This window comes from Cellulophaga baltica 18, from assembly GCF_000468615.2.
GTDB lineage: Bacteria > Bacteroidota > Bacteroidia > Flavobacteriales > Flavobacteriaceae > Cellulophaga > Cellulophaga baltica.
The window spans coordinates 2018502-2076172 of record NZ_CP009976.1 but is presented as its reverse complement, the minus strand read 5'-3'; the positions used below and the strand labels follow the sequence as shown (position 1 = coordinate 2076172).

The window sequence follows — 57671 nt, the reverse complement described above, 5'->3', positions numbered from 1 at the left end:
TTTGCAACCCCAATAACCCTACGGGATACTTATATAGTGAAGAGGAAATAAAACAATTAGCGCATCTTGTAAAAAAGCATGATCTATTTTTTATTGTAGATGAAGTGTATCGTGAATTTGTGTATGATGGAAAGGAGCATTATTCTGCGTTGAAAGAGAAAAATATTGATGACCATTGTATTGTAATAGATTCTGTATCTAAAAGATACAGCATGTGCGGAGCCCGTATAGGTTGTGTTATTACAAAAAATAAAACTTTAAAAAATACCATACTAAAGTTCATGCAAGCCAGACTCTCACCGCCTTCTTATGCACAAATTGCGAGTGAAGCGGCTTTGGATACTCCTCAAGAATATTTTGATGAAGTAATCGCCGAATATGTTTTACGTAGAGACACCCTTATACAAGGGCTAAATAAAATTTCAGGAGTTAAAGTCATTTCTCCTCAAGGAGCTTTTTATTGCATTGTTGAGCTTCCTATTAAAGATTCTGATACTTTTGCACAGTGGATGTTGGAACATTTTAATATCGCTAACGAAACAGTAATGGTTGCCCCTGCCGCGGGCTTTTATGCCACAGAAGGTTTAGGAAAAAACCAAATTAGAATTGCATACGTTCTAGACAAAGAAACGCTGAAAAGGGCCATTTGTATTTTAGAACAAGCATTAAAAGAATATCGTCTAAATGAAGATTAAAAACAATGTATCGCTAAAACCTTATAACACGTTTGGCATTGACGCTAAGGCTCGTTTTTTTTATGAAATTACGACTCTAACAGCATTAGAATCTGTACTAAAATTAGAAGAATACCCTAATAAATTTGTAATTAGCGGAGGTAGCAATATGCTATTAACCAAAGATATAGATGCTTTAGTACTACATTTAAATCTCAAGGGAATTAAAATAGTTTCAGAAACAGATCATGATGTCATAATCAATGTGATGGCTGGAGAAAATTGGCATGAGTTAGTATTGTGGACTTTAGACCAAAATTATGGTGGTTTAGAAAACATGTCTCTTATTCCCGGAAACACAGGGACCTCTCCGATTCAAAATATTGGAGCCTATGGTGTTGAATTAAAAGACACGTTTGAATCTTGTGAAGCGATGGAAATAGCTACTCAGAAACTTAAAATCTTTAATAAAGAAACCTGTAATTTTGGATATCGAGAATCTTTTTTCAAGAATGAAGGAAAAGGAAAATACATTATAACATCGGTAAATTTAAAATTATCCAAGAAAGATCATGTTCTAAACACATCTTATGGATCTATCGATCAAGAGTTACAACATATGGGTATTACAACACCCACCATTAAAGATATTTCTAATGCCGTAATTGCAATTAGAAAAAGTAAACTACCTGACCCTGCTGAATTAGGAAATAGCGGAAGTTTTTTCAAAAATCCAATTATAAATAAAATTGATTTTCTTCACTTTATTGAGAAGCACCCAGAAGCCCCATTCTACAAGCTGTCAGAAGAAAACTACAAAATACCCGCAGGTTGGCTTATAGAGCAAAGTGGATTTAAAGGAAAAAGGTACGGTGATGCTGGTGTTCACAAGAATCAAGCATTAGTTTTAGTAAATTACGGTACAGCAACTGGAAAAGAAATAGTAGATTTAGCCCACAAAATTATAGATACTGTTTATGCAAAATTCAATATTCGTATCTTGCCAGAAGTTAATATCGTTTAAAAAAAATAACCCTGATAATAAATATCAGGGTTATACCAAACCAAACTAACCAAAAATTAAGCTTACGATAACCAGTCGTAAACTTATTCTATTATTCAAAATTTATTGTGTAACAATCAATTGTAAAATTTTTCGTTACATATTAATTACGTAGTAAAACTGGATTTAGATTTTTTGAAACTATATTTTTTTTAACCTTAACTTTTTCATGAGCGCACTACTCGAAAACCATATTGTTGAATTATTGCATGAACGCAATGAAAAAGCTATTTCTCTTCTCTATGAGAATTATAGTGACACCCTATATGGTGTAGCCTATAAAGTTGTAAAAGATGAAATGCTTGCGCAAGATGTTTTACAAGAAAGTTTTGTAAAAATCTGGAAAAAGGCAGATAGCTATGATCCTTCTAAGGCAAAACTATTTACTTGGTTATTTAGGATCACGAGAAATACAGCCATAGATAAATTAAGAAGTTCTAAAACTAAAACCGACAAAGAAATCCAATTAGATGTTTCTGACGTATATAAGGTAGGTATTGAAGGTTTAAATCCTGATTTCATAGACATGCGCGAGAATCTTTTAAAAATAGATTCGAAATATAAAATTGTTCTTGAAGCTTTATTTTTTGACGGAATGACGCAACAAGAAGCCAGTGAGGAATTAGACATTCCGCTAGGAACAATTAAATCTCGATTAAAGATTGGGCTACGTGAATTACGAAAGATCTATATTGAGCCTGTAGTACTGCTATTTTTATTAACCTTAATAGCATAAGATTATGAAAGAAAAAATTAAATTATTTTTAGATACAGATCTTCTTGAAAAGTATTTATTAGGAGCTACAACAGATTTAGAAACGCTGCAAGTAGAGCGCTATATTGCCATGTACCCAGAGGTTAGAAAAACATACAACGAGCTGCAAGAAAATTTAGAAGAATTTGCTAAATCGTATGCCGTAAAAGCTCCTGAAGGCTTAAAAGAACAAATATTAAGTAGAGTTAAAGCTCAAAACTCTACGAGAAGAAAGTTCATGAGTTATGCAGTTGCCGCAAGTGTTGTTGCGCTATTATTTGCATCCGCATCTTATTTCTTCTACAATCAGAATTTAAACTTACAGGAAGAAAATTCAATGGTTACCAATCAAATTAAGCTTTTAGAAGCTGATATGAAGGAACGTTTAGAAGATGTAAGAAATCAATTTATTGTATTAAATAACCCGGATACAAAACAATACAAACTTAAAGGGAACAAAAAAGCAAAAGATTTAAAGGCTGTTGCTTATGTAAACCCTGTAAAAAAATTATCATACATTAATGTACAAAACTTGCCTCATCTAGAGGAAGGCCAGTACTTACAAATGTGGGCAGAGGTTAATGGAAAGATGTTAAACTTAGGCATTCTTAAAGATGCAGGTTCTAAAGATAACTTATTAGCTATTCCATATTCTGAAGACGCGGTAGGATACATTACTATAGAAAACGAAGGTAGCAACGAAACGCCTACTGTTGAAAATATAGTAGCTAATATCACCTTTTAACAACTCTTGATTTTTTTGCATTAAAACATTCAAAAGATAAAATATTTGTACCTTTGTACAAATATTTTATCATGAAGTTAGTTTTATTAACCATAGGATTATTAGCGCTTGCTTTTGCAGGGATTGCTATTAAAATATGGTCAAAAAAAGATGGAGAATTTGCCGGAACTTGCGCTAGTCAAAGTCCGTTTTTAAACAAAGAAGGAGAAGCATGTGGTTTCTGTGGCAAGCTGCCAAGTGAACAAGATTGCAAAAAAGATACTTCTCCAGAACTTCAGTAAAAACTCACTGATGTTCCTTAATAAGCCAATTTGGACAAAACCAAGGACACCTTACAAGAATCCATAGCAAAAGCTAAAGCAGGAAATCAGATTGCTTTTAGTTTATTGTTAGATTCTTTCTGGAATGATGTCTATAGTTTTCAATTGCAACGTACCAAAAATGAAAATGATGCGGAAGATATTACCATTCAAACATTTTCCAAAGCCTTTGACAAGATAAATACCTACGATGAAAGCTATCAGTTTAAAACTTGGCTAATTACTATTTCTAAAAATATACACGTAGATCTTATTCGAAAAAGCAAACGTAATATTCTAGAAAAAACAGACAGTAGCGCTGATGCCATAAAGAAAGTATTAGACGATAGTCCTTCCGCTGAAGACCAACTTATAAATCAGCAAAATCTAGCCACGCTTCTAGAACATATTAAAAGCTTAAAACCACATTATCAAAAAGTAATCAATCTTAGATACTTCAATGAGTTAAGTTATGCTGATATTGCAGTACTACTCAACGAGCCAATTAACAATGTAAAAGTCAAACTTTTAAGAGCTAAAAAACTATTAGCCTCTGCCATAAAAGGAGCAAAATCTTAACTGATCAGCATTTAGATACATTCAAAATAAGCGATACAACCTCCCTTTCAAAAAACAATAGAACCTAAAATTCTTTGTATATTTGCATAAAAATTGACGATGAGCGATAGCGCAGTAAAAAGTGTTTTACCACCACAAGGAAAACCGAAATGGTTACGCGTAAAACTTCCTACAGGAAAAAAATATACACAGCTTCGAGGTTTAGTAGATAAATACAATCTACACACCATTTGTACTTCTGGTAGTTGCCCTAATATGGGTGAATGCTGGGGAGAAGGAACTGCTACTTTCATGATTTTAGGAAATGTTTGTACTCGCTCATGTGGTTTCTGCGGTGTTAAAACTGGTAGACCAGAAGATGTAGATTGGGAAGAGCCAGAAAAAGTGGCACGTTCTATTAAAATAATGAGCATTAAGCATGCGGTGATTACTTCTGTAGATAGGGACGATATTAAAGATATGGGATCTATTATTTGGGCAGAAACTGTCAAAGCTATTCGCAGAATGAATCCAGAAACAACCCTTGAAACGTTGATTCCTGATTTCCAAGGCATTGAAACACACCTAGATCGTATCATAGCTGTTAATCCTGAAGTGGTTTCCCATAATATGGAAACGGTTAAAAGATTAACCAGAGAAGTAAGAATACAAGCTAAATACGAACGTAGTTTAGAGGTGCTCCGCTATTTACGCGCAAACGGCATTAACAGAACAAAATCTGGAATTATGCTAGGTCTTGGAGAACTTGAAGAAGAAGTTATTCAAACCATGCGAGATTTAAGAGATGTAAATGTAGACGTCATTACTATTGGTCAATATTTGCAGCCGAGTAAAAAACATCTTCCAGTAAAAGAGTTTATCACTCCGGAGCAATTTAAAAAATATGAAGAAATAGGATTAGAAATGGGCTTTAGACACGTAGAAAGTGGCGCCCTTGTCAGGTCTTCGTACAAAGCACATAAACACATCCACTAAATTTAGATCCAAATCTAGCCTCATTTTAGGTTCTTTTATATACTACAAAATGAACTAGATTGCGTATTGTAGTTATGAAACAAATTAATATAGGAATTAATGGTTTTGGAAGAATTGGCCGCACATTTTTTAGACTGCTTCAAGCACATCCTAATTTAAATGTTGTTGCTATTAATGATTTGGCAAATACAGAAACCTTAGCGCACTTACTAAAATACGATAGTATACATGGGGTATTTCCTTATTCTGTAACCCATACAGCAAATACGATTACTGTTGACCACAACAAGAAGGTTCACATTTCAAATCAGCCTTTGCCAGAAAACATAAACTGGGAAAAACACCAGGTAGATATTGTTATTGAAGCTACAGGAAAGTTTAAAACCAAAGAGCATTTAAATGCTCATTTGAATAATGGTGCTAAAAAAGTTATTTTATCAGTACCGCCAGAAGATGAAAATATTAAAATGATTGTCTTGGGGGTAAACGAACATTTACTTACCGCTGAGGACCAAATTATTTCCAATGCATCGTGTACGACAAATAATGCCGCGCCGATGATAAAAATAATTAATGATTTGTGTGGGGTAGAACAGGCTTATATTACTACCATACATTCTTATACGACTGATCAAAGTTTACATGATCAACCGCATAGAGATTTAAGAAGAGCCCGAGCAGCAGGACAATCTATTGTACCTACCACCACAGGAGCAGCAAAGGCCCTTACTAAAATATTCCCTGAATTAGATGGCCTTATTGGCGGTTGTGGAATACGTGTACCTGTGGCTAATGGATCATTAACAGACATTACCTTTAATGTAAAAAAGGAAACGAGCATCGAAGAAATAAATAAGGCTTTTAAAGAGGTTTCTGAAAATTCTTTAAAAAATATTCTTTATTATACAGAAGACCCTATAGTTTCTATCGATGTTAACAATAGTTGTTACTCTTGTACGTTTGATTCATTGATGACTTCTGTTCTTGGTAAGATGGTAAAAATTATCGGTTGGTATGATAATGAAACAGGATACAGTAGTAGATTAATAGATTTAATTAGATTGATGCAAGATAAATCGTACATTTGAAAATAAAAGACCTACATATCAACTTCAATTTTAAAATGCTATTTGTGTTTGCCATGCTTTTTTGGCAAGCCACATATTCCCAAGATTCTATCGCCACATACCAAGAAGTGGAGGATTACTTTGCATTGGCAAGAACGTATAAAAACCAAGATAAATTAGATCTCTCTTTAGAGTCTGTTTACAAAGCCTTGAAAAAGGCCGAAAAATTAGAGGACTTAAAAACAATTATCGACTGCTATCATGAGTTGTCTCTACTCTATTTAAAACTTAATAAAATAGATCAATCCATACAGCTTTGGCAAAGAGCAGATGTATTGTTGAAAGACTCTGAATACCCTTACGGAAGTGCCACGCATAGGTATATTGATGCTTTACATTTAATGAAAGAGCAAAAATATTATCTAGCAAATCATGAGTTAGATAAGGCCGATAAAATGACTAACGTTAGAAACCTAACATTACACATTTTGTTAGCCAAAGGATTTATATATTTAGAACTCCCCAAGTATACGGAAGCCGAGAAAAATTTTAACTCGCTCATTGTCAATAATGATACCAACGAGAAAGATTATATTGCTTCAAGGGCGTTTCTAGGATTAGCTTTATTAAAATCTAAAACCAATGAACTCGAAAAAGGTATTGAATATGCACTTCAAGGGTTAGACATCGCTAAGAAAAATAACTTTTTCAATGAAATTTTAGAACTTAATAGTTACTTAGCTGCTACAAATGAACAACTATTTAAATTTGAACAAGCCTTGGCGTTCAATAAAAATCTTGTTCAGATTAAAGATTCTATATACAACGAAACCAAAGTAAAGACAGAAGCTAAGAAAGCAGATAATATTTATTTTGAAACTCAAAAGAATACCATTACCAACCTTACCAAAGAAAATGAACAATTAAAAGCCTCCAGTAGTAGAACTGAAATAACAGCGATACTAACCTCGGCCTTTTTAACCATCATTTCTTTATTAGCCGTATCCTTATACCGCAACAATCAAATTAAAGTAAAAACAAACGATCTATTACAGACAAAAAATAACGAATTAGAAGCCTCACGTGATGCCGCTGTAAAAGCCATGGAAGCTAAAACTAATTTCTTATCTACAGTAAGTCACGAACTTAGAACACCTCTATACGCTGTTACAGGGCTCACTCACCTCTTACTAGAGGAAAATCCTAGCGAAAGCCAGCAGGAGCATTTAAAAGCGCTTAAATTTTCTGGAGATTACTTACTGAGCTTTATCAATGACATCTTACAATTAAATAAGATTGACGCTGATAAATTAGAACCTGTCAATACAGAATTTAGTCTTAAGAAAGTGCTTTCAGAAGTCATCAGCTCCTTACAACAAAGCGCAAAAGAAAACGAAACCAAAATTTCGCTTGATTACGACGAAAATATTCCAAAAAGTTTATTGAGTGATTCTATGAAAATTTCTCAAATTCTAATAAACCTAGTAGGAAATGGATTAAAATTCACCAAAAAAGGAGACGTTACTGTTATTACCCGATTGCTTAGAAAGAGTGATGACGATGTCACCATATACTTTGAAGTAAGAGATACTGGAATAGGTATTTCTGATGATCAAATCACCAATATTTTTGAGAGCTTTGAACAAGGTTCTATTCAAATAAATAGAGAATATGGTGGCACAGGTCTTGGCCTAACTATTGTAAAAAGTCTGTTAGGGTTATTTAATAGTAAAATTGATTTAAAGAGTGAATTAGGAAAAGGGAGTTCTTTTTTCTTTGAGTTGGATATGAAAAGTAAGAGTTACACTACTGAGGAAGAAGCCACAGCGGTAATAGCTCCCCAAGATTTTGACTTTAAAGGTTTGCACATACTTATTGTAGAAGACAATAAAATTAATCAAGTCATCACGAAGAAAATGCTGATCAAGAAAGAAATGACTTGTGAAATTGCTAGTAACGGTACTGATGCCGTAGAAATGGTTTCTCAGACTAAGTATGATGCCATATTAATGGATATTCATATGCCTGGAATTAGCGGAGAAGAAGCTACCATACTCATTCGAAAATTTAATAAGCATACGCCAATAATTGCATTAACCGCAATTTCTTTAGATGACAGTTTAGAAAGCTTTTATGCCGCAGGCTGTAATGATGTTGTTACAAAACCTTTTAAGCCAGAAGTGTTTTATCAGAAAATTGGAGAACATGTTTTTAATCCAAAACCACTTAGTTAAGTAGCGCACTAATTGTTTCTTTAATGCGCAAAGCTCCATCATTCAAAAATTGATGCTCAATACCAATATAGTGTAAGTTGGAAACTTTTCCCTTTAGCCTTACATAATCTTTTTCCGTTGTTAGAATAAATTCTTTCGAATTGAAGTTTTCAATCTCAGACTCAGAGAAAAAGTGATGGTCTCTAAAATTTAAATGTTCTACAACAATTCCTTTAGATTCTAAAAAAGACAACAATGGTTGCGGATTTGCAATACCTGTAACAAGCGTCACTTTTTTATCTATTAAATCTGTTACCACTATATTCTCGCTGCCGCCCTTTAGCTCATTTTTATAATGCAAGAAACTAAAGAAGACTTTTTGCCCTGTCTCAGGCCCTATTTCTGCAACTATATTTTCCTGTGTGGCTTTTGACAGATCCTTGGGACATTTAGTAACAACTATTAAATTAGCCCTCTTGGCTTCTTTTTTACTATCACGGAGACTTCCTGTGGGCAGATACCAATCTTTCTGGTACCTATTGTCATAAGCCGTAAGCAACATAGAAAACGAAGGTGTTACTTTTCTGTGCTGAAAAGCATCATCTAACAAAATTACATCTGGTGCAATGCTCCTTTCAAGTTCTACTATTCCATGTTGACGATCTGCATCTACAACCACTGGCACTTCTGGAAATTTCTGTGCAATTTGATAGGGTTCATCTCCTAAAATCTCTACCGTAGCCATTTCAGTAGAAACTTGATACCCTTTAGATTTTCGACCATATCCCCTACTTAAAACAGCCACTTTATGTTCCGTTTTTAAAGTTGACAAAAGAAACTCTATCATAGGTGTTTTCCCAGTTCCGCCAACACTTAAGTTCCCCACACAAATAGTTGGGGTCTTATACTTCTTAGATTTAAAAAAATCAATATCAAATAAGAAGTTGCGAACATATACCACTACAGCATAGATCAGTGAAATTGGAAAAGCTAATATTCTTAAGACGCGCATCAAGAACGAAAATATAATATTTTATCTTTGAAAAATAGATAAACTTAGAAAATGATTGTAAAAGAAGTAATTGGAATTTTAGAAGAATTAGCGCCATTAGCTTATGCCGAAGATTTTGATAATGTGGGTCTTTTAGTTGGAGACCAACAAAATGAAGTTTCTGGTATATTGGTTACTTTAGACACCTTAGAGAATGTGGTAGATGAAGCCATAGCGACTAACTGCAATTTAATTGTAAGCTTTCATCCTATAATTTTTGGCGGACTCAAGAAAATTACGGGTGCAAATTATGTGCAACGTATTGTCATTAAAGCCATTCAGCACAATATTTCTATTTACAGCATGCATACTGCATTGGATAATTCTAATCAAGGAGTTAATGCAAAAATATGTGAAGTTTTAGGCTTAGCAAATACCAAAATACTAATTCCACAGAAAGGGACTATAAAAAAACTGAGTACGTATGTTCCTAAAAACGATGCCAACCAACTAAAATCGCATTTATATGAAGCTGGCGCTGGCAATATTGGCAATTACAGCAATTGCAGTTTCACGGTAGAAGGTACTGGAAGTTATAAAGCCAATGAAAAAGCAAATCCCGTAAAAGGAGAAATTGGCACCACACATTTTGAAGAAGAAACTAAAATTTCAATCACATTTGAGAAAGCGGCAGAAAAAAATGTTATCAAAGCTTTATTAGAAAATCATCCATATGAGGAAGTGGCTTATGAAGTAATCACTTTGGAGAATACAAATCAAAATATAGGCATGGGAATGTACGGAATTTTAGCAAATCCGATGACTGAGCATGAATTTATGGAGTTCTTAAAAGAAAAAATGGATGTAAAATGCGTCAGACATTCTAATTTATTAGGAAAACCTATAAAAACAGTTGCTGTTCTTGGAGGTAGCGGCTCATTTGCAATAGGTGCCGCAAAGGCTGTAAACGCTGATGTTTTCATCACGGCCGACTTAAAATATCATCAATTTTATGAAGCAGAAGGCAAAATACTCTTGACGGATATCGGACACTATGAAACTGAGCAGTTTACAAAAAATTTATTAGTTGACTATCTTACGAAAAAAATTCCTAATTTTGCAGTCCGTTTATCGGAAAGCAAAACAAATCCCATCAAGTATTTTTAAAATATGGCAACAAAAACAGAAACAACAGTAGAGCAAAAATTAAGAGCGTTATATGATTTGCAATTAATTGATTCTAGAGTTGACGAAATACGCAATGTAAGAGGTGAATTACCTTTAGAAGTTGAAGATTTAGAAGATGAAGTATTAGGTCTTAAAACTAGAATGGAAAAGCTTAAGACTGATGTTGAGACTATCAATTATGAGATCACTGCAAAGAAGAACTTAATTGATGATGCTAAAACATTGATGAAAAAATATACTGAGCAACAAAAGAATGTTCGTAACAGTAGAGAGTTTAACTCTATTTCTAAAGAGATTGAATTTCAAGAATTAGAAATTCAATTGGCAGAGAAAAACATCAAAGAATTTAAAGCTCAAATAGATCAAAAGAAAACCGTTGTTTCTTCTACGAAAGAGCGTTACTCTGAAAGAGAATCTCACTTAAAGCATAAAAAAGGTGAGTTGAATGCTATTTTAGCGGAAACTGAAAAAGAAGAAAAAGCACTTTTAGCAAAATCTGAAGATTATCAAAATGATATTGAAGAGCGTTTAGTTATTGCTTACAAGCGTATCCGTGCTAATGTAAAAAATGGTTTAGCAGTTGTGCCAATCGAAAGAGGTGCTTCAGGAGGATCTTTCTTTACTATTCCACCACAGGTACAAGTAGAAATTGCTTCTCGTAAAAAAATTATTACAGATGAACACAGTGGTCGTATTTTAGTAGATCCTGTTTTAGCTGAAGAAGAGCAAGAAAAAATGCAAGCACTTTTTGCTAAGTTATAAGCTTAGAAAAATAAAGTCATAAAAAAACCATCTGCTTTGCAGATGGTTTTTGTGTTTTATAGTATCTCATTAAATAAATTCGTAATTTAAAGCACAAAACAATGAAGTATATAACTACATATGTACTGATTCTTGGCTGCTTTATCTTTTACTCACCAATTGCAATGGCTCAAGATATATCAGATTTTAAATGGAAAAATAGGGTTTTACTGCTCATAGACACAGCATCAAATAGCAAAAACATCAAGCAACAAATTCAAGCCTTTGAAGGGCAGCATACAGCTTTTCAAGAAAGAGACATCATCTATTTCATTAGTACTCCAAAAGGCAGCTACGGTAGCGATAAACAGCTACTAAATCTTAGTGGACTTGAAAAATATCGAAAAAAAGATTTTAGCGGATTGATTTTACTAGGCAAAGATGGTGGTATTAAATTAAAAGAAGCCTTTATTGTTCCCGCAAAGACTATCATCTCATTAATAGATACAATGCCTATGCGGCAAAGTGAAAAAAATTCGCCTCAATAAAAAAAATTACAACAGGCTAAGTATTAAATTTTCTACTTCCGCACTATTCCATTTTTCTTCAATATTTGGCAAGCTCATCACCTCTTTCATAATAGCCTCTTGAGCATCTCCCTCTGCTAATGCTTCTGCATACGGCCTGTCTGAAAAAGTAACCCTTGAATATACTGGAATCCATTTATCAGGATGTTGTGAAGCAAAATACTTCTCGATTTTCTTTTGTAGTAAAAACTTAGGATCTGCCGTTTTACTACTCATTTCTACAAAATTACGGTAGCTTAATTCTGCTATAGCATCCGCATTAGGCTTACGTACTTTTTCATAGGCTTCAAAAATAGTATGCCAATCGTCTTGGTGCTCCTTAATTAAAGCATCTAACACAAAGATGTCTTCAAAGCCAGCATTCATCCCTTGGCCATAGAAAGGCACTATAGCATGCGCAGAATCACCCACAAGTGCTACTTTATCCCAATAGGTCCATGGAAAACATTTCATCGTTACCATAGCGCTAGTTGGGTTTTTAAAGAAGTCTAACAAGAGGTTATCCAAATCCTGCATCACATTAGGAAAATACGTTTTAAAGAAGTCCTTAGCGTCGTCATTAGTTTTAATGTTCTCAAAAGAAACTTCGCCTTCAAAAGGCATAAACAAGGTACAAGTAAAACTACCATCAAGGTTTGGCATAGCAATAAGCATAAACTTACCTCTTGGCCAAATATGAAATGAATGTCTATCTAACTTGTGCGTACCATCTTCATTTGCCGCAATAGTTAACTCTTTGTATCCTACATCAATAAAATCTTGAGAATAATCAAACCTACTGCGTCTTTGCATTTTATGGCGTACTCGTGAAAAAGCACCGTCACAACCAAAAATTAAATCATATTGGTATTCTTGCCATGCTCCTTTTTCGGTCTCTCCTGTAAATAACTTTCCTTCCGGAAGGTCTACATCCCAAACTTTTTCTTCAAATTTAAAAACCACCCCCGCTTCTTCAGCAAGATCAATCATTTTACGGTTTAGGACACCACGTGAAATAGACCAAATAGCTTCTCCTTCTTTACCATATTTTTGATAATATTCTGGTTGGCCCACAACGTGCATGGCACGTTTATCTAATGGGATTGCAATTTTTTTAATCTCCTCTTCAATACCCACTTCATGAAGTGCATTCCACCCTCTATTACTCATAGCTAGGTTTATTGATCTCCCTGAAAATTCTACATTGCGAATATCTGGTCTACGATCAAATACAGTAATATCATGTCCATATTTTTTTAAATATATGGCTAATAAAGAACCAACTAAACCTGAGCCAATAATGGCTACTTTTTTTTGAGTTTGTATCATGTATTCCTAATTCTGGAAAAGTGTCTGCACACTAAGGTAACATTAACCAAAAAATCCTCCACTTTTACTCGCGAAGGATTTTTAGTTTTTATAGGTGTAAAAATATTATTTATTCTAAAATACCATCAACTATTCCGTAAGCAATAGACTCTTCTGCTCCCATCCAATAGTCACGATCAAAATCTTTCATCACTCGGTCATAATCTTGGCCACAATTGTCTGCCAAAATACGTGCACTAAGTTCTTTTGTTTTGATTATTTCTTTAGCTTGAATTTCAATATTAGAAGCCTGACCTCTTGCACCACCACTAGGCTGATGAATCATTACCTGAGCATGTGGCTGAATAAAACGCCTTCCTTTTTTACCAACAGATAATAAAATAGATCCCATAGATGCTGCCAACCCAGTACAAATAGTTGAAACTGGACTTTTTAGCGATTTTATAGTATCATACATTGCGAAACCAGAAGTTACATACCCTCCTGGACTGTTGATGTATAATTGAATTTCTTTATCGTTTTGCATATCGAGATACAATAAACGATCAATTACATGCTTTGCAGAATCGTCATCGACCATTCCCCAAAGGAAGACTTTACGCTCTTCTAACATTTTCTCGTCTATAGCCTCTTGTATTTTTCCTTTTTTTGAACTCATTTTTTTATTTCTTATTGAATATCAAAATTAATCAAAATATCGCTAATTGTTACACTCAAAAACCTAAGGATTTAATTTAAGTAGCTGCAAAAGCCATTATCTTTGTTAAAAAAATGAAAAAATGAAAAAAACAATAGGTTTTACTGCCATACTACTCCTTCTTTTAGCAAGTTGCAAAACAGATAAAAAAGAAACAAAAACATCTATCACCACTCCTGAACTTACTATTCTTGAACAAGTGGCACAGGCCAATGGGTATGAAAATTGGAAAAACGTTAATGAATTAAAATTTACGTTTAATGTAGATCGCGATACGACACATTTTGAACGCTCTTGGGTTTGGAAACCCAAAACAAATGAGGTATCTAGTATTACAAAAGAAGACACCATCACCTATCTTAGAAAAAACAGAGACAGCACGGTAACAAAAACGGATGCTAGCTTTATCAATGATAAGTACTGGCTTCTAGCTCCTTTTCAATTAGTTTGGGATGCCAAGAGTTTTGAGTTTACGCATACCGCAGAAAGCGAAGCACCTATCAGCAAAAAACCAATGCAAAAATTAAGCATCGTTTACGATAATGAAGGTGGTTACACTCCTGGTGATGCTTATGATTTTTATTTTGGGGAAGACTACGTCATTCAAGAATGGGTATTTAGAAAGGAAAACCAAGAAGAACCTTCTATGATAACTACTTGGGAAGACTACACCACGATTAATGGCATAAAAATTGCAAAATCTCATAAAATGGACGGTCAAAAATTTGATCTAAATTTTACGGAGATACACATCAATTAAACATCGTTTCAATGAGGCTTGTATATCTAGTGATATATAAAAAAGAACCTGATGATTTAAATTACGACCTAAGTAATAGTATTAGAATACAAAAAACCGCTCTTTCGAGCGGTTTCTTTTTATCTATTTAAAACACAGATGTGTTCCAAAAAACTTTAACCCCGTTTTAAATTAGTTACAGGTTTTAATAAAGATCCATCTGGTAAAATCTCTTTCATATAAACCTCCAGCATACGTCACACGGTCTCCAACAGCGTAACGCTTAGAACTAGACCAAGCCGAAACACCATCGCAAGAATCTAATGCAGGCACATCAGTACCGCCACCATCAACAGCTGGGTAAATAGAATTGGTTCCAGAAATATCAAGGTCAGAAACTTTTGCTTGACGTTGAGGCAATACATTACCGCTAAGATCTGTAATTGTAGGCTGTCCATTTTTAGAAAAAGTATAGCTACCATACATCATAGTAGAGTTAATATCAAACTGACTTGTAACTAAAGTTGCAGAATTACTTTTGTAAAATTGATCAATAGCATCGTTCTGGATATTTTCCTCGTTAATAATGATATAATTATCTCTGTCACTTCTATTCTGCTCGTGAATATACCCTAGTGTATGACCAATCTCATGGATAATCACTACAGCAGTAGCACGTGTTCCTAAACGAATAAATCCATTAGAACCATTCATTCCTAATGTTGCTACACCAGAGTTACTATTAGATCCCGAAGAAGAAATAGTCACATAATTAGATTCATTGGTACGTTCTTTAAAACGAATATTTGTTTTACTCGTCCATTCATCAAAAGATTTCTGTAATTCAGATTGTACTGATGCACTCAATCCTTGGATAGTATATACAATGGTACTATTCGTCCATTTTCTAACACCACCACCTAAACCTAAACGAGTAAGGCCTTCTTCTGGGTTTGGATTTTCATTAAAATCATCAGCACTATCTGTTAGCTGATCTTCGAACAAGCGAACATCACTCCCTGCTAAGCTATACGTACCATCATCTTCTAATCGTACTTTTACTTCAGTACCTAAAAAATACTTGGTTGTAAAATCTGCATCCTGAGTGATTACTGCTTCTTGATCTTCTCCTGTCGTTTCTGTTTCTTTTTGACAAGAAGTCAAGCATAATGCAAATACCAAACTTGCCATAGCAGCTTGGTACATTCTTTTTGTTTGTTTCATTTTTTCACTTTTAGTTTTCATGTTCATAATAAGTTTTGGGGCTAAAACTCTAGACTATGTACGAACAGAACTAGAAAAATGACGACGAACAGCTTATATTTTCGATGAACTACATGATTTAAAAAATAATAGCAAGACTAAAAATCACTCGAATAAAGCTAAAACGCTTTGTAAATAATTGATAATAGGAACATTACAAATTCTTATACAACGATTATTATAGACTATTTACAATTAGATAATTTTCACAAAAATTAAATCTATAGAGGAAGTTTTCTTCTGAATTTTGAAATTACGGATGCCTTACAGAAAAAAATAGTAGTATTCGTTTCTTATACGCCTCTTTTCCTTTTTAAGATAAAAGATGCTGCTAAAACAATTACAGAACAGACCAGCAAGAGCATGAAGCTTATCCGCAAGGAAAAAGACTCTGCCAAAAAACCCAACACCACAGGACCTAGTAAGAACCCTGATACACCTGTTCCTGCAATAAATGCAATTCCTTGAGAAGACGCTACACCTTCTACCTTACCTCCTATCCTAAAGAGTTCTGGTATTATAGCCGAGAAACCTAGGCCTATTAAAGCAAAACCAAGAATGGTTACCCATAGAATTCCTGAAAGCACTAAAAAATACCCACCTATAGCTAGAAGCGTACCTAAAATTATAATCTTAACAGGGCCAATTTTTGCACTAATACCATCTGCCAGAAACCTACCTAAGGTCATCATGATAGAAAAAGCTAAAAACCCTAATCCGATAAATTTTTCTGGCGCTAAATTAATTTCTTGTAAATAAATTCCACTCCAATCAATTATAGCTCCTTCGCTTCCCATAATTACAAAAGAAATAATCCCCAAGAGAAACAGCGGTTTAAAATTCTTTATCTTAAAAGCTTCTTTTTCTATGGGCGGCGATATGATATGCATATAATTTTTTCGTAAGAGCGCACTTGCAATTAACAATAGTGCTACAGTACCACATATATGAAGTACCCTGTTATCTAGAAGTACTATTAAAAAACTACCAATCCCAGCAATAACGCCCCCTAAACTAAAAAAACCATGGGCGGCAGACATAAAGTTTTGACGGTCTTCTTTTTCAATTTCAGTCACCAAAGTATTCATAGAAATATCTAAAAAACCATTGGCAGCACCATAACAATAAAGCGCCGCAATTAAAGTAAAATAATTAACGGCAATAAATGGCAAAACGGAAGACAGACAAATTAAAATTAGCCCATACCATACAGATTTGCCTACTCCTATCTTATTAATTAATCTTGACGCTACCGGAAAAATTGTAAAATTACCTAAGGACAGAAAAAAAATCGCAAAACCTAAGCTAGCTTTATCCAAACCAATATCTTCTTTGATCAACGGAATATAGGTTGCCCAGGTTCCAAACAAAATATTTAACGTAGCAAAAGACCAAGCCGGTGCAAAGTATCGCGGATTAGATAGAATAAGTTGCAGTGACTTCATTTGGTTATTGCCCTAGCCTTAATGCTAAGAATTTTCTTTTTCTAAAGCTAAGATTCCTTTTTTAAGTAATTGCCCAAATCTATACATGTCTTCATAAGAACAGTAAAAAGGTGCTGGTGCTAAACGGATTACATTAGGCTCTCTCCAATCTGTGATCACTCCATTTTTCATCAAATAATCAAACAAAGATTTACCTTGCCCATGTAAGAAAACAGATAATTGACAACCGCGGTCTTCGGGTGTAATTATTTCAAAACTACTAGAAACCTCAGCATCTATTTCCTGAAGTATGTACTCAAGATAAGCAACAATAGTATCTCTCTTTTTAATTAATGCCGGCATCCCTACTTCTTCAAACATTGTTAGGGAAGCTAAGTACGGGGCTACAGATAATATTGGAGCATTACTTAATTGCCATGCGTCTGCATTTTCCATAGGCTCGAACTCCGGCTTCATTAAAAAGCGTGTTTCTTTTTTGGTTCCCCACCACCCTTCAAATCTTGGAATATCTGGATTATTTAAGTGCTTTTCATTAATATATACTCCGGAGGCATTCCCTGGACCGCTATTCATATATTTATAGCTACACCATGCGGCAAAATCGGCATTCCACTCGTTAAGCTTTAGTTCAATATTACCAGCGCCATGGGCCAGATCCCAACCTACAAAAGCACCAACGGCCTGGCCTGCTTTTATAATTGTTCCCATATCAAAAACTTGTCCGTTATAATAGTTAACGCCGCCTATAAGCACTAAGGCTAACTCATCTCCTACTTCGTTAATCTTGGCGACAACATCCTCTGTACGCCAATGGTGTTCTCCGTCTCTTTTCTTTACCTCGACAATAGCATCTTTAGGATCAAATCCATGAAATTTCACCTGACTAGTAAGCATATATTGATCTGAAGGAAAAGCCTTCTCTTCACAAATAATTTTAAAACGTTTTGGCGTAGGCCTATAGAAAGATACCATTAGCAAATGCAAGTTTACCGTAAGGGTGTTCATCACGGAAACTTCCGCCGTCTTTGCACCAACAACTTTTGCCAAAGGGGCTGCTAAGCGCTCATGGTAATCCCACCAAGGCTTTTCCGCATAAAAATGCCCTTCTACCGCTAACTTTGCCCAATCTGTCATTACTTCGGCTACTATAGCTTCTGTTCTCTTTGGCTGTAAGCCTAAAGAATTTCCTGTAAAGTAGATCACGGGCTTTCCATTAACTTCTGGAAAATGAAATTCTTCTCTATAGTTTCTTAAAGGATCTTGTTGGTCTAATTGTTGCGCGTAGGCTAGCGAATTTTCAAATGGCATAAAAAGCTTTTTTTTTATAAAATTACGATTTACAATTGTATTTAGTACGCACAATAAAGATTGACTTCCCTAAGGCAATCGCATTTCTATAATGTGCTTGGTAAAACCGACTTTTTCATAGGCTTTAATTGCGGGTATATTATCTTGATAAACCGTAAGCCTCACCTCTGATAATCCGTTTTCATTTGCCCAAGTTTTTAAAGCTGCTATTATTTTAGCATTGATACCCTTGCCTCTATACTCTGGTTCCGTATACAAAAAACGAATAATTGCATATTGTTGATGTTTTAAGTAAGGTCTTGCCTGCGCCGTTAGCACCATGCCACAAGCAACGACGCTCGCATCATACTCTGCAACTAATACCTGCGCTGTAGTATCTTTTAAAAGTCCCTCCAAATCATAATAGTGCACAGGATTATCTTTTATGGTTTCATCACACGGGCGTTCTGCTTCAATAAGGCCTTGCTCAAATAATCGTAATGTGGGGATATCTGTAACAAGAGCTTCCCGAAGTCTAATTGTATTCATCTTTAAAAAGTTTACTTGAAGATACTATTAATATCTATTTTTGTAAAAATTTTTTTACATGCATTTCTTATCTCCATTACTTGAAAATTACATTACAGACCATTCTCAGTCTGAACCTAAAGTGCTACAAGAGCTTACAAAAGAGACGCATTTAAAAGTAATACAGCCTAGAATGATTACGGGTCATTTTCAAGGAAGAGCTCTAAGTTTATTATCTAAAATCATCAACCCTAAAACCATTTTAGAAATTGGCACCTATACTGGGTACTCCGCTATTTGTTTGGCCGAAGGTTTACAGAAGAACGGAACTTTACATACGATTGATGTTAATGAGGAACTGGTAGAAATGCAGCGTACGTATTTTGATAAAAGCGGATTTGGCTCTCAAATCATCCAGCATACTGGTGACGCGCTTAAACTTATTCCTGACATGGATGAAACCTTTGATTTGATTTTTATTGATGCAGAAAAAGCAAGTTATGATCACTATTTTGAAACCGTATTGAAAAAAACAAGACCGGGCAGTGTTATTCTTTCTGATAATGTACTGTGGTCTGGAAAAGTGGTAGAACCACTCCAGCCTAAAGATAAAGTGACAAAAATACTATTGGACTACAATAAAAAGCTAAAAGAAGACCTACGAGTGGAAACGGTTTTATTACCTATTCGTGATGGCCTGACACTGAGTAGGGTACTATAAATTTTAGATGAATTTTATAAAATAAATTTGCGGATACTATTCCAACTACAGCACCTGTTATTAAATCTACGGGATAGTGTACTCCTACATATATGCGACTAAATGCTAAAAATATAGGCCAGCAATAAAATGCCCAACTCCATTTAAAACGCTCTTTTATAAAGAGGACAACAATAGTCGTTAGTGAAAAAGAAAATGCAGAATGCCCTGAAAAGAAACTAAAGCCATCAGATCCCTTAATAATACGTATTAAGGTATTTAGTTCTGCGTCTGCACTAGGGCGTATTCTTCCTACTAATTCTTTGGTTAATCCTGTTAACAATAGAACAAAAATCAACATTAGAACAGCCGTACTAATTTTTTGAAATTTTTCTTTGGTACTATTCTTATAGATGACCAAAAAAAGGAATGTGATATAGAGTGGAATCCAGGTAGAAATATTAGTAGCAATACCCCAAAACTGATCGTATTTTTCTATTCCTAGGCTATTCAAATAAATAAAAGTTTCCCTATCCCAGGTTAACAATTTATCGAGCATAGTTACTTTCTCTTGATGGTACCCGTAACCTCGTTAATGTTTTCTTTTACTTTATTTATTTCGCTTTTAATATCTCTAGTGAAATCGGTATTGATGCCTTGTTTATCTGCGCTTTTCTGAATTTCTTGTTTAATATCTTCAGTAGCATCTTTTAATTGACGCATCCCTTTACCCAAGCCACGGGCGATATCTGGAATTTTATCTGCTCCAAATACCATCACCACTATAAAAAGTATGAAGAATATCTCTCCACCACTTATAAATAAAAAATGTGTCGTTAACATGATACAAATATAATCAGAAGTTTGTGAGTCCCATAAAAAAATGACTAAAACATAATTCTCCTTTTTAAACATTTAACATATTACAAACCACAAGACTAAAAAACGTATTCCATAAAAAAAGCCTAGAATAAAAACGGCTGTTTTCATTCCAGGCTTTTAACACCTTAAACTTTATTATTAAAAGCTTAGTCTTCTTGATCGTTTTTAAACTTATCAAAATCTGACTGCTCCTCTTTCTTAGGCCAAGAGTTGTTAGTCGTATCAATATCTGCTGTTTCAGCTTTTGGATCTACGACAACACTTGTCAATTCTTTTTGTAAAGAAAGCATACGTGTAACCTCTTTTGGGTTCTTTCTCCATATTTGTGGAGGGTATGTAATGTTCTCTTTAGAACCATCTGCATAAGTATACTCTACAATTAACGGCATTGGAATACCTCCTGGTTTCGTAAACGTAACTTCATAGAAAAACTTAGGCTCTTTAACCGCCGTTCTCTCTGCAGGAGTCATGTTATCCATCATAAATTCTTTCAATGGCTTTGAAACTTCTGATGCCATCTTACCTCTTAAAGCATCATCATAATCTTCTGATCCTTCTTCCGCTAAGTATACTAATGGTGGTAAATCTTTTATATCTTGATTTCTAGCCGCAGCATATTCTTTCATTTTTGCCGTTGGCTTATCTGTAACTACATACTTCTTAACATTACCAACCCCTATATCAACAAAGTTAGTGGTATAAAACCAACCTCTCCAGTACCAATCTAAATCTACTGCAGATGCATCTTCCATCGTACGGAAAAAATCTTCAGGAGTAGGGTGCTTAAACATCCATCTTTGAGAATATGTTTTGAAGGCATGATCAAACAATTCTCTTCCCATTACTGTTTCTCTAAGAATATTTAATGCTGTAGCAGGCTTACCGTAGGCATTGTTCCCTAATTGAAATACATTTTCTGGGTTAGACATAATTGGCGATATGTAATCTTGATCTCCACTCATGTAAGGTACAATCTTAGAAGGCTCTCCTCTTCTAGAAGGGTATTTATCATTTGGCGCAATTGCTGCAGGATAAGCTTCTCCAAATTCTTGTTCTGCCATGTATTGCATAAAAGTATCTAAACCTTCATCCATCCATCCCCACTGACGTTCATCAGAGTTTACAATCATCGGGAAAAAGTTATGTCCTACTTCATGTATAATTACACTAATCATTCCGTATTTAACGCGGTCAGAATAGGTACCATCTTTTTCTGGTCTACCATAATTCCAGCATATCATAGGATATTCCATCCCTTGATTTTTTGCATGTACCGAAATTGCCTTTGGATAAGGATAATCAAACGTGTGTGAAGAATATGATCTTAAGGTATGTGCTACTGCTTTTGTAGAATATTCTTCCCATAATGGATTTCCTTCTTTTGGATACATAGAAATAGCCATTACATCTTTGCTACCTACTTTTACCGCTTGCATGTCCCAGATAAACTTTCTTGACGTTGCGAAACCAAAATCACGAACATTTTCAGCTTTCAGCTTCCATGTTTTTGTTTTTTCAGAAAAACCTTTTTCTGCTGCTTCCGCCTCTGCTTGTGTAACGATGATTACTGGCTTATCATAAGATTTTTTAGCCAACTCATAACGCTTCATCATTTCTTTAGAGAAAACCTCTTTTGTATTCTGAAGTTCTCCAGTACCATCTAAAATATGATCTGCAGGAACAGTAATATTTACTTCATAATCTCCAAAAGGAAGTGCAAATTCGCCATTCCCCCAGAATTGATGGTTCTGCCATCCTTCTACATCACTATAAACTGCCATTCTCGGAAAAAACTGTGCTATTACATAAGCACGGTTCCCATCTTCAGGAAAATACTCATAACCAGAACGTGCTCTGCTTACGGTATGATCTGGAATATTATAGTTCCATTTTACTTTTATAGAAACTTGAGCTTTACTTTTTAATGGTGATGGTAAATCTACACGCATCATGGTTTGGTTGATGGTGAAAGGTAATGCTTTACCATTTGCATCCTTCACGTACTCAATATTAAAACCACCATCAAAAGGTGCCGTCATAAAAGTTCCAGTAAAACGTTCTACAGTACTTGCAAAAGGTGCTGCTGACCCATTTCTTAAATCAGACTTCGTATCTTTTGTACGTACGTTTTGATCTAATTGCAACCACAAAAACTCTAGATCATCTGGAGAATTGTTGGTATAGGTGATGGTTTCTTCACCAAAGATTTTTGCATTTTTATCATCTAGCGTAATATCCATCTTATAATCAGCTTGCTGCTGGTAGTAATTAGGACCTGGAGCTCCAGATGCAGATCTGTACGTATTCGGAGTTGCAAACTCTTCGTACATCTGTTTGAATTCATTAACATTGCCATGTGGCGCTGATTTTTCTTTAACTTCTGTGTCTTGTGCGCTTAGAACACCTGCAAACACAAACAAAAGTGCTGTGAAGTAGTACTTAATTTTGCTCATTTCTCGAATTAATTAATTTAGTCGCTAGAAAATTAAAGCTTTTTTAAGAAATTGTTAACGTATTATTCTAAGTTTAACATTCCTTTATTATTTTCACGGGTAAGTACAAAACTCTTCTTCTTGCCAGGAAATTTAAAATGGACCACATTTTGTTGCTCGTCAAACAGATCTACAAGAACCTCATTTGTGGCTGCTATAGATTTTATTTTAGCGTAATTAACCTTAGGTACTTCTAAGTAGACTACAACAACATCATTATCATACTTTTTACCAATGAATTTGTATTCTTGTTGCTCCTGATTTATCGTGAGGATGAATTTTGATCTTATGTATTTTTCAATATACACCTCCATATCTTTTAGTTCATTTTCAGTAGCCATCCTTCCTTTAATTCCGTAGCGCTCATTCAGCGTTTTCTCTAAATCATCAATAAAAATACGCGAGGTAATTTGTAGCGCCTTATCTTTTTCTGAGTACGCAATATTGGTCACGGTTACATAAAATTTATGCACTGCAGTAAATGCTAATAAAGGGAATAGTAAAATTAAAATAAGTTTCTTCAGTGGTTTCATAATATATAGTATGCTTCTTTTATGAGTCAATTTAGCAAAGCTTGTGCCAAAGATAAAGCTAATCTAGTTTATTCTGTTTTTAGAAATACTATGCTTTTACGCTCTAAAAACTCCCAAACAAGTAATTGATCTTCTGATTTTAATAGTGCGTCAAAATTCTCATCTGTTTCGCAAAAATATACAAACTCATGTAGTTGTAGGTCTGGAATTTTAAGGTTCTTAGTAATAATAGAATCTGGGTAATAAGCCATTAGTTGCGCAACCATGTTATTCTTTTCCTCTCTGACAATACGTTCTTTCAACATTTTCGTACGACCCGAAATTCTATTTAAGATTTTATGTGTATTTATAGCAAAACCTAGCGGGAGAACTTTAATCATGGTACCCCGATCTGCCTCCAATAATTTCCGCTCATTATAGGTCATTTTCACCACATGAGTATTAGGCAGACCTAAAGTGGAAGAAGACACCGTAGACAGCTTTAAACCGCGCGCATCTTTAGATAAATCTCCTGATAAATTATAGGGCATAACCACCACTTCTTCCAATTTATTTTCAGCCTCCTCTAAAGAAACTATAAACTGCTTGCTTTCTAAAATAGCTTGGGTGATTATGATTTCTTTGTTTTTCAATTGTACGGACGAAAATACGACCGTATCCGATAAACGTACCGCAAGCGCAAAGAAGCCATAGCCATCTGTAATTGTTGCTTTCTTGGTAGAAATATTTTGCACATGAATGCCTGCTAATTCTGAATTTACCACCTGCACATTCCCTTCTAAAGTCACTTGATGATCTTGTGCTTGCATCCCCATTGCTTGGAACAGTATCAGTATAACAAGATATTCTTTAGCGCTTTTTCTCACGGTTGTAGGCTATTAAATTAGGGAGTATCTATGTTGTTATTTTCCCGATACACTTTACTTTTCTTCTTGAGAAATTCCCATATCCTAATTTTATCGTGCGTATCAACAACACTCGAAAACGAATCATCTACTTCACAGAAGTATAAAAAGTCATCAATCTTTAAAGCGGGAATTTTTAATTCTGTTACATAAAGGGTATCCGCATAAAAAGCTCTCACTCGTTCTGTTCGCGCATATTTTTCATCGCGCTTTACACGGTCTTTAAGCATTTTGGTTCTACCCGATATGGCATTAATTATAGGATTTACAGGTATTAAACCACCACCTGTGGTAGCTTCATTGAGTTTACGCTCACCCTGTGTTTTTTTCTTCACGTATGCATTGGGCAATCCTAAGGTAGCAGCAACGACTACCGGTTCACTACGCATATCTTGAGCTAGATTACCTGTTAAATTATAAGGCATGACTACTACCTCCTTCAATTCATTTAATGCAGGATCTAGGGTAATATAAATAGTTTTACTGGTGAGAATCTCTGCGGTGACAATAATTTCTTTTCGTTGAAATTGAATGGCTGAAAAAACTAGGGTATCTTTTAAGCTTGCTGAAATCTTAAAAAATCCGTCAATATCAGTAATCGCAGCTTTCTTGGTAGAAACATTGAGTACATGCGTTGCTGCAACATCGCCATCGGCACTAGAAACCTTCCCTTCTATATCTTTTGAAAAAACACCCTGTGCTTGCCCGTAAAAACTAGCTGCAAAGCATATAAAAACAAGCGTATGTTTTAATTTTCTAATCAAAAGCTTAGGGATAAAAGTTTGTTTAAATTTATAATGAAATAAGGATTAATCTAATTCATAGTTCTTTCGGTAAGCCATGCTTTTCTGTAGCATAAACTCCCAAATACTTAAGTTATCTTTCTTATCAATTGCTGCAAAAGAGGAATCTATCTCGCAGAAATACATAAAGTCATTAATCTTATCTGCAGGTATTTTCAATTGCTTTACATAGAGAGAATCATGGTAGGCTTTTCGAATAAACTCTGTTCGCGAATATTTTGCTTCGCGGTCACTAATTAGACGCAGCCTCTTAGTTTCACCCGTCAAAGCATTAAGTGCAGTTAGTAAAGGTCCTCCTGATCTTGCAGAAAAAGCTTTGCGCTCCGCTTGGCTCATTTTCTTTACAAAAGCATTAGGCAATCCTAAACTTGCTGCCGTCAAGGGCGGGTCAATTTCAATCCTATTCATATCTCTACCCAACTGGCCACTTAGATTAAAGGGCATAACCACTACCTCATCTAAGGCATTTAAAGAGGGTTCTAAGTTGATATTTAACGATTTACTGGCTAGTAATTCTTTAGTCATTACAAGCTCTTTACGCTGAAACTGTACTGCTGAAAAAACTAAAGTATCATTTAAACGTGCCGTAATGGTAAAAAAGCCATCAATATCTGTAATCGCTGCTTTTTGTAAACTAATATTTAATACATGTGTAGCGGCTACATCACCATCCGCACTAGATACCCTACCTGCAATTTCTTTAGAAGCAGTGTCTTGTGCGTGCAAACTTGCAGCACAAATAAAAAAAAAGGCGCTATAGAGACTAGTTTTTATCATCTAGTTGTGCGCGAAAATCTTTACTTGCATTCACTAGAAAATCAATCAGTTCAAACTCATTGGTTTTTTTAAGTAGCGATTGTTCTGGCAAACGCGTATCACAATAGTATAAGAACTGCGTAATTTTATCTTGCGGCAATTGCAAATCAGACACAAAGAATTGATCATCATACACTTGACGCAATACATCACTCACTTTTAATCTAGGCGCAGCTTCTGTAGTGGTACCATCTTCATTTTTAATTCCTTTTTTTATGGCTTTAAAAATATTTACAAAATTGATTCCGTTTTGCATACCCCGCTCTTGATCAGACATGGCTATATTTTCTACTCTTGAAGTTTCATCTATACCATACTCGTATTTTTTAAACTCTTCATTCTTTACAATAAGAAATGCTTCTTGATTTTCAGGACCTACTACTACTTCATCAAGTTCGGTTACTTTTTCATTCACTTCAACCACAAGCCTATTATTGGCTATAATTTCAGGAGTAATAATAACGCGTTTCATCTGGTAATTCAGTGCCGTAAATACAAGCTCATCCCCTACTTTAACATTAATACCAAATTCGCCATCCGTATTCGTAATTACTCCTAATTCGGTATTTACATTTATAACATTTTCATTTTGCACATTACTATTGCGGTACATTACTTTACCTCGCAAAAAGGTACGGTCTTGGTCTTGCGCAAAACTTTGCGCTATTGAGAAAGTAAGTAAGCATATAAAAAGTATAATTTTTTTCATAAGGTTCTTTTATCTAAGAAATACGTAGTGTTAAAAACCTTACTCGTTTTCCAATATTGAACAAGGGTCGTATCATTACAAGTTAAAGTTAAGTATAAAGGAAATATAAGTTGTCCTCAAAAAAAAATAATGCACCATTAAACTTTTGTTAATTTAGCAGATCAAAAAATACTACAAATTGAAAAATTTACTACTTGCTAGCACATCTACGCTTCACGGAGAACCATATTTGGCTTATCTTTTAGAAACCTTAGAAGACTTTTTTAAAACAGTAACCACGGTTACCTTTATTCCATACGCTAGACCAGGAGGCATTACACATGACGCATACACCGCTTTAGTTGCAAAAGCATTTGCTACGATAAACAAAAAAGTAGTGGGCTTGCACACCTATAAAGATCCTGCAAAGGGCATCCAAGAGGCAGAGGCCTTCTTTACCGGAGGCGGCAACACCTTTCTACTGGTACAACAATTACATGAACTAGGACTAATGAAGCCGTTAAAAAACAAAATTTTGACAGGTGCACCGTATTTTGGCACTAGTGCAGGAAGCAATATTGCAGGTGTAAATATGCAAACCACCAATGATATGCCTATTGTATATCCTCCAAGTTTTGAAACATTAGGACTTGTACCATTCAATATCAACGCACATTATTTAGATCCGGACCCTACCAGCACTCATAATGGCGAAACTAGAGCCACTAGAATTAAGGAGTTTCATTGCTTTAATAGCACTCCTGTAGTAGGGCTACGCGAAGGAAGTTTCATTCATATTCAAGACAAAAATACTACACTAAAAGGAGCCTTCAAAGCAAGAATTTTCGAACAAAATAAAGCTCCGTATGAGGGAATAAACCTACACTTTTAATCAAAATACCACAATAAAAACTCTGGTCATTTACAGAGCTATTCCTTAACTTTCAACCAGTTAAACTAGAGCAATTGCATTTCATCCTAAAAAAGTGGTGAAATCTTTATATAATTGTAGTTTTATCAAAATAACCCCTATTAAGTTCTTACACTTATGCGCAATTTTTATTTCAAAACAGTTGTAATTATAGCCTTTCTATTTCTTGGATCAGGACAGCTACAGGCCCAAGTTAAAATAGGAAACAACCCTCAAACCATAAACCCATCCTCCTTATTGGAACTAGAAAGTATTGACAAAGCTTTTGTTGTTTCAAGAGTAACCAATGCTCAAATGAATGCCATTACCCCTCTTGAAGGTGCCATGGTGTACAATACCGAGGAACAATGTATCCATTATTATGATGGCTTACAGTGGATTAATATTTGCGAAGCATTTGGTGAAACCTTGACGTTTACTAGTGAGGCATTAGAAAATCCTGGTAATTTTGAATCCATTAGCATCACTAAAACGACAGATACAAATTATAATTTTGAAGTAGGTTTATTAAATGCTTCTAACATTCAAGATGGCACCATCAGCACTACAAAATTAGTAGACGGCGCAGTTACATTGAATAAAGTAGCTGATAATGCTGTAAACAACAGTAAAATTCAGAATGGAACTATCCAACCTGGAAAGATGGCAGCAGGCCTACCTAATACTATCTTACAAACTAACGCAAGTTCGTTCGTTGAATGGGCTCCTTTAAATGTAGATAATGTTACCGGAAAAGATCTTACGGCCGGTGACACTTCAATTGTGGTAACTAACGGTCTTGGCGCCACACTCGTAGAATCCAATGTGCGCGTAGCAGATGCGGGAATCACCAATATTAAACTTGGTCCCGATGCTGTAACTACCGATAAGATTTTAAATGAAACCATACTTTCTGAAGATATTCTAGACGGCACTATAGTAGAAGTAGATGTGGCAGACGATGCCATTACGAATGCAAAACTTGCAGACAATGCGGTAAATACTTTAGAACTTGCAGATGATGCCGTAACTACAGATAAGATAGGAACTGCAGGTGTTGCTTTTGCCAATAGAGTTTTAGGAACAGATCTTAATGGAGACCCTGAATGGCAAGATGCCGCAGCCATAGCTACTAGCTTAGGTGAAGATGTTATCTCTACAAACGGTTCTATTACCGGTACGGCTCTCGATGCTGCTTTAGTCGCTATGGATCTAGAGATAAAAGCAGATGACCTTACTATAGAAGTAAATCCTGATAATGTTACTGGAATTCAAGTAAAAGATGACGGAATTACAAGTGCCAAAATTTTAAATGAAACTATCGTATCTGAAGATATTTTAGACGGCAGCATTGCAGACGCAGATCTTTTAGATAGAACGATTACGCCTTCTAAGTTAGCCGACGGTACAACAGCTGGTGAAATATTAAGATACGACGGTACGGACTGGGTACTTGCCGACCAATCTACATTGGCAATTACAGAAGTAGATGGTATTATAGGTAATGAAGTTGTAGGACCAACTTTAGGAAATACCACTTTAACACGAAACGGAATTGGCGACACTACTGATCCTTATACTTTAGCGGTAAGCGCAAATGGAATTACCACAAATGAACTTGCGGATAATGCTGTAACTGAAGCTAAAATAAACCCTAGTACAACAGACGGGCAAATTTTAACCACAGTAGCAGGCGCAACGGTTTGGGCAACCCAAGCCTCTGAATTACCTACATTAGCAGATACACAAATTATTATATCTGATGGTACAGATGCAAATGCAAGAACTATTAGTGGTGATGCTACTTTAGCAAATGATGGGACACTTACAATTGCTGATGACGCCATTACTACAGTTAAAATTTTAGACGCTAATGTAACAGATGATAAATTGGATAAAGGAAATATATCTTTAACTGGGTTTGCTGTTCCAACGGCAGACCTTTCTATCGGAAATGTAAAAATAACAGATGTACTTGACCCGACTTTAGACCAAGATGCGGCAACTAAAATTTATGTAGACACTCAAATTACAGGTTCTAATGCGTTAGCAGATACTAATATTTTTATTGGTGACGCAACAGGTACTGCCCAAGCAAATACCCTTGGAGGTGATGCAACTTTAGCGAATGATGGGACCCTTACGATTGCTAATGACGCCATTACTACAGTTAAAATTCTTGACGCTAATGTAACAGATGATAAACTAGATAAAGCAAATATATCTTTAACTGGTTTTGCTGTTCCAACGGCTGACCTTTCTGTTGGAAGCCTTAAAATAGTAGATGTTGCTGACCCAACTTTAGACCAAGATGCGGCAACTAAAATATATGTAGATACTCAAATTACGGGGTCTAATGCTTTAGCTGATGCCAATATATTTATTGGTGATGCTGCTAACACAGCCCAAGCAAATACCCTTGGAGGTGATGCAACTTTAGCGAATGATGGGACACTTACGATTGCTGACGACGCCATTACTACAGTTAAAATTCTTGACGCTAATGTAACAGATGATAAACTAGATAAAGCAAATATATCTTTAACTGGTTTTGCTGTTCCAACGGCTGACCTTTCTGTTGGAAGCCTTAAAATAGTAGATGTTGCTGACCCGACTTTAGACCAAGATGCGGCAACTAAAATATATGTAGATACTCAAATTACGGGGTCTAATGCCTTAGCTGATGCCAATATATTTATTGGTGATGCTGCTAACACAGCCCAAGCAAATACCCTTGGAGGTGATGCAACCCTAGCAAATAACGGGACACTTACAATTGCTGATAATGCCATTACTACAGTTAAAATTGCTAACAATGCAGTCACTTCTGCTAAAATAATTGATGCTGCTGTTTCTTCTAATAAAATTTTAGACGGTACTATTATTAATGCTGATGTAAACCCATTAGCAGCAATAGACGGATCAAAAATTAACCCAATATTTACAGATGACATCTCTACTACAGGAACATTAACCACAGCAGGAACGGCAACTATTGGTGCAAACACTATTACCAATGTAGACGGTACCGCTGGACAAATATTAACAACAGATGGCGCAGGTGTTGCTACTTGGGAAGATACAGCTGTAAATAACTTAAGCTCCAGTAATTTAGTTCAAACTGCTAGTGAAGACAGAACCTACGATTTAAATGGCTCTGATTTATTCTTTATAGGCACAGGTAGTGTGGCAATAGGGCCAGATGCTCCTGGAACAAACAAACTGAGAGTTGATGGAACCACTAGAACTTCAGGCTTAAACAATTCACCGGGAACTACAGGCCAACCTTCATACAGATTCACAGATGATTCGGATACAGGTATGTACCGTGACGCCGCTGACCAATTAGCATTCACAACAGGTGGTACCGAAGCTCTTAGAATAATAGCGAATCAGAATGTAGGTATTGGTACGGCTACTCCTAATGAAAGTTTACACGTTGCAAACAACATGCAGTTAGACGGCAGCTTTAAAGATAAAGATGGCGATACCGGAACTAACGGACAGGTATTAACCTCTACCGCAACAGGAACAGATTGGAAAGCTCCTGCTGTTGTTGCTATGGGAATGGTAAATAGAAATGCTGTATCTATACCATCTTCTCCAACAAAAGAAAATGGAGCGGTAACCTCAAAACTTGGAACAGGTTTATACAGAGTTACTTTTATTGCTGGTAATATTAGAGCTGATGATTTATATACGATACAATTAACATTACTAGGAACAAATACAGCAAGATTAATTAGGGTATTTGCTTCAAGTTTGGCAACTGCTCCGAAGACAACACATTTTGATGTAGAAATTCTTGATGGAGCGGGAGCTCCTGTTGATGCATCATGGTACTACACCGTAACAGACTTTTAATATGAAGTACTTACACTACATCCTTTTCTTATTTGTTGGTCTGTCAAGTCACGCACAAACGGCATTAAATCATACCGGTGGCATGCAAATACATGATAGTGCCGAGGTGGGTTTTCATACCAACTTTATCAATAATGCGCCCTTTGATCAAAACTTAGGTTTGGTAGGCTTTTACGGTTCCCGTTTTTTAAATATCCAAGGAACAGTATCTCCCATCTTTTATGATTTTGAAATATTTGCAAGCAGTGGTGTTACCTTAAACATTGCGGCCAATGCTACCAACAACGTAAATTTTGTTGCTGGTGATATCATGACTCAAAAATCATTAGAAGCTATCTATTTTGGACTTTTAGATAATGCCATGCACAATGGTGAGAGCAATATGTCTAAAATAAACGGATATGCTTTAATTACCAATCAACAAACCTATCAGTTCCCTATTGGAGACGAGTTTCAATTGCGTCCATTAATTCTAAATAGCAATAGCATAAACTTAACCGCAAAATGCGCCTACTTTTTTGAGAACCCGAATGCACCCTTATCATTCACACAAACGTTTGATACAGGTGATAAAGACCGACAATTAAGCTTAATCAATACACAAGAATTTTGGCGTTTGGAAAGTAGCGTCCCTTCTACCGTTACCATTTCTTGGAATAGTAGAAGTGCCATAAACACCTTAACAGAAGTTATTGAAAACCTATTGGTTGTAGGCTGGAACAAAACAGAACAAAAATGGGATATTCTAGGCAATACCGTAGTAAGTGGGGATAGTGAAAATGGAATTATTACTTCTGAAGAATTTTTACCGGACGACTATGAGATTATTACTATTGGTAGTTTATTGGTACCTCAAGATCGTTTAACTATTGATAATTTCTATTTATCTCCTAATGGCGATGGTATTAATGATGTACTAGTTATTGAAGAGTTAGAATTATCTAGTCAGAATGAATTAAAGTTATATGATCGTAACGGTCTTCTAGTGTTTAGACAAGAAAATTACACCAATGAATTTGCTGGAATTTCTAATGTAGATAATAATGTGATTCAAAGAGACGCAGGCTTACCTTCAGGCATCTACTTTTACATTGTAAATATGTATGATCTAGGCTATGAGTTTCAAGGCTTCTTATACTTAGCACAGCCTACTTATTAAACATTCAGAGTACACTAGTATTTAAAATAGCATCCCATTTTCTTAAGAAAGATAATGGGATTTTTTTAGCGACTATTTTAGCTAAAAATAAATATATTACAGATAAAACCTACAAAGTTATACGTTAAAACTACTTATTTGACAGACGAAATACTACATTTCACAACAAATATCCTTTCATTGGTATAAATGTTTGGTAGTTTTACGAGAAAACACAACCCACTATGAAAGTTTTATCCCCCTTAGTTCTATTTCTAAGTCTGGTCCTCTCCTCCTATGGACAGGTAAAAATTGGTGACCATATTAATAATATTGATTCAAATTCAATTTTAGAATTAGAAAGCAATTCAAAAGTTTTAGTAGTTACCCGTATCACAAACGCGGAGATGAATGCTATTACCCCTATTAATGGCGCATTAGCCTACAATACCGACGAAGACTGTTTATACCAATACCGAAACAATATATGGACCAGTCTATGTATTGATATTACCGGTGGTCAAACAATTACAAGCTTAACCGATAATAATGATGGTAGTTTTACTTATTCCGATGAAAATGGTATCGATGCACGCATAGAAAAAGCAAACCTAATAGATAATAGTGACGGCACCTATACCTTTAGCAACAGTACTACAACACTTTTGATAAATACTGCTGCAAACAGTAACAGTTATAATAATAATATTTCAGGGATCACCGCATCCAATGTACAGGAAGCAATTGACTTCATAAAAAAAGAAACTGACAGTGCAATTGTTGCTCTACAAAATGACATCAATACAAATACCACCAATTTTACTACTTTATTAGATGGCAAAGAAAACACCGCTAACAAATCTACCGATGGTACGTTAGCTGATAATTCCGATGTAGACTTCCCAACAGAACAAGCAGTTAAAACCTATGTTGATGCACAAGTAGGTGCTGTAAGTCAAGATGATGATATCACCGATGCTACTTTAAATGCCTCTAGTGTTTTAGCCATCAAAGAAGGAACTACAGAAGTAACGGTTAACTTATCAGCATTAGAAGAGTCCGATGATATTACTGCAAATACTACGGCAATTGCTAATGAAGTGACCAGAGCGACAGCGGCTGAGACGGCAAACGCAACTGCCATTTCCAACGAAGTGACCAGAGCTACCAATGCAGAAACAGCAAATGCAAATAATATTTCTAGCAACGATACGGAGATTGCGGCGAACACAACGGCAATTGCATCACTGGGAACGGACAAAGAAAACACCGCTAACAAATCTACCGATGGTACTTTGGCGGATAATTCTGATGTAGACTTCCCAACAGAACAAGCGGTTAAAACCTATGTTGATGCACAAGTAGGTGCTGTAAGTCAAGATGATGATATCACCGATGCTACTTTAAATGCCTCTAGCATTTTAGCCATCCAGGAAGGAACTACAGAAGTAACGGTAGACTTATCAGCTTTAGAAGAGTCCGATGATATTACTGCAAATACTACGGCAATTGCTAATGAAGTGACCAGAGCGACAGCGGCTGAGACGGCAAACGCAACTGCCATTTCCAACGAAGTGACCAGAGCTACCAATGCAGAAACAGCAAATGCAAATAATATTTCTAGCAACGATACGGAGATTGCGGCGAACACAACGGCAATTGCATCACTGGGAACGGACAAAGAAAACACCGCTAACAAATCTACCGATGGTACTTTGGCGGATAATTCTGATGTAGACTTCCCAACAGAACAGGCCGTTAAAACCTATGTTGATGCACAAGTAGGTGCTGTAAGTCAAGATGATGATATCACCGATGCTACTTTAAACGCCTCTAGTGTTTTAGCCATCAAAGAAGGATCTACAGAAGTAACGGTAGACTTATCAGCTTTAGAAGAGTCCGATGATATTACTGCAAATACTACGGCTATTGCTAACGAAGTGACTAGAGCTACCGATGCAGAAACAGCAAATGCAAATAATATTTCTAGCAACGATACGGAGATTGCTACGAACACAACGGCAATTGCATCACTGGGAACCGACAAAGAAAACACCGCTAACAAATCTACCGATGGTACATTAGCTGATAATTCTGATGTAGACTTCCCAACAGAACAGGCTGTAAAAACCTATGTTGATGCACAAGTAGGTGCTGTAAGTCAAGATGATGATATCACCGATGCTACTTTAAATGCCTCTAGCATTTTAGCCATCCAGGAAGGAACTACAGAAGTAACGGTGGATTTATCAGCTTTAGAAGAGTCCGATGATATTACTGCAAATACTACCGCTATTGCTAACGAAGTGACTAGAGCTACCGATGCAGAAACAGCAAATACAAACAATATTTCTAGCAACGATACGGAGATTGCGGCGAACATAACTGCAATTGCAGCACTAGGAACGGACAAAGAAAACACCGCTAACAAATCTACCGATGGAACTTTAGTAGATAATTCTGATGTAGACTTCCCAACAGAACAGGCTGTAAAAACCTATGTTGATGCACAAGTAGGTGCTGTAAGTCAAGATGATGATATTACCGATGCTACTTTAAACGCCTCTAGTGTTTTAGCCATCAAAGAAGGAACTACAGAAGTAACGGTGGATTTATCAGCTTTAGAAGAGTCCGATGATATTACCGCAAATACTACCGCTATTGCTAATGAAGTGACTAGAGCGACAACGGCTGAAACAGCAAACGCAACTGCCATTTCTAATGAAGTGACTAGGGCTACCAATGCAGAAACAGCAAATACTACCGCTATTGCTAATGAAGTGACCAGAGCTACCAATGCAGAAACAGCAAATGCAAATAATATTTCTAGCAACGATACGGAGATTGCGGCGAACATAACTGCAATTGCCTCACTAGGAACGGACAAAGAAAACACTGCTAACAAATCGACCGATGGTACATTAGTAGATAATTCTGATGTAGACTTCCCAACAGAACAAGCGGTTAAAACCTATGTTGATGCACAAGTAGGTGCCGTAAGTCAAGATGATGATATCACCGATGCTACTTTAAACGCCTCTAGTGTTCTAGCCATCAAAGAAGGAACCACAGAAGTAACGGTGGATTTATCAGCTTTAGAAGAGTCCGATGATATTACCGCAAATACTACCGCTATTGCTAACGAAGTGACTAGAGCTACCAATGCAGAAACAGCAAATACAAACAATATTTCTAACGAAGTGATTAGAGCTACCGATGCCGAAACAACAAACGCTACGGCAATTGCCTCACTAGGAACCGACAAAGAAAACACCGCTAACAAATCTACCGATGGTACGTTAGCTGATAATTCTGATGTAGACTTCCCAACAGAACAAGCGGTTAAAACCTATGTTGATGCACAAGTAGGTGCTGTAAGTCAAGATGACGACATCACCGATGCTACTTTAAACGCCTCTAGTGTTTTAGCCATCAAAGAAGGAACTACAGAAGTAACGGTAGACTTATCAGCTTTAGAAGAGTCCGATGATATTACAGCAAATACTACGGCAATTTCCAACGAAGTGACCAGAGCTACCGATGCAGAAACAGCAAATGCAAATAATATTTCTAGCAACGATACGGAGATTGCGGCGAACATAACTGCAATTACAGCACTAGGAACGGACAAAGAAAACACCGCTAACAAATCGACCGATGGTACGTTAGCTGATAATTCTGATGTAGACTTCCCAACAGAACAGGCCGTTAAAACCTATGTTGATGCACAAGTAGGTGCTGTAAGTCAAGATGACGACATCACCGATGCTACTTTAAACGCCTCTAGCATTTTAGCCATCCAGGAAGGAACTACAGAAGTAACGGTAGACTTATCAGCACTAGAAGAGTCCAATGATATTACCGCAAATACTACCGCTATTGCTAACGAAGTGACTAGAGCGACAGCTGCTGAAACAGCAAATACAACTGCCATTTCTAACGAAGTGACCAGAGCTACCAATGCAGAAACAGCAAATACAAACAATATTTCTAGCAACGATACGGAGATTGCGGCGAACATAACTGCAATTGCCTCACTAGGAACAGACAAAGAAAACACCGCTAACAAATCTACCGATGGAACTTTAGTAGATAATTCTGATGTGGACTTCCCAACAGAACAAGCAGTTAAAACCTATGTTGATGCACAAGTAGGTGCCGTAAGTCAAGATGATGATATCACCGATGCTACTTTAAATGCTTCTAGTGTTTTAGCCATCAAAGAAGGAACTACAGAAGTAACGGTAGACTTATCAGCTTTAGAAGAGTCCAATGATATTACTGCAAATACTACCGCTATTGCTAATGAAGTGACTAGAGCGACAGCGGCTGAGACGGCCAACGCAACTGCCATTTCTAATGAAGTAACAAGAGCGACTACTGCTGAAACAGTAAACGCTACGGCAATTACAGCACTAGGAACCGACAAAGAAAACACCGCTAACAAATCTACCGATGGTACGTTAGCTGATAATTCCGATGTAGACTTCCCAACAGAACAAGCAGTTAAAACCTATGTTGATGCACAAGTAGGTGCCGTAAGTCAGGATGATGATATCACCGATGCTACTTTAAATGCCTCTAGTGTTTTAGCCATCAAAGAAGGAACCACAGAAGTAACGGTAGACTTATCAGCTTTAGAAGAGTCCGATGATATTACCGAAAATACTACCGCTATTGCTAATGAAGTAACCAGAGCGACTGCTGCTGAAACAACAAACGCAAACAATATTTCTAGCAACGATACGGAGATTGCGGCGAACATAACTGCCATTGCTAATGAAGTAACTAGAGCTACCAATGCTGAAACAACAAACGCTACGGCAATTACAGCACTAGGAACCGACAAAGAAAACACCGCTAACAAATCTACCGATGGTACCTTAGCTGATAATTCTGATGTAGACTTCCCAACAGAACAGGCCGTTAAAACCTATGTTGATGCACAAGTAGGTGGTATTTCTGGAAACGGTGATATTTCCTCAACTGATTTAGTCGTAGGTGGCGATACGAATGCCTTGTTAGGTGATGTTACTTTAGAAATAAAAGCAAATGCGGTAACCACCGCCAAAATAAATCCTGGAAGCAATAATCAAACACTTATTACAAATGGTACAGGTGCTGTGGTCTGGGTTGACTCAAGCACCTTACAACACACTGGAACGGAAGGGTCATTATTTTTTGCAGGTTCCGATGGAAGCCCAACGGAGAATAATGGACAAGTTTTTTTCGATGCCAGCAATAATAGATTTGGAATAGGAACTAATACGCCTGATAATAAATTGCAAGTTACAGGAGCTATCCGTTCTCAAGGATTTTTAAATTCGGACGGTAATGCCAACGAACCTGCCTTCAGATTTTCTGGTGACACCAATACAGGAATGTACCGAAGAGCAGCAGATGAAATAGGATTCTCTGTTGGCGGTAATGATGCCATAATTATTGACGAACCATCAACAGGAAATACACATGTTATAATTACCCAATCTCTAGAACTTGAAGGTACTTTAACCGATACGAGTAATTCTGCTGGAACTGCTGGTCAAGTTTTAACCTCCACCGCAACAGGAACCGCATGGATAGATCCCGCTTTAGTTAACGCAGGAGCTAACAGCAGCCCCATCAAAGCTATCGGGAAAATTGCAGCAGATGGAAGCATTCTTAAAGCGACTACTGGTGTGATTATAACAAAAAATTTAAATACTGGTCATTATACCGTTACGCTACCCGTTGGAGCCACAACTGATGCCAATTATATTATTCAATTATCACAGCCAGGAAGAGCGGGAGAAGGTAATGATGACCCCGGTATTTCTTACAGTAACCAAACAACAACAAGCTTTGATGTCATTATAGGGGATAATGATAATGGAGGCGGAGAAAGAATCAGATTTGATTCGGAATTCATGTTTACAATTTTAGACTTTTAAAACCAACCAAATGAAAAAACTAACCCTTTTCTTAATTTTTATCACATACTCACTTACCACGAGTGCCCAGATAGATGGTAGATACCTACTTGGACTAACCAAAGCCACTTCTGCAGAAATGGCAGCAGTAATAAATCCAACTGAAGGTGCTATACTCTACAATTCTGATGACAAACATATTTACTTGAATATTTCAGGTAGTTTTTCTAAAGTGCTGAGGTTCCAAACCGGAGCTTTAGATTATTGGTCCACCTCAGGAAATTCTGATATGGGCGCGTCAAATTTTATTGGAACCGTAGATCTTAATGACTTGGTATTTAAAACCAATGATATTGAACATTTTAGAATATCGTCGTCAGGCAGCATTGGCATTAACACTAATACACCTAAAGCCCAACTAGATATTGAAAGTACTGGAGTTCCTTTACGTATTAAACCGAGTGCTAGCACACCAACGGGTACTGATGCCGGTCAACTATTCATGGGTGATGATGGTATTTTATACACCTACGACGCTACTAGAGCAAAATGGTTGAGTGTAGACAGAACCTTGCTTAATTGGGAATCTACCGTTTCCGCATTGAGTACAGCATACATTGGCGCCAGTGGTATTCGCTTAGTCAGAGATGCAACAATCACAGCAATTACCGCTCAAAGTGGTTCTATTTTAGCAGCCGGTTGGTCTATTGAAGTGAGAAAAAATGGACTTACAGGCGACATTCTAACATTAAACATTTCTGGACAAGAAGGTAATCATAACAATTCCACAGATATAGATGTAAATGAAGGTGATTACTTAAGAGTATACTGTAATGGTCTATTGGTGGTATTTCCACAAGCATTAATTGAAATCGCATGGAGAAAGTAAGAATATTTTATTTCCTATTAGCCCTAAATACTGCAGTTGTTGTTAGCCAAGAACAAGTGCAGAATTTTGGTGCATTAAAAATTCACGAAGGTGGAAGCATAGGCTTTCATGATAATTTAATAAATAATGGTTCTTTTGATGAAAATGTAGGACTTGCCGGATTTTACAGTACTGACGACCTTACAATCTCTGGAGCTTTTAGACCAATTTTTAAGGATGCCGAAATAGTGGTTACTAACCATTTAAATTTGGAAGTAGGCGTTGGTATTACTAGTAATAGCAATTTTATAATTGGGAACGTGATAACACCTAGAAATCAATTAGACATTACTTTAGAGTATTTTAATAACGCCTTCTACACGGGTGAAACCTCTCAAACAAAAGTGGATGGTTATGCCGCATTATCCAATAAACAAAATTTTATATTTCCAACAGGAATCGCAAATAAGTTGCGTTCTATTGAATTAAATTCAAACAGTACAAATAGTATAGCAAAAGCTGCTTATTTCTATGAGAACCCTAATACGCCCTCTATAATTAATAAAGGTTTTAACACGAATGTAAAAAGTGATATTTTGTTACGCATAAGTACGTATGAATTTTGGGACTTAGATAGTAGTGTACCTTCTACTGTAACCCTAACTTGGGATTCGGACAGTGCAATTTCCAGTGTTGTTGATCGTATAGAAGATCTAAGAGTGGTTGGCTGGGATACTTCAGAAGAAATATGGGTAGACCTAGGGAACATAAACTTTACAGGAAACACAAACTCAGGAAGTATAACTTCTACAACATTTTTACCAAGTAATTACGAGATAATTACATTTGGGGAAAGTTTAAGCAGAGAAAGTATACAACTAGACAATTATATGGTTTCCCCTAATAATGATGGGATAAATGACTTTTTTGTACTCGAAGCAGTCGCTCTTTCTCCAAACAATACACTTGAAATTTACAACCGATGGGGTCGCGTGGTATACCGAGAAGATAACTACAAAAATTTATTTAGCGGTAAAGCTAACACTAGTTTTACTGTCAACAAAAATATAGGGCTCCCTGATGGCATCTATTTTTATGTGGTGGATTTAAAAGATCTTAAAATGACTCATCAAGGATATCTTTACTTAAATAATTAATTTTAGGGTATTGAAATAAGAACTTGTATCTTTATTTTAGCATTCCTAAAAGACAATAATGGGCAAAAATACCGTTACTACTTTAGTATCTAAATTGATAACAGCAGAAGAAACTTATCCGGTACGCCATCCCGTTTTAAGAAAAGGGAGACCTATTGCCACTTGTATGTTAGCTGGTGATGAGTTGTCAGATACTTTTCATGTAGGCGGATTTTTAGAAGATAAGCTGGTAGCTGTTGCATCGTTTTACAACACAAACCACGCAGATCACAAATTCACTGAGGCCGCACAATTAAGAGGAATGGCGGTTTTAGACGAATACCACGGTCATGGTTTTGGCAAGCAGTTATTACTATTTGGAGAAGAACTATTAAAGAAAAAAGAAAAAACTACTGTTTGGATGAATGCAAGAGTTTCGGCTGTTGGCTTTTACACCAATCTAGGATATCATAAAGTTGGTCCGATATTTGAAATACCCTTAGTTGGGGAACATTATGTAATGTTTAAAAAAATATAGAAATGCAGAGAAGATCATTTATAAAAAAAACAACAGCATCAGGCCTTGCGTTAGCATTAGCGCCTTCCATAACGTTTGCTCAAGATAAAGATGTAGAATATTCTATTTTAGAGTTGATGGGCAAAAGTGATGTAAAATTGTACGGTAAAGGCATTAACTTAAGAAAAGAAGCTCATGACGCCTTTATAGAAATGAAAAGGGCTGCTTATACGGGCGGTATCGATTTAAAAATTGTTTCTAGCTACCGTAGTTTTGATCGCCAACAAGTAATTTTCGAAAACAAGTTTATCAAGTATACGGATGCCGGTATGGCGCCGCTTGACGCAATATCTAAAATTATAGAATATTCTACAATTCCAGGAACTAGCAGACATCATTGGGGTACCGACATTGATGTAATTGATGGCTACCAAAAAGTAAGCGGAGATGTTTTGGTCCCTTCAAAGTATGGCGAAGGACAGCCTTTTGCAGATTTCAAAAAGTGGATGGATGAAAATTCAGAGAAATTTGGTTTTTATTTGGTCTATACGGATGATAAAAAAAGAAGAGGATTTAAATATGAGCCTTGGCATTATAGCTACGCCCCTATTTCGATACCTATGTTAGAAACTTTCCGTAGTAAAAATTTACTCCAAATTTATAAAGATGAGGATTTTCTTGGAAGTGAACATTTCACTTCTGGATTTTTAAGAACGTACATAACAGATAATGTCTTAGACATAAATTCTAAACTTCTTTAGCATTTACATAACTTATAATAATTACTAAAACACTAACCATGAAAAGAGGTAATTGGAAAATTAGAATATTCATAGGCGTAGCTATTGTAGCCTTTGCATTTATAAAAAAATGCAGCAATACAGAAGAGAATCCATATACAGGGAGAGAGCAACACATCACGATGACTTCCGATCAAGAAATTGCCATTGGACTACAAAGCGCACCGGGAATGGCGCAACAACATGGCGGTTTATATCCTGATGAAAAATTACAAACCTTTGTGAAAAAAGTAGGAAACCGCTTGGTGAATAATAGTATTGCTAAAGACACCCCTTATCAGTATGACTTTCACTTGCTTTCTGATGATCAAACCATAAATGCTTTTGCGTTACCTGGAGGACAATGTTTTATTACCTACGCCTTATTTTCACAATTAAATGAAGCACAGCTTGCTGGTGTTATGGGGCATGAGATTGGCCATGTAATTGGCCGTCATTCTGCAGAACGTATTGCAGATTCTCAGACCTGGCAAACTGCAACAATGGGTGCAACAGTAGGTGCAGGAGATATGGGTAGCATTGTGGGAAGTATTGGACAAAACACGTTACTAAAAAACGGAAGAAATGACGAACTAGAAAGTGATGAATTAGGAGTGCTTTTCATGATCAAAGCAGGTTATGACCCTTACGAAATGATAAAAGTAATGGAAATTCTAAAAGCTGCTGGCGGTCCAAACCGTGTTCCTGAATTTCAAAGTACACACCCTGATCCGGCCAATAGAATTGAAAAGATAAAAGCAGCAATCGAAAAATACCAAGAATAGGAATAGTGCATTTCATCTAATATATTTAAAGAACAACGCATTTGTGCAATATTTTATTAGCTTTGTAAAACCCAAACTTTTACACTACGCTTAATCCTTATAGCTTTGATTTATAAACATTTAAATGAAACTATATGGGTACACTATTACATTTCAGAAATGTTTACTTAGAAGCTTTTGAAAATTGTAGACCTATATTTATTGTAGTTTTACTGAAGATCTATTCATTATTCTCTGTATTAATGATCTCTATGGCCCTTTATGCATTTGCATATCGTGCAATAAACGGATTCAGATTTTAAAAAGCAGCTCTTTTACTTGAACACTAGAAGAAGTAAACTTAAAAAAAGCCCTCTAAAATTAAATTTTAGAGGGCTTTTTAATTTTCTTGAAATTAAGCTGTATGCTATTTCTTTTTAGAATGCGCTTCAATTACTTCTAAAGCATCAATAGCTCCAGATTGTTCTGCGTGTTTTTTAATACTTCTACCTCTGTCACATTTCACCGTGATATCTGCTCCGTTTTCAATAAGAACTTCCAAAATCTCAGCACGATTGTAACGTGCTGCAAAAATAGCAGGGGTCATTCCTAATGATTTTTCGTTTACATCTTCCCCTAAAGAAATCATGCTTTTAACGGTTTGAATATCTCCCTTTAAAATAGCATTACAAAAAGAACTTAATCCTGTAATTTTTTTAATGTTAATAGTTGTCTCAGGAGAAGAATTTAAAATAGTTTCTGCTTTAGCGCTTGTACTAATTAATGTAAGACCTAGCACTGCAATTACGATTGATTTTTTCATGATGTTGATTTTTTGATATTGATGAATGTATATTTTGATTATACTGAATAGACGACGTTGCATGGAGATTGTTTCACCTCAAAAGCCTAAATAACAATTATTTAACATTTACCCATTTTTAAAGCACTTCCTTTTAGACAATTTTAACATTGTAAAAAGAAGCTTTATTTTCTAGCATATACTGGCATTTCATCTTATTTTTGAGGCAACAAATAATTAGTCCGATGAATAAGAAAGTAATATTGATGATTTTGGATGGATGGGGTAAATCTCCTAATCCAAAAGTTTCAGCTGTAGATAATGCAAACACTCCTTTTATAGACCGTATTCAAAAAGAATATTCCAATGCCAACTTACTTACTGATGGTATGAACGTTGGTCTTCCTGAAGGACAAATGGGCAACAGTGAAGTTGGTCATATGAACTTGGGTGCGGGTAGAATTGTATACCAAGATTTAGCCAAAATAAATAAAGCGGTTAAAGAAGATACGCTTAAGGATGAAAAAGTATTAAAAGAGGCTTTTTTATACGCAAAAGAAAACAACAAGCCTGTACACTTCGTAGGTCTTCTAAGTGACGGTGGTGTTCATAGCCACACCTCACATTTAAAAGGATTGATAAAAGCGAGTGAAGCCTACGAGCTTGACAAGGTATTTATTCATGCTTTTACAGATGGTAGGGATGTAGATCCAAAAAGTGGAAAAGGATACGTTACTGCTATCAATGAATTTTGCGCAGACAAAAAAGCAAAAATAGCGACGGTTATAGGGCGCTATTATGCTATGGATAGAGATAAGCGTTGGGAACGTATTAAGTTAGCTTATGACCTTTTAGTTAACAATACTGGTACTAAAACCAATGATATCGCAGCAGAATTGCAAAAAAATTACGATGCTGATGTTACGGATGAGTTTATCAAACCAATTGTAGCTACCAACGCGGATCATACGCCAATTGCTAAAATTGAAAATGGCGATGTTTTAATCTTTTTTAACTTTAGAACAGACCGTGGTCGCGAACTTACAGAAGTACTTAGTCAAGTAGATATGCATGAACAAAACATGCACAAGCTAGATTTATACTATGTAACTATGACAAACTACAATGATGCTTATAAAAACATTCATGTAGTGTATGATAAAGATAATATTGAAAAGACTTTAGGTGAAGTTTTATCTGAAGCTGGTAAAAAGCAAATTAGAATTGCTGAAACAGAAAAATACCCACATGTAACATTTTTCTTTAATGGAGGTCGTGAAACACCTTTTGAAGGAGAAGAAAGATTACTGTGCCCATCTCCTAAAGTTGCCACTTATGATCTTCAACCAGAAATGAGTGCCTATGAAATTAGAGATGCTATTATTCCAGAGTTAGAAAAAGGTGATGCTGATTTTGTATGTTTGAATTTTGCTAATCCTGATATGGTTGGCCATACGGGAGTTATGGAAGCCGCTATTAAAGCTTGTGAGGTAGTAGATAGTTGTGCAGAAGCTGTTGTTACCGCTGGTTTAAAAAACGGATATTCTAGCATTGTTATAGCAGACCATGGAAACTGCGAAACTATGATTAATCCTGATGGCAGTCCTAACACCGCACACACCACCAATCCTGTTCCATTAATATTGGTAGATAAAGATCATATTAAAATTAGTGATGGTGTTTTAGGAGATATTGCTCCTACAATTTTAAAACTAATGGGTGTTGCGCAACCTGCCGCAATGACCCAGAAACCATTGGTATAAAATGTACCAAAAAATGTATATTTGCAATCTATGATTATAGTAAAAACTACAGAAGAAATAGAATTAATGCGCGAAAGCGCATTAATCGTTTCAAAGACTTTAGGAATGCTTGCCAGTGAAGTAAAACCTGGTGTTACAACCTTACAGTTAGATGCTTTAGCAGAAACTTTTATTCGCGACCATGGTGCTGTTCCAGGATTCTTGGGCTTATATGATTTTCCAAATTCTCTTTGCATGAGCCCTAATGCTCAAGTTGTTCATGGTATACCAAACAATACGCCATTAGAAGAAGGTGATATTATATCTATTGACTGTGGTGCCTTTAAAAACGATTTTCATGGAGACCATGCCTATACTTTTGAAGTAGGTGAAGTAGCTCCTGAAACAAAAAAATTATTGGACGTTACCAAAGCATCGCTGTATGTAGGTATCCGAGAATTTAAAGCAGGTAACCGCGTTGGCGATGTTGGCTATGCTATTCAAAAATTTACGGAAGATCACGGGTATGGTGTGGTACGAGAATTAGTAGGGCACGGTTTAGGTCGTAAAATGCACGAAGATCCAGAAATGCCAAACTATGGCAAAAGAGGACGTGGTAAAAAGTTTGTAGAAGGAATGGTTGTCGCTATTGAACCGATGACAAATTTAGGTACACATAGAATAAAACAACTGAAAGATGGTTGGACTATTTTAACGGCCGATGGAAAGCCAAGTGCACATTTTGAACACGATATTGCATTAGTAAACGGAAAGCCTGAGCTTTTATCTACCTTCAAATATATTTACGAGGCTTTAGGTATTGAAAGCAACGAAGAAGATGAGTTTAGACAAGTAAAAATCTAAACGCATTAAAAAATAGCAGCGTCACCTACATTTTCACTAGCGAAAACCCCATAAATTAGTGTCAAAAATTTTCAAGTATATTTTAAATACCATACCAAGACCAATACTTATTAAATTAAGTTATTTGGCGCGACCTGTTTTGGCTTTTTCCATGAAAGGTGATACATATATAGATCCTATTGATGGAAAAAGTTTTAAGCGTTTCTTACCTTATGGTTACGAAAGTCCTAGAGAAAATGTATTATCACCCTCTACGTTATCACTAGAACGTCACAGACTCTTATGGCTGTATTTAAAAGATGAAACAGATTTCTTTACTAAGAAGTATAAGGTTTTACATTTTGCTCCAGAACAAGCCTTTTACAAGCGTTTTAGAGCCTTAGAAAATTTAAACTATACAACCACAGATTTAGACTCACCTCTTGCGGATATAAAAGCAGATATCTGTGATCTTCCATTTGCCGATAATAGTTTTGATATTATTTTTTGCAACCATGTTTTAGAACATATCCCTGATGATACCAAGGCCATGGAAGAAATCTACAGGATATTAAAACCTAACGGATGGGCTGTTTTACAAATACCGCAAGATTTAAAAAGAGCTACCACTTTTGAAGATGACACCATAACCGACCGAAAAGAGCGTGCAAAAATATTTGGTCAATATGACCATGTTAGAATATACGGCCGTGATTATTTCACCAAATTAAGGGAAATAGGATTTCATGTAGATGAGGTAGATTATACGTCGAAACTAAAACCTGAAACCATCGACAAGTACCGCTTAGCAAAAGGAGAAATTTTACCTGTAGTTAGAAAACTTATTTAACATAGAGTTTTTCAAAACCTTTAGTTACAAATTGTTTTACATCACCTTTACCATCAATATATAAGATTAGCGCTTCAAAACCTTCTCTATCTATAATTAAACTAGTAGACTTCTCTAAATCCATCGCCATAAAAGCAGTGGCATACGCATCTGCTTCCGCACAGGTTGGCCCCAAAATAGTCACCCCTAAAACATTAGAATTCTTAGTATATCCGGTAATAGGATCAACAGTATGCACATACTTTACACCAGTTAAAGGATCCTCTCTAAAGTGCCTGTAATTACCCGATGAAGCAAGGCCTTTATTCGTTAATTTTATTTTAGCAATGGGGGTAGTACGATCATTTGCCTGAGGATCATCAATCCCCACTACAAAGTCTTTATTCTTAATCTTATTCACACCTTTAGCCACTAACTCCCCTCCTACTTCTACCAAGTAATTATCAATTCCTTTTGCATCAAGCAAAGCGCCTAAGCGATCTACAGCATAGCCTTTAGCAATCGCATTAAAATCAAAAATAATACTTGGGTTCATTTTAGAAATGGTATTATCCTCATTCAGCCTTACTTTACCAAATCCAACAAAATTCAATAAGCTATCTACCCTAGCGCTATCAAGTTCAATTTGCTGTCCAGGACCAAATCCCCAAGAGTTCACTAAAACCCCTACGGTAGGGTCAAAATAGCCCTCTGTACGCGCATTAATCTCTTTAGATAGTTGAAATACGTCTTGAAACATCTCATCGACTACTACTGTACTATCTCCTCGGTTAATTTTAGAAATATCAGAATCTGGAATATAGGTAGACATTGAATGATTCATGGCAGCGAAAACTGAATCAATTTCTTTTTCTAGATTAAGTTCCTCAGTATCATAAAATAAAATGGAATAGGTAGTACCTAACGCCGCGCCGGTATGCCTATTCTCTACAAAAACATCCCCACAAGAATTTAAAAAAAGGGTTAGTACCACTATCCCACTAATCGCAGGCACTCTAAATTTTAACAAGTCCATCATAATCAACAACGTAATCTTCATTTAAATAAACTGGTAAGTTATGATCTTTTGCATTGACCAAACCAACACCAGCGTAATAGGTTAACGCCTCAAACTTCTCTGCATGATCTTTCATTTTCGTCAGATTATCCATATCTAAATCTTTAGGATCATTAGGAAATACAATAGCTTTCACAACAACAAAATGAAGCACTTTTTCTTTAAGACATACAAACTGCGGATTTTTTTTAAGCGTACTGTTTACTGATAAAAACTCAAAGCCTTCTGCTTCTAATTGTTTACCTACAATATTCATAGCTAAGTTATGTAATTCTTGTTCAGAAAGCGCTGTCATAGGAAAGTTTAGGAATAAAAAAACCGATATAAAAATATCGGTTTTTAGTAAAAATAAAAATATTATTAGCTATATATTATGGTTTATCCGCCAAAATCATCGAATCTAATGTGCTCATCTGGAATACCAAAATCTTCACCCATTTTCTGAACAGCTTTGTTCATTAATGGAGGACCACAGAAATAAAGCTCAATATCTTCTGGAGATTCATGCTTAGATAAATAATTATCAATTACACAGTTGTGAATAAATCCAACAAAACCATCTCCTGGCGCATCAACATCTTCTTTAACTTTCCAGTTATCTTCTGGTGCTGGCTCAGAAAGTGCTAAATAGAATTTAAAGTTTGGAAAATCTTTTTCTAATTTATAGAAATGATCTAAATAGAACAATTCTCTCTTAGAACGACCACCGTACCAATATGTTACTTTTCTACCAGTCTTTAAGGTTCTGAACAGATGGTATAAATGAGATCTCATTGGAGCCATACCTGCACCACCACCAACGTAAAGCATTTCAGCATCGGACTCATTAATGAAGAATTCTCCATAAGGTCCTGAAATTACTACATCATCTCCTGGCTTTAAATTAAAAATGTAAGAAGAAGCTACACCTGGATTTACATCCATCCATCCGTTTTTAGCTCTATCCCATGGCGGGGTGGCAATACGAACGTTAAGCATAATTTCTCTTCCTTCTGCAGGATAAGAAGCCATAGAATATGCTCTTTCTACAGTCTCTGGATTTTTCATTACCAAAGGCCATAAATTAAACTTATCCCATTCTGCTTGAAACTTATCTGGCGTTTCATGCTCTTCTGGGTGTGCTGTAATATCTATGTCAGCATATTTTACTTCACATTCAGGAATTTCAATTTGAATATACCCCCCTGCTTTGTAATTCATATCTTCAGGAATCTCTACTACAAATTCCTTAATAAAAGAAGCAACGTTATAATTACGCACTACTTTTGCTGGCCACTTCTTAATTCCGAATACTTCTTCCGGAATAGTAATATCCATATTCTGCTTAACCTTTACCTGACACGCTAAACGAGCACCATGTAAAAGTTCTTTTTTTGAGAAGTGAGGTGTTTCTGTTGGCAAAGCTTCACCACCACCAGAAAGAACGTGACATTCACATTGAATACAAGTTCCACCACCACCACATGCAGATGGTAAAAATATTTTTTGATTTCCTAATGTAGACAATAACGATCCACCTGAACCAACTTCAATCTTCTTCTCACCGTTGATAGTAATTGTTACGGGACCTGAAGGAGACAATTTTTCTTTTGTAAATAAAAGTAATGCAACCAATACTAATAAAAGAATCATAAAAGCAATCACCGTAATTGCTATTGTTCCACCTGTACTTGTAGCTAAAATCATTCTTATTTATTTAAAACTTCGTTATAAGAAACTTCTTTTTCTGAAATTTCCTTATTTAATTTCTTATCGTCTTTTACAGCTGTTTGTGTTGGCTCTTCTGCAGCGGCTTCATCTCCACCACCAGTAAGCATACCACCAAAACTCATAAAGCCAATGGCCATTAAACCTGTAATAATAAATGTAATTCCTAAACCTCTTAATGGTGCAGGCACATTTGAATACCTAATTTTCTCTCTAATCGCTGCAATCGCTAAAATGGCTAAAAACCATCCAATACCGGAAGCTAAACCATAATTAAAAGCCAATCCTAAGGTTTGAATATCTCTAGATTGCATAAATAAAGACCCTCCTAAAATTGCACAGTTTACAGCAATTAATGGTAAAAATATACCCAATGAGTTATATAAAGAGGGCGAAAATTTTTCTACTACTATTTCTACTAATTGTACCATTGTTGCAATGGTAGCAATGAATAAAATAAAAGATAAAAAACTTAGATTGTAATCTGCGTATTCCGGACCTAACCAAACTAAAGCACCATCTCTTAATAGATACTGATCTAACAACCAGTTTAAAGGTACTGTCACCGCTAATACAAAAATTACAGCAGCACCCAGTCCTACCGCGGTAGCAACCTTTTTAGATACCGCTAGATAAGAACACATCCCCAAGAATGTGGCAAATACCATATTGTCAATAAATATGGATTTAAAGAATAATTCTACATGTTCTAACATAATACTATTTTCTTGGAATGACTACTTAATTTTCTTCTACTAAAGCTGGGTTTCTTGAACGTTGTACCCAAATGATAATACCAACAACAATTAAAGCCATTGGCGAAAGCAACATAAAACCGTTGTTCTCATATCCTAGTGCATACAAACCAGTCTTAGCAATTGGATCTCCTAAAACTTTAAAACCTAATAACGTACCAGATCCTAAAAGCTCTCTAAAGAAGCCTATTATAATTAATATTAAACCATATCCTAAAGAGTTTCCTATACCATCTAAGAATGATCTCCAAGGCCCGTTTGCCAAAGCAAAAGCTTCAAAACGCCCCATAATGATACAGTTTGTAATAATAAGTCCCACGAATACAGAAAGTGTTTTACTCAATTCATAAGCAAAAGCTTTCAACACTTGATCTACTATAATTACTAAAGCGGCTACCACTACAAGCTGCACAATAATTCTAATTTTAGAAGGAATGATATTTCTCATTAAAGAAATAACTACGTTACCCATACCTAAAACAAACATTACTGAAACTGCCATTACTATGGAAGCTTTTAATTCTGCCGTAATTGCCAATGCAGAACAGATACCTAGTACCTGTATTGTAATTGGGTTATTATCTGCTAGAGGATCTAAAATCAGTCCACTATCTTTTTTTGAAAGTAATCCCATAATTAATTAGCTCTAATAGTTTTTAAATAATCTTCGTAAAGCTTCATCGTTTCTGAAATCATTGCAGAAACGCCGTTACCTGTAATTGTTGCCCCCGCAAGTGCATCAACTTCGTTATCATCTTTAGTTAAGTTCGTAGGATCATTATTCCCTTTTGCTACATTTATACCACTGTAACGCGTACCAGCCATAATGGTTTCTCCTGTGAAATCATCCATAAAATAACGCTGTTTAATGTTCGCACCTAATCCCGGAGTTTCTCCTTTATGATCAAAGTATACTCCCTGAACTACCATATTAGCATCTAAGGCTATAAAACCCCAAATAGCATCCCAAAGCCCTTTTCCATACATAGGTATGATATAGAACTTCTTGCCATCTTTTTCCCCAATAAACAATGGAAGTTTAGCTTTTTCACCTTTTTTTGCTAAAGCGATTTGCTTCTTAACATCAATTAAATATGCATTATCATCTTTGGACACTTCCCCATCAACAATAACTAATTGCTCTTTAATATATTTTGTAAATTCTTCTTCTACCTTATCTGCAGGAATAAAATTTACACTTCCTTCATCAACATTTTCATTTACACCCATAGCGTAAAGAATATTCTGTTGTTTTTCGAATCGTTCGTTTTCCTTAATCTTATCACTTAAGCCAGAAGCTGTAAGTGCTAAAACAGAACCAACTACTACTACCATTATAGCCGCAAAAACAACGGTATAAAGATTTTTGTCTGTGTTAACTGCCATAATTAAACTGTTTCGGCTTTTAATTTTTCTGATTTACTAGCGCTATCGTTTGGTAAGATGGTTGCGTTTTTTAATCTTTTTAAACGCTTCTTAACATTACCACGAATCACGTAATGATCTATTGTAGGTGCAAATACATTCATTAACAATATTGCTAAGAAAACACCTTCTGGATACGCTGGGTTGAATACACGAATCATTACCGAAATAAAACCGATAAAGAAACCGTAAAACCATTTCCCTTTATTTGTTTGAGACCCTGTAACAGGATCAGTAGCCATATAAACAATACCAAATGCAAGACCACCAACGATTAGATGCTTCCAAAAAGTAAAACTCATAAGACCGTAAAATTTACTAGTCTCACCAATCCAACCAGAACTTACCACTCCATTGAACATTAAGCCCATTACCAAAGCACCAAGAACGGCACTCAACATAATTCTCCAGCTTGCTATTTTACTGAAAATCAAAAATAAGCCTCCTAAAAGAATTAAGAATGTAGAAGTTTCTCCTACAGATCCTGGTATAAAACCAAAGAACATGTCCGAGATTGAATAGGTCATTTCCGCAGCCTTATTTTGTGCTAAGTAACCAAGAATTGTTTCTCCTGATATAGCATCTGGCGTACCCGCTAAATTAACAGCATCATATACCCAAACTTTATCACCACTCATCCACGTTGGATATGCAAAGAATAAAAAGGCTCTAATAGTTAATGCTGGGTTAAGAATATTCATCCCTGTACCTCCAAAAACTTCTTTACCGATTACCACACCAAATATTACGGCGATAGACAACATCCAAAGTGGCGTATCAATTGGTACGATAAGTGGCACTAACATCCCTGTCACCAAGTATCCTTCCTCTACTTCATGTCCTTTAATAACAGCAAATATGAATTCAACTATAAGTCCAACACCATAAGAAACCACTACTAACGGAAGTACTTTTATTATTCCAATCCAGAAATTTTCCCATGTTAAAAAGTTTCCAAATACAGAAACTTCACGAACTACACCATTGGCAGCATCTATGGCTGCAAAATGCTGATAACCCGCATTAAACATAGAGAATAATAAAACTGGTATAAGCGCCATGATTACTGTATTCATGGTACGCTTTAAATCATCTGCACCTCTAACATGACTACCTGAATGTGTAGTCTCATTAGGAGCATATAGAAAAGTATGTATTGCATTAAAGGCTGGTGCCATTTTTTTGCCCTTATACTCTTCTTTTAAATTGTGTAATTTATTTTTAAGGCTCATAGTTATCCTATTTCTTTTTGTAATAAATCTAATCCTTCACGAATAATTTGCTGATGAGGCTGCTTAGAAATACAGATAAACTCTGTCAATGAAAAATCTTCCGGGGCAACTTCATACAATCCTAGTTGTTCCATTTCATCTAAATCTTTGACCATGCACGCTTTAAGTAATTGCATTGGAAAAATATCTAATGGAAACACCTCTTCATATTGACCAGTAACTACGAATGCTCTATGCTCGCCATTCGTATTTGTTGTTAGATCATATTTTTTCTTAGGACTTAACCATGAGAACGTTAATGCTCTAGTCGTAGAAATCTTATTGAAAATTGGTTTATTCCAACCGAAAAATTCATAATCATCTCCTTCTGGAATAGCAGTAACCGTGTTGTTATAAAAACCTAAATAACCATCTTGACTAGACTTAGACCCTGTTAAAACATCACCATTTATTACTCTAAATTTTTCTCCATTAACACCACTCGCATAAAGAAAAGTAGCAATCTCAGATCCAATTTTAGTAGTATAATATTGTGGTTTTTTAACAGATGAACCTCCTAATGCAACAATACGCTCTGCATTAAATTTCCCCGTCAATAATAACTCTCCGATAATTACTAAATCTTGAGGGGTTATTACCCAAACCAATTCTCCTTTATTAATAGGATCTAATTTATTGATTTGTGTACCCACAAGACCTGCAGGATGCGGACCAGAAACTTGATGCATTTCTGCATCTTTAAGTCCCGCCAATGGAGAACTAGAATCACCATAAGAAACGTGTACTTTACCTGGTGTAAGTTTAGAGACTGCAGAAATAGCTGCTTGCAATTCTTTTTCTTTACCTTTTAAAGTATAGTTCAGTTCTGCTGCCAAGGGAGCGGTTACATATCCTGACACAAAAATTGCTTTTGGTGTCGTTTCAGGATCTGCAATCACATCATAAGGTCGTTGTTTGATAAACGGCCAACTACCAGACTTAAGCAATAATGCTTTAATATCTGCAGCTGATGCACTACCTAGATTTGGAACTTGATGTTCTATAGATTCTTGAGTTTTACCAGCTGTAATTTTAAGTGAAAGGATTTTTCTTCTTTCCCCTCGCTTAATTTCAGCCAATTGACCACTCACAGGAGAAACAAAAAGCATAGACTCATGATTTTTGTTGTAGAAGAGCGCTTCACCTGCTTTTACTTCTGCGCCTTCTTTTACAAGCATTTTAGGGGCAATCCCATGAAAATCCTGTAAATTTATAACATAAACATTACTATCTGGCGCTTTAACCGTAACGGTTTCAGCCTTACCAACTAAATTAATGTTTAAGCCTTTCTTAATTCTGATGTCTTTAGACATATTAATGTAGACCTTAGGTTAACAAAATTTGATGCAAATTTAAAATTTTAAGAGTACATTTCGCTACTAAAATCGGCAAGAATATACTATTTATATTTATTCTAAATAATACCGAAGTCAAAACCACTACTCGTTTTTTAGGCACAACTTTTGCTTATCTTTGCCAAACAACCGCTTACAATGAAAAAATACTTTTTATTATCACTCCTACTTATTAGTTTTTTAAGCGCTACTGCTCAGATTCAAGAAGAAATAAACGCTCCCGAAAACATTAAAACTATTGTTTTTAAAGGCGAAACCGAAGATCAATTCCCCATTGCGTTATTAGGAGACCCTATTTATTTAGAATTTGATGATATCACTGCAGGTGAATATGACTACTATTACAAAATTACACACTGCAACTACGATTGGACTCCTTCAGACTTACTAAAATCTCAATACCTCAACGGAATTGATGATCAAAGAATTACAGACTACAACAATAGCTATAATACCTTACAGCCCTATTCTAATTACAAACTCACCATTCCCAATGACAATGTAAAGCTAAAAATTAGCGGTAATTATATGTTAGAAGTTTATGACAGTAATTACGAAATTGTATTTTCAAGAAGGTTTGTGGTCTATCAAGATTTAGTTTCGGTTGGAGTTACCCCGAAAAGAACTCGTGATTTTGAATTTATCACTGAGAAGCAAATCACTCAAATAAACATCAACTACAGCAACTTCTCCTTAGTAAATCCTAAAAAGGAAGTTAAACTCGCAATTATTCAAAATTATTATTGGCCCACTTCTTTACAGAACATTAAACCCCAATTTACACTAGGCACAGAACTCGTCTACAAATATGATAGCGAAACGAGTTTTTATGCTGGAAATGAATTTTTAAATTTTGACACTAAGGATTTAAGATCCGCGACAGCCGCCATCTCCTCTATAGAACTCACCGATCTTTACAACCATTACCTTTTCACGGATATCTTTAGAAATGACAGACCCTATACCTATTTCCCCGATATTAATGGAGATTTTGTCGTAAGAACATTACAAGGTGATGATTCTTCAAGAGAAGCAGAATACACCAAAATTCATTTTAGCCTTCCTTATAAAGCACAGATTGATATGGACGATGTTTATGTGTTTGGAAAATTTAACAACTACGCATTGACAGATGAAAATAAAATGATTTTCAATGCTGAAAATGGACTTTTAGAAGCTACTATTTTAATGAAGCAAGGATTTTATAACTACAAGTATGTTACCAAACAAGGAGATACGATAGATTTAAACAAAATATCAGGAAACTTTCACAACACAGAAAATCATTATTTGGTCTTAGTCTACTATAGAAATTTCGGAGACTTATATGATAGTATTATCGGTATTGGATCAGCTAGCGCTACAAACATTAGCAATTAAAAAAGTCCTTCATATCCTTCGAAAGCATAATTACATCGAAGTTCCTTGCTAAGACTATAAAAAAAATAAAAACTTTCATACCTTGCTTATTATTAAGACGTAAAACATAGTTTTGAGCTAATTTTGACATTTTTTGAAATGTCAAAATTTTATTAAAGTTTCGTTTCTATGTTAGTTATTTCTTAATTTTAAGACTAAAGTAATCTGTAACCCTAATAGCAAATTTAGCATTTGAAAGCAATGACAACTCAGATAACAAAAGGGATAAAAATTTCTGTAAGCACAAGTTTTGAAGGTACGTTTTTTAAAAATTATAAAACGCACTACGCCTTTGGATACACTATTACCATAGAAAACCAAAGCAAGGATTCTGTACAGCTAACTTCTCGTCATTGGAAAATATATGATTCTCTAAATGAGTTAGAAGTTCTTGACGGCGAAGGAGTGATTGGAAAAAAACCAGTTATTTTACCTGGAGAATCTCACACCTACAGTTCTGGCTGTTTACTAACCTCTACAATAGGTGCCATGAAAGGTCATTACAATATGGTTAATTTTAACACTAATGAAAAATTTAGAGTATACATACCTACTTTTAAATTTAGTACTCCTTTTACCTTGAACTAATACCATTATCTTTTTTTTATAGCTCTCAACTTTTAGTACCTTTACCATCACTATTTTAATTTAAAAATAAAGACAAATGGGTAAAGGATTTTTCAAAGTTCCGACAGCTATCAACGAACCTATAAAAGGATACGTACCAGGATCTCCTGAGCGCGAAGAAGTTTTAAAACAATACAAATCATATTTCAACGGCAGTGTTGATGTTCCTTTATATATTGGAAGTGAAGAAATAAAAACAGGAAACACAAGAACAATGTCTCCTCCTCACGACCATAAACATATTGTAGGAACATACCATGTTGCAGAAAAAAAACATGTTACCCAAGCTATAGATAATGCTTTAGCCTCTAGAACCGCCTGGGCTAATCTTCCTTGGGAACAAAGAGCTGCTATATTTTTAAAGGCTGCAGAATTACTTGCAGGACCTTATAGAGCAAAAATTAATGCCGCTACAATGATAGCGCAATCTAAGACTATACATCAAGCAGAGATTGATGCTGCTTGTGAGTTTATTGACTTTTTACGTTTTAACGTACAGTACATGACTGAAATTTACCAAGAGCAGCCAGCATCTGCGCCTGGTATTTGGAACCGTGTTGAATTTAGACCTTTAGAAGGTTTCATTTATGCTATTACACCATTTAACTTTACAGCTATTGCAGGTAATTTACCAGCAAGTGCAGCAATGATGGGTAATGTTGTTGTTTGGAAACCAAGTGACAGCCAAATCTTCTCAGCTAAAGTTATTGTTGATGTTTTCAAAGAGGCAGGTTTACCAGACGGTGTAATCAATGTTGTTTACGGAGATCCAGTAATGATCACTGAAACTGTTTTAGATAGTCCTGATTTTGCAGGAATTCACTTCACAGGATCTACACATGTTTTCAAAGAATTATGGAAACAAATTGGAAACAACATCCATACTTACAAAACATATCCAAAAATTGTTGGAGAAACAGGAGGTAAAGATTTTATTGTAGCTCACAAAACTGCAAACCCTAGTCAAGTTT

Annotated in this window: 54 protein-coding genes (2 of these 54 cut by a window edge); 30 read left to right on the top strand and 24 right to left on the bottom strand. The window is 35.7% G+C overall.

Annotated features, from left to right (window positions below; translation table 11 throughout):
• The 9 genes from M666_RS08880 to M666_RS08840 all read left to right on the top strand — a co-directional run.
• Positions 1-695 carry the 3' portion of a pyridoxal phosphate-dependent aminotransferase gene (locus tag M666_RS08880; protein ID WP_029446993.1) on the top strand. The gene continues 505 nt to the left of window position 1, outside the view, so only the last 695 of its 1200 coding nucleotides appear in the window; the start codon falls outside the window, past its left edge; it ends in the stop codon at positions 693-695.
• Complete coding sequence (gene murB / locus M666_RS08875) at positions 685-1698, top strand: UDP-N-acetylmuramate dehydrogenase (protein ID WP_029446994.1); 1014 nt, start codon at positions 685-687, stop codon at positions 1696-1698. The genes M666_RS08880 and murB overlap by 11 nt, the downstream gene beginning before the upstream one ends.
• 208 nt (positions 1699-1906) lie before the next feature.
• Complete coding sequence (locus M666_RS08870) at positions 1907-2473, top strand: RNA polymerase sigma factor (protein ID WP_024481620.1); 567 nt, start codon at positions 1907-1909, stop codon at positions 2471-2473.
• Between the two features lie 4 nt (positions 2474-2477).
• Positions 2478-3236 carry an anti-sigma factor domain-containing protein gene (locus M666_RS08865; protein WP_024481621.1) on the top strand — a complete coding sequence of 253 codons (759 nt, stop codon included), beginning with the start codon at positions 2478-2480 and terminating at the stop codon, positions 3234-3236.
• Between the two features lie 71 nt (positions 3237-3307).
• Positions 3308-3517 (top strand): hypothetical protein, encoded by a 210-nt coding sequence (locus M666_RS08860; RefSeq protein WP_029446995.1) that lies wholly within the window; start codon positions 3308-3310, stop codon positions 3515-3517.
• Positions 3518-3547: 30 nt separating this feature from the next.
• Positions 3548-4114, top strand: coding sequence for an RNA polymerase sigma factor (locus tag M666_RS08855; RefSeq protein ID WP_024481623.1), 567 nt, complete (start codon positions 3548-3550; stop codon positions 4112-4114).
• A gap of 99 nt (positions 4115-4213) precedes the next feature.
• Positions 4214-5089, top strand: coding sequence for a lipoyl synthase (gene lipA, locus M666_RS08850; RefSeq protein WP_024481624.1), 876 nt, complete (start codon positions 4214-4216; stop codon positions 5087-5089).
• Positions 5090-5163: 74 nt separating this feature from the next.
• Positions 5164-6177 carry a type I glyceraldehyde-3-phosphate dehydrogenase gene (gap, locus tag M666_RS08845; RefSeq protein WP_025615789.1) on the top strand — a complete coding sequence of 338 codons (1014 nt, stop codon included), beginning with the start codon at positions 5164-5166 and terminating at the stop codon, positions 6175-6177.
• The gene (locus M666_RS08840) at positions 6174-8390 is read left to right on the top strand and encodes a tetratricopeptide repeat-containing hybrid sensor histidine kinase/response regulator (protein ID WP_316932439.1); all 2217 of its coding nucleotides are present in this window, start codon (positions 6174-6176) and stop codon (positions 8388-8390) included. The genes gap and M666_RS08840 overlap by 4 nt, the downstream gene beginning before the upstream one ends.
• Here the strand turns inward: M666_RS08840 and lpxK are convergent.
• Positions 8383-9381 (bottom strand): tetraacyldisaccharide 4'-kinase, encoded by a 999-nt coding sequence (gene lpxK, locus M666_RS08835; RefSeq protein WP_029446997.1) that lies wholly within the window; start codon positions 9379-9381, stop codon positions 8383-8385. The two genes, M666_RS08840 and lpxK, sit on opposite strands and share 8 nt — an antisense overlap.
• A gap of 51 nt (positions 9382-9432) precedes the next feature.
• On the opposite strand from lpxK, the gene M666_RS08830 reads away from it, so the two are divergent.
• The 3 genes from M666_RS08830 to M666_RS08820 all read left to right on the top strand — a co-directional run bounded on the left by M666_RS08830 (position 9433) and on the right by M666_RS08820 (position 11837).
• Positions 9433-10527 (top strand): Nif3-like dinuclear metal center hexameric protein, encoded by a 1095-nt coding sequence (locus M666_RS08830; RefSeq protein ID WP_029446998.1) that lies wholly within the window; start codon positions 9433-9435, stop codon positions 10525-10527.
• Positions 10528-10530: 3 nt separating this feature from the next.
• A complete protein-coding gene (locus tag M666_RS08825; RefSeq protein WP_024481629.1) occupies positions 10531-11310 on the top strand; it encodes a zinc ribbon domain-containing protein in 780 nt (259 codons plus the stop codon).
• Positions 11311-11411: 101 nt separating this feature from the next.
• On the top strand, positions 11412-11837 hold the full coding sequence (locus tag M666_RS08820) for a DUF4174 domain-containing protein (protein WP_082007898.1): 426 nt from the start codon (positions 11412-11414) through the stop codon (positions 11835-11837).
• A 6-nt stretch (positions 11838-11843) separates the two neighbouring features.
• Here the strand turns inward: M666_RS08820 and M666_RS08815 are convergent, their stop codons facing one another.
• Together M666_RS08815 and M666_RS08810 are read right to left on the bottom strand one after the other, a co-directional pair.
• On the bottom strand, positions 11844-13184 hold the full coding sequence (locus M666_RS08815) for an FAD-dependent oxidoreductase (protein WP_024481631.1): 1341 nt from the start codon (positions 13182-13184) through the stop codon (positions 11844-11846).
• A 109-nt stretch (positions 13185-13293) separates the two neighbouring features.
• Positions 13294-13842, bottom strand: a complete 549-nt coding sequence (locus tag M666_RS08810) for a ClpP family protease (protein ID WP_013551063.1) — start codon at positions 13840-13842, stop codon at positions 13294-13296.
• Positions 13843-13963: 121 nt separating this feature from the next.
• Here M666_RS08810 and M666_RS08805 point away from each other — a divergent pair, with 121 nt between their 5' ends.
• Positions 13964-14641 carry a hypothetical protein gene (locus M666_RS08805; protein WP_029447000.1) on the top strand — a complete coding sequence of 226 codons (678 nt, stop codon included), beginning with the start codon at positions 13964-13966 and terminating at the stop codon, positions 14639-14641.
• A 171-nt stretch (positions 14642-14812) separates the two neighbouring features.
• On the opposite strand, the gene M666_RS08800 is transcribed toward M666_RS08805, so the two are convergent.
• The 4 genes from M666_RS08800 to M666_RS08785 all read right to left on the bottom strand — a co-directional run bounded on the left by M666_RS08800 (position 14813) and on the right by M666_RS08785 (position 19164).
• Positions 14813-15844, bottom strand: a complete 1032-nt coding sequence (locus M666_RS08800) for a M12 family metallopeptidase (RefSeq protein ID WP_158400224.1) — start codon at positions 15842-15844, stop codon at positions 14813-14815.
• Positions 15845-16176: 332 nt separating this feature from the next.
• Positions 16177-17328: an MFS transporter gene (locus tag M666_RS08795; RefSeq protein WP_024481635.1), complete on the bottom strand. Its 1152-nt coding sequence runs from the start codon at positions 17326-17328 to the stop codon at positions 16177-16179.
• Positions 17329-17352: 24 nt separating this feature from the next.
• Positions 17353-18636 (bottom strand): kynureninase, encoded by a 1284-nt coding sequence (gene kynU / locus M666_RS08790; RefSeq protein WP_029447002.1) that lies wholly within the window; start codon positions 18634-18636, stop codon positions 17353-17355.
• Positions 18637-18705: 69 nt separating this feature from the next.
• Positions 18706-19164 carry a GNAT family N-acetyltransferase gene (locus tag M666_RS08785; protein WP_029447003.1) on the bottom strand — a complete coding sequence of 153 codons (459 nt, stop codon included), beginning with the start codon at positions 19162-19164 and terminating at the stop codon, positions 18706-18708.
• Positions 19165-19222: 58 nt separating this feature from the next.
• Between M666_RS08785 and M666_RS08780 the strand changes: the two genes are divergently transcribed.
• A complete protein-coding gene (locus M666_RS08780; protein WP_029447004.1) occupies positions 19223-19864 on the top strand; it encodes an O-methyltransferase in 642 nt (213 codons plus the stop codon).
• Here the strand turns inward: M666_RS08780 and M666_RS08775 are convergent.
• From M666_RS08775 to M666_RS08740, 8 genes are all read right to left on the bottom strand, one after another.
• Positions 19827-20402, bottom strand: coding sequence for a phosphatase PAP2 family protein (locus tag M666_RS08775; protein ID WP_029447005.1), 576 nt, complete (start codon positions 20400-20402; stop codon positions 19827-19829). The genes M666_RS08780 and M666_RS08775 overlap by 38 nt on opposite strands.
• Before the next feature lie 2 nt (positions 20403-20404).
• A complete protein-coding gene (locus tag M666_RS08770) occupies positions 20405-20686 on the bottom strand; it encodes a Sec-independent protein translocase subunit TatA/TatB (RefSeq protein ID WP_024481640.1) in 282 nt (93 codons plus the stop codon).
• 185 nt (positions 20687-20871) lie between these two features.
• Entirely contained in the window at positions 20872-23178 is a 2307-nt protein-coding gene (locus M666_RS08765; protein WP_029447006.1) for a M1 family metallopeptidase, read from the bottom strand.
• 62 nt (positions 23179-23240) lie between these two features.
• Positions 23241-23750 carry a DUF6702 family protein gene (locus M666_RS08760; protein ID WP_029447007.1) on the bottom strand — a complete coding sequence of 170 codons (510 nt, stop codon included), beginning with the start codon at positions 23748-23750 and terminating at the stop codon, positions 23241-23243.
• A gap of 68 nt (positions 23751-23818) precedes the next feature.
• Positions 23819-24616 (bottom strand): carboxypeptidase-like regulatory domain-containing protein, encoded by a 798-nt coding sequence (locus M666_RS08755; RefSeq protein WP_151198040.1) that lies wholly within the window; start codon positions 24614-24616, stop codon positions 23819-23821.
• A gap of 17 nt (positions 24617-24633) precedes the next feature.
• Positions 24634-25419: a carboxypeptidase-like regulatory domain-containing protein gene (locus M666_RS08750; RefSeq protein ID WP_029447009.1), complete on the bottom strand. Its 786-nt coding sequence runs from the start codon at positions 25417-25419 to the stop codon at positions 24634-24636.
• Positions 25420-25464: 45 nt separating this feature from the next.
• A complete protein-coding gene (locus tag M666_RS08745; RefSeq protein ID WP_029447010.1) occupies positions 25465-26235 on the bottom strand; it encodes a BamP family beta-assembly machinery protein in 771 nt (256 codons plus the stop codon).
• On the bottom strand, positions 26222-26983 hold the full coding sequence (locus M666_RS08740; RefSeq protein ID WP_025615803.1) for a BamP family beta-assembly machinery protein: 762 nt from the start codon (positions 26981-26983) through the stop codon (positions 26222-26224). Before M666_RS08740 ends, M666_RS08745 begins: the two co-directional genes overlap by 14 nt.
• A gap of 178 nt (positions 26984-27161) precedes the next feature.
• Between M666_RS08740 and pepE the strand changes: the two genes are divergently transcribed.
• From pepE to M666_RS20850, 10 genes are all read left to right on the top strand, one after another.
• Positions 27162-27854: a dipeptidase PepE gene (pepE, locus tag M666_RS08735; protein ID WP_029447011.1), complete on the top strand. Its 693-nt coding sequence runs from the start codon at positions 27162-27164 to the stop codon at positions 27852-27854.
• Positions 27855-28010: 156 nt separating this feature from the next.
• Positions 28011-31736 carry a beta strand repeat-containing protein gene (locus M666_RS08730; RefSeq protein WP_039325496.1) on the top strand — a complete coding sequence of 1242 codons (3726 nt, stop codon included), beginning with the start codon at positions 28011-28013 and terminating at the stop codon, positions 31734-31736.
• A 1-nt stretch (position 31737) separates the two neighbouring features.
• Positions 31738-32895: a T9SS type B sorting domain-containing protein gene (locus tag M666_RS08725; protein WP_029447014.1), complete on the top strand. Its 1158-nt coding sequence runs from the start codon at positions 31738-31740 to the stop codon at positions 32893-32895.
• Positions 32896-33119: 224 nt separating this feature from the next.
• Complete coding sequence (locus M666_RS08720; RefSeq protein ID WP_039325494.1) at positions 33120-38804, top strand: beta strand repeat-containing protein; 5685 nt, start codon at positions 33120-33122, stop codon at positions 38802-38804.
• A 10-nt stretch (positions 38805-38814) separates the two neighbouring features.
• The gene (locus M666_RS08715) at positions 38815-39672 is read left to right on the top strand and encodes a hypothetical protein (protein WP_029447016.1); all 858 of its coding nucleotides are present in this window, start codon (positions 38815-38817) and stop codon (positions 39670-39672) included.
• On the top strand, positions 39660-40808 hold the full coding sequence (locus tag M666_RS08710; RefSeq protein ID WP_029447017.1) for a T9SS type B sorting domain-containing protein: 1149 nt from the start codon (positions 39660-39662) through the stop codon (positions 40806-40808). The genes M666_RS08715 and M666_RS08710 overlap by 13 nt, the downstream gene beginning before the upstream one ends.
• 58 nt (positions 40809-40866) lie before the next feature.
• The gene (locus M666_RS08705; RefSeq protein WP_024481654.1) at positions 40867-41325 is read left to right on the top strand and encodes a GNAT family N-acetyltransferase; all 459 of its coding nucleotides are present in this window, start codon (positions 40867-40869) and stop codon (positions 41323-41325) included.
• A 2-nt stretch (positions 41326-41327) separates the two neighbouring features.
• Complete coding sequence (locus M666_RS08700; RefSeq protein ID WP_029447018.1) at positions 41328-42065, top strand: M15 family metallopeptidase; 738 nt, start codon at positions 41328-41330, stop codon at positions 42063-42065.
• Positions 42066-42103: 38 nt separating this feature from the next.
• Entirely contained in the window at positions 42104-42868 is a 765-nt protein-coding gene (locus M666_RS08695; protein ID WP_029447019.1) for a M48 family metalloprotease, read from the top strand.
• A gap of 134 nt (positions 42869-43002) precedes the next feature.
• A complete protein-coding gene (locus M666_RS20850; protein ID WP_306413732.1) occupies positions 43003-43170 on the top strand; it encodes a DUF6747 family protein in 168 nt (55 codons plus the stop codon).
• 104 nt (positions 43171-43274) lie between these two features.
• Here the strand turns inward: M666_RS20850 and M666_RS08690 are convergent, their stop codons facing one another.
• On the bottom strand, positions 43275-43670 hold the full coding sequence (locus M666_RS08690; RefSeq protein WP_025615810.1) for an ankyrin repeat domain-containing protein: 396 nt from the start codon (positions 43668-43670) through the stop codon (positions 43275-43277).
• 224 nt (positions 43671-43894) lie between these two features.
• Here M666_RS08690 and gpmI point away from each other — a divergent pair, with 224 nt between their 5' ends.
• Genes gpmI through M666_RS08675 form a run of 3 tightly spaced genes read left to right on the top strand, consistent with a single transcriptional unit; the run spans position 43895 to position 47084 of the window.
• Positions 43895-45412 carry a 2,3-bisphosphoglycerate-independent phosphoglycerate mutase gene (gene gpmI / locus M666_RS08685; protein WP_029447020.1) on the top strand — a complete coding sequence of 506 codons (1518 nt, stop codon included), beginning with the start codon at positions 43895-43897 and terminating at the stop codon, positions 45410-45412.
• A gap of 30 nt (positions 45413-45442) precedes the next feature.
• On the top strand, positions 45443-46255 hold the full coding sequence (map, locus tag M666_RS08680) for a type I methionyl aminopeptidase (RefSeq protein ID WP_029447021.1): 813 nt from the start codon (positions 45443-45445) through the stop codon (positions 46253-46255).
• A gap of 58 nt (positions 46256-46313) precedes the next feature.
• On the top strand, positions 46314-47084 hold the full coding sequence (locus M666_RS08675) for a class I SAM-dependent methyltransferase (RefSeq protein WP_029447022.1): 771 nt from the start codon (positions 46314-46316) through the stop codon (positions 47082-47084).
• Here M666_RS08675 and M666_RS08670 read toward each other — a convergent pair.
• The 8 genes from M666_RS08670 to M666_RS08635 form a co-directional block, all read right to left on the bottom strand.
• Complete coding sequence (locus M666_RS08670) at positions 47077-48123, bottom strand: FAD:protein FMN transferase (RefSeq protein ID WP_226989965.1); 1047 nt, start codon at positions 48121-48123, stop codon at positions 47077-47079. The two genes, M666_RS08675 and M666_RS08670, sit on opposite strands and share 8 nt — an antisense overlap.
• Positions 48080-48436 (bottom strand): DUF8840 domain-containing protein, encoded by a 357-nt coding sequence (locus M666_RS08665; protein ID WP_029447024.1) that lies wholly within the window; start codon positions 48434-48436, stop codon positions 48080-48082. The genes M666_RS08670 and M666_RS08665 overlap by 44 nt, the downstream gene beginning before the upstream one ends.
• Positions 48437-48519: 83 nt before the next feature.
• Entirely contained in the window at positions 48520-49827 is a 1308-nt protein-coding gene (gene nqrF, locus M666_RS08660) for an NADH:ubiquinone reductase (Na(+)-transporting) subunit F (protein ID WP_024481663.1), read from the bottom strand.
• 2 nt (positions 49828-49829) lie between these two features.
• Positions 49830-50564 carry an NADH:ubiquinone reductase (Na(+)-transporting) subunit E gene (gene nqrE / locus M666_RS08655; RefSeq protein ID WP_029447025.1) on the bottom strand — a complete coding sequence of 245 codons (735 nt, stop codon included), beginning with the start codon at positions 50562-50564 and terminating at the stop codon, positions 49830-49832.
• Positions 50565-50589: 25 nt separating this feature from the next.
• Positions 50590-51237 (bottom strand): NADH:ubiquinone reductase (Na(+)-transporting) subunit D, encoded by a 648-nt coding sequence (locus M666_RS08650; protein WP_024481665.1) that lies wholly within the window; start codon positions 51235-51237, stop codon positions 50590-50592.
• A 2-nt stretch (positions 51238-51239) separates the two neighbouring features.
• Entirely contained in the window at positions 51240-51989 is a 750-nt protein-coding gene (locus M666_RS08645; protein ID WP_024481666.1) for a Na(+)-translocating NADH-quinone reductase subunit C, read from the bottom strand.
• Between the two features lie 2 nt (positions 51990-51991).
• The gene (locus tag M666_RS08640; protein WP_024481667.1) at positions 51992-53260 is read right to left on the bottom strand and encodes an NADH:ubiquinone reductase (Na(+)-transporting) subunit B; all 1269 of its coding nucleotides are present in this window, start codon (positions 53258-53260) and stop codon (positions 51992-51994) included.
• Between the two features lie 2 nt (positions 53261-53262).
• A complete protein-coding gene (locus tag M666_RS08635; RefSeq protein ID WP_029447026.1) occupies positions 53263-54612 on the bottom strand; it encodes a Na(+)-translocating NADH-quinone reductase subunit A in 1350 nt (449 codons plus the stop codon).
• A gap of 180 nt (positions 54613-54792) precedes the next feature.
• Between M666_RS08635 and M666_RS08630 the strand changes: the two genes are divergently transcribed.
• The 3 genes from M666_RS08630 to pruA form a co-directional block, all read left to right on the top strand.
• The gene (locus M666_RS08630) at positions 54793-56034 is read left to right on the top strand and encodes a type IX secretion system plug protein (RefSeq protein WP_029447027.1); all 1242 of its coding nucleotides are present in this window, start codon (positions 54793-54795) and stop codon (positions 56032-56034) included.
• Positions 56035-56274: 240 nt separating this feature from the next.
• A complete protein-coding gene (apaG, locus tag M666_RS08625) occupies positions 56275-56661 on the top strand; it encodes a Co2+/Mg2+ efflux facilitator ApaG/CorD (RefSeq protein ID WP_029447028.1) in 387 nt (128 codons plus the stop codon).
• Between the two features lie 76 nt (positions 56662-56737).
• On the top strand, positions 56738-57671 hold the 5' portion of the coding sequence (gene pruA / locus M666_RS08620; protein ID WP_024481671.1) for an L-glutamate gamma-semialdehyde dehydrogenase. It continues 695 nt past the right edge of the window; 934 of the gene's 1629 nt are visible here — the first part of the coding sequence; it begins with the start codon at positions 56738-56740; the stop codon falls past the right edge of the window.

What these genes read in the sequence shown, in the direction of transcription:
- apaG (WP_029447028.1), top strand. Translation starts at nt 56,275, where the DNA reads ATGACAACTCAGATAACAAAAGGGATAAAAATTTCTGTAAGCACAAGT.
- M666_RS08870 (WP_024481620.1), top strand. Translation starts at nt 1,907, where the DNA reads ATGAGCGCACTACTCGAAAACCATATTGTTGAATTATTGCATGAACGC.
- M666_RS08705 (WP_024481654.1), top strand. Translation starts at nt 40,867, where the DNA reads ATGGGCAAAAATACCGTTACTACTTTAGTATCTAAATTGATAACAGCA.
- M666_RS08860 (WP_029446995.1), top strand. Translation starts at nt 3,308, where the DNA reads ATGAAGTTAGTTTTATTAACCATAGGATTATTAGCGCTTGCTTTTGCA.
- lpxK (WP_029446997.1), bottom strand. Translation starts at nt 9,381, where the DNA reads ATGCGCGTCTTAAGAATATTAGCTTTTCCAATTTCACTGATCTATGCT.
- M666_RS08700 (WP_029447018.1), top strand. Translation starts at nt 41,328, where the DNA reads ATGCAGAGAAGATCATTTATAAAAAAAACAACAGCATCAGGCCTTGCG.
- M666_RS08690 (WP_025615810.1), bottom strand. Translation starts at nt 43,670, where the DNA reads ATGAAAAAATCAATCGTAATTGCAGTGCTAGGTCTTACATTAATTAGT.
- gpmI (WP_029447020.1), top strand. Translation starts at nt 43,895, where the DNA reads ATGAATAAGAAAGTAATATTGATGATTTTGGATGGATGGGGTAAATCT.
- M666_RS08725 (WP_029447014.1), top strand. Translation starts at nt 31,738, where the DNA reads ATGAAGTACTTACACTACATCCTTTTCTTATTTGTTGGTCTGTCAAGT.
- M666_RS08635 (WP_029447026.1), bottom strand. Translation starts at nt 54,612, where the DNA reads ATGTCTAAAGACATCAGAATTAAGAAAGGCTTAAACATTAATTTAGTT.
- gap (WP_025615789.1), top strand. Translation starts at nt 5,164, where the DNA reads ATGAAACAAATTAATATAGGAATTAATGGTTTTGGAAGAATTGGCCGC.
- M666_RS08785 (WP_029447003.1), bottom strand. Translation starts at nt 19,164, where the DNA reads ATGAATACAATTAGACTTCGGGAAGCTCTTGTTACAGATATCCCCACA.
- M666_RS20850 (WP_306413732.1), top strand. Translation starts at nt 43,003, where the DNA reads ATGGGTACACTATTACATTTCAGAAATGTTTACTTAGAAGCTTTTGAA.
- M666_RS08815 (WP_024481631.1), bottom strand. Translation starts at nt 13,184, where the DNA reads ATGATACAAACTCAAAAAAAAGTAGCCATTATTGGCTCAGGTTTAGTT.
- M666_RS08645 (WP_024481666.1), bottom strand. Translation starts at nt 51,989, where the DNA reads ATGGCAGTTAACACAGACAAAAATCTTTATACCGTTGTTTTTGCGGCT.
- kynU (WP_029447002.1), bottom strand. Translation starts at nt 18,636, where the DNA reads ATGCCATTTGAAAATTCGCTAGCCTACGCGCAACAATTAGACCAACAA.
- M666_RS08650 (WP_024481665.1), bottom strand. Translation starts at nt 51,237, where the DNA reads ATGGGATTACTTTCAAAAAAAGATAGTGGACTGATTTTAGATCCTCTA.
- M666_RS08865 (WP_024481621.1), top strand. Translation starts at nt 2,478, where the DNA reads ATGAAAGAAAAAATTAAATTATTTTTAGATACAGATCTTCTTGAAAAG.
- M666_RS08710 (WP_029447017.1), top strand. Translation starts at nt 39,660, where the DNA reads ATGGAGAAAGTAAGAATATTTTATTTCCTATTAGCCCTAAATACTGCA.
- M666_RS08795 (WP_024481635.1), bottom strand. Translation starts at nt 17,328, where the DNA reads ATGAAGTCACTGCAACTTATTCTATCTAATCCGCGATACTTTGCACCG.
- M666_RS08695 (WP_029447019.1), top strand. Translation starts at nt 42,104, where the DNA reads ATGAAAAGAGGTAATTGGAAAATTAGAATATTCATAGGCGTAGCTATT.
- M666_RS08715 (WP_029447016.1), top strand. Translation starts at nt 38,815, where the DNA reads ATGAAAAAACTAACCCTTTTCTTAATTTTTATCACATACTCACTTACC.
- M666_RS08640 (WP_024481667.1), bottom strand. Translation starts at nt 53,260, where the DNA reads ATGAGCCTTAAAAATAAATTACACAATTTAAAAGAAGAGTATAAGGGC.
- M666_RS08775 (WP_029447005.1), bottom strand. Translation starts at nt 20,402, where the DNA reads ATGCTCGATAAATTGTTAACCTGGGATAGGGAAACTTTTATTTATTTG.
- M666_RS08760 (WP_029447007.1), bottom strand. Translation starts at nt 23,750, where the DNA reads ATGAAACCACTGAAGAAACTTATTTTAATTTTACTATTCCCTTTATTA.
- M666_RS08830 (WP_029446998.1), top strand. Translation starts at nt 9,433, where the DNA reads ATGATTGTAAAAGAAGTAATTGGAATTTTAGAAGAATTAGCGCCATTA.
- M666_RS08745 (WP_029447010.1), bottom strand. Translation starts at nt 26,235, where the DNA reads ATGATAAAAACTAGTCTCTATAGCGCCTTTTTTTTTATTTGTGCTGCA.
- M666_RS08730 (WP_039325496.1), top strand. Translation starts at nt 28,011, where the DNA reads ATGCGCAATTTTTATTTCAAAACAGTTGTAATTATAGCCTTTCTATTT.
- M666_RS08630 (WP_029447027.1), top strand. Translation starts at nt 54,793, where the DNA reads ATGAAAAAATACTTTTTATTATCACTCCTACTTATTAGTTTTTTAAGC.
- lipA (WP_024481624.1), top strand. Translation starts at nt 4,214, where the DNA reads ATGAGCGATAGCGCAGTAAAAAGTGTTTTACCACCACAAGGAAAACCG.
- nqrF (WP_024481663.1), bottom strand. Translation starts at nt 49,827, where the DNA reads ATGATTTTAGCTACAAGTACAGGTGGAACAATAGCAATTACGGTGATT.
- M666_RS08800 (WP_158400224.1), bottom strand. Translation starts at nt 15,844, where the DNA reads ATGAAACAAACAAAAAGAATGTACCAAGCTGCTATGGCAAGTTTGGTA.
- M666_RS08665 (WP_029447024.1), bottom strand. Translation starts at nt 48,436, where the DNA reads ATGACAGCGCTTTCTGAACAAGAATTACATAACTTAGCTATGAATATT.
- murB (WP_029446994.1), top strand. Translation starts at nt 685, where the DNA reads ATGAAGATTAAAAACAATGTATCGCTAAAACCTTATAACACGTTTGGC.
- M666_RS08770 (WP_024481640.1), bottom strand. Translation starts at nt 20,686, where the DNA reads ATGTTAACGACACATTTTTTATTTATAAGTGGTGGAGAGATATTCTTC.
- M666_RS08765 (WP_029447006.1), bottom strand. Translation starts at nt 23,178, where the DNA reads ATGAGCAAAATTAAGTACTACTTCACAGCACTTTTGTTTGTGTTTGCA.
- M666_RS08810 (WP_013551063.1), bottom strand. Translation starts at nt 13,842, where the DNA reads ATGAGTTCAAAAAAAGGAAAAATACAAGAGGCTATAGACGAGAAAATG.
- M666_RS08825 (WP_024481629.1), top strand. Translation starts at nt 10,531, where the DNA reads ATGGCAACAAAAACAGAAACAACAGTAGAGCAAAAATTAAGAGCGTTA.
- nqrE (WP_029447025.1), bottom strand. Translation starts at nt 50,564, where the DNA reads ATGTTAGAACATGTAGAATTATTCTTTAAATCCATATTTATTGACAAT.
- M666_RS08740 (WP_025615803.1), bottom strand. Translation starts at nt 26,983, where the DNA reads ATGAAAAAAATTATACTTTTTATATGCTTACTTACTTTCTCAATAGCG.
- M666_RS08670 (WP_226989965.1), bottom strand. Translation starts at nt 48,123, where the DNA reads ATGAAGATTACGTTGTTGATTATGATGGACTTGTTAAAATTTAGAGTG.
- M666_RS08805 (WP_029447000.1), top strand. Translation starts at nt 13,964, where the DNA reads ATGAAAAAAACAATAGGTTTTACTGCCATACTACTCCTTCTTTTAGCA.
- M666_RS08780 (WP_029447004.1), top strand. Translation starts at nt 19,223, where the DNA reads ATGCATTTCTTATCTCCATTACTTGAAAATTACATTACAGACCATTCT.
- map (WP_029447021.1), top strand. Translation starts at nt 45,443, where the DNA reads ATGATTATAGTAAAAACTACAGAAGAAATAGAATTAATGCGCGAAAGC.
- M666_RS08720 (WP_039325494.1), top strand. Translation starts at nt 33,120, where the DNA reads ATGAAAGTTTTATCCCCCTTAGTTCTATTTCTAAGTCTGGTCCTCTCC.
- M666_RS08820 (WP_082007898.1), top strand. Translation starts at nt 11,412, where the DNA reads ATGAAGTATATAACTACATATGTACTGATTCTTGGCTGCTTTATCTTT.